Source organism: Streptomyces sp. NK15101 (assembly GCF_020400725.1).
Lineage (GTDB): Bacteria > Actinomycetota > Actinomycetes > Streptomycetales > Streptomycetaceae > Streptomyces.
Window position 1 is genome coordinate 1 of the sequence record NZ_JAINVG010000036.1, and the last position, 54488, is coordinate 54488.

The window sequence follows — 54488 nt, forward strand, 5'->3', positions numbered from 1 at the left end:
CGCAGGCTCCAGCCGATGGCCTTGCGGATGAAGAAGTCGGGGTCGGCCGAGCGGCGCAGGCAGTAGGCGAAGAGCCGGTCGGCGTCGGTGGCGTCCTTGAAGCGCAGCTGGTGGAGGAGGGCGGTGCGGGCGACCCAGAGGTCCTCCTCGTCGATCCAGGCGTCCATCTCGGCGGCGAGGGCGGGATCGGCCGCCACCAGGCCGCCGACGACATGGGCGGCGAGGTGGTCGACCGTGTCCCACCAGGAGACGGTGGTGACGAGCCGGCGGGCGACCGGCAGGAAGCCCGAGGAGCAGCGCTTCACGTGGCGGCGCAGGTAGTCGACGGCGAAGTAGTGGTACTCGCGCTCCGGGAGGGCGAAGCAGCGCAGGGCGATCGCGGCGCAGTCGGTCTCGTCGGGGCGCGGGGTGCCGTCGAGGACCGTGCGGGACAGGGCGCGGCGTTCGGGCGTGCGGATGCCGAGGAAGGGGGCCGCGCCCTTCATGTACGCGACCATCTCCTGGGCCCGGAAGGGGTTCCCCGCGGCGGGGTAGACGGTCGTGAGGCGGCCGAGGATCGTGTCGGCGAGCGCGCTCTCGGGTACGGAGGGGCTCATCGCCTCACTCTAGGGGGTGTCCGGCCCTGATCCGCCGGACAGGCCCCAGGGCCCCGGAGGCGGGGTGCGGATCACAGCGATCACACGGTGGTGTCGGTTACCCTCCCCGAATGTCCCCGTCCGTGCCCGTAGGCCGTTCCCGCGCGCTGCTCCCGCCGCGGGCGCGACTGGCGTTCCTCGCCGTGCTCCTGCTCTGCGCGGGAGCGTCGGTGCTGCTCTTCGAGCCGCAGCGGCTGCTCGCGGCGGGCTGGCCGCCGCACCTGAGCGGGGCGGGCGCGGCGGTCGTGTTCGGGCTGGCGTACGGGGTGTGCACGGCGGCCCTCGTCCCGCGCCCCCTCCTGAACCTGGCGGCCGGCGCGCTCTTCGGCACCGGCGCCGGTCTCACGGCCGCCCTCGCCGGCACGGTCATCGGCGCGGGCCTCTCCTTCGCGCTCGGCCGCGCCCTCGGGCAGGAGGCGCTGCGTCCGTACGTGCGGGGCCGCTGGCTGACGGCGGCGGACGGGCAGCTGAGCCGGCACGGGTTCCGGTCGATGCTGGCGATCCGGCTCTTCCCGGGGGTTCCGTTCGCGGTGGCCAACTACGGGGCCGCGGTCTCGCGGATGCGGTACGTCCCCTTCCTGGCCGCGACCGGCCTCGGTTCGGTGCCGAACACCCTGGCGTACGTGGTGGCGGGCAGTGAGGCCACCTCGCCCACCTCCCCCGCGTTCCTGATCTCGGCGGGGTTCATCGTGCTGTCGGTGGCGGCGGCCGCGGTGGTGGGCTGGCGCAAGCGCCACCACCTGCGCGGACCGGCCCCGGCGCCTCCCGGGAAGAGCACGCCGGAGCCGGAGCCCGTGGGCACCCCCTAGAGGGGGTGGCGGAGCACCTCGACGACCGTCGCGTCGGCGGGGCCGCCCGCCCCGGGCACCACGTCCGCTCACCCGACCGGACCACCGCGGGCCCCGTCGAGGCCTGATCACGGGCCCGTCATCTTGGGCATGTACGCTGCGCACGACCTTCTGACGGCACACGTACATAAACGGGACGGCCCTAGCCCCATGAGTTGGTTCGAATCGTTCATCCTCGGACTCGTCCAGGGGCTGACGGAGTTCCTTCCCATCTCCTCCAGCGCGCACCTCCGTCTCACGGCGGCCTTCGCCGGCTGGCACGACCCGGGTGCGGCCTTCACCGCCATCACCCAGATCGGCACGGAGACGGCGGTCCTGATCTACTTCCGCAAGGACATCGCCCGGATCGTCTCGGCCTGGTTCCGCTCCCTGACGGACAAGGCGATGCGCTCCGACCACGACGCCCAGATGGGCTGGCTGGTGATCGTCGGCTCGATCCCGATCGGCGTCCTCGGCGTCACGCTCAAGGACCAGATCGAGGGCCCCTTCCGCGACCTGCGGATCACGGCGACCACCCTCATCGTGATGGGCGTCGTCCTCGGCATCGCCGACCGGCTCGCCGCCCGGGACGAGATCGGCGGCCGGCACCGCGCGATGCGCGAGCGCAAGACGCTCAAGGACCTCGGCGTGAGGGACGGCCTGATCTACGGCGTCTGCCAGGCGATGGCGCTCGTCCCCGGCGTCTCCCGCTCGGGCGCGACGATCTCCGGCGGTCTGTTCATGGGCTACACCCGCGAGGCGGCGGCCCGGTACTCCTTCCTGCTCGCCATCCCGGCGGTGCTCGCCTCGGGCGTCTTCGAGCTGAAGGACGCGGGCGAGGGCGGCCACGTCTCCTGGGGCCCGACGATCTTCGCCACGATCATCGCCTTCGCCGTCGGCTACGCGGTGATCGCGTGGTTCATGAAGTTCATCACCACGAAGTCCTTCATGCCGTTCGTGATCTACCGGATCCTGCTCGGCATCCTGCTGATCGTGCTGGTCTCGGCCGGCGTGCTGAGCCCGCACGCCGGCGAGTCCGCGGGCTGACGTCCCGGCCCCGGTAGTACACCTCAGCCCCGGTAGGGCACCCTGGCGATCTCCTCGATGCCGCCCGGGGTGCCCCACTCGTTCTTGCCGAGCCGGGTCAGCGGGCGCATCAGGGTCATCTCGGGGTGTCCGTCGACCATCACGGACTCGTCGACCGCCGCGTGCACGACCCGGCCGAAGACGACCGTCGAGTCGCCGATCCGCAGCGTGCTGTGCAGCTCGCACTCCAGGGCCACCGGCGACTGGGCGACCCGCGGCGGCTTCACCCGCAGGCTCGGCTCCCGCTCGATGCCGCACGCGTCGAACTCGCTCACCCCGCGCGGGAAGTCGGTCGCCGTGGCGTTGATCCGCTCGAAGAGCCCCTCGGGGGCGAGGTTCACCACGAACTCCCCCGTCTCCTCCACGTTGCGCAGCGAGTCCTTGCGCCCGACCGAGGTGAACTGCACGACCGGCGGCGCCACCGAGGAGATGGTGAAGAAGGAGTGCGGGGCGAGGTTGTCCGTCCCGTCGGCCGAGGCCGTGGACACCCAGGCGATCGGCCGGGGCACGACGGTGGCGGTCAGCAGCCGGTAGAAGGAGGTGCGGTCGGTCAGTTCGGGGTCGATGTTCACGCGCATGTCGGTCAGTATGACCGGGGTCCCGAGGACCGCCGTACGGTGGCCGGTCCGACCCGCGCCCCGACGACCGCCGCACGATGGCCGGTCCGACCCGCGCCCCGACGACCGCCGCACGCCCCTTGGCCCCTGGCGCCCGCTGCCCGACACTGAGCCGATGACGCAGCGCGTGGACCTCGCGACCGTGATGGACCGATTCGCCCTCGACGACCTGCTCACCGGCTACGCGGCGGCCGTGGACGAGGGCGACTGGAACGCCTACCGGGGCCTGTTCACCCCGGACGGCAGGGCCGACTACCGCGGCTCGGGCGGGATCGAGGGGCCGGCGGCGGAGGTCGCGGACTGGCTCGCCGCGACGCTGCCCCTCTTTCCCGTACGCCAGCACCTCATCGTGAACCGGCGGGTGCGGTTCCTGGAGCCGGGCGGATACCCGGAGGCCGGGGACCGGGCGGACATCGGCGCCGACTACGTCAACCCGATGCGGTTCGCCTCCGGCGAGGACTTCGTCTGCGGCGGGCGCTACGCCTTCGCGGCGCGCCGCACCGCGGACGGCTGGCGGCTCTCCTCGGTCGTCGTCGACGAGCGCTGGCGCCGCCACCGCTGACGTCCGGACGTGAAGGCGTCCGGAGCGCGGACACTGGAGGAACCGACGGGAGGCGCGTCATGCGTGGTCCGTTCACAAGTCGTCGCGGAGGCCGGGCCGAAGGGTCCTCCGCCGGTCGGCGCACCGGGCGGGGGGCCGTGCGCTCCCTGGCGGCCGGCGGCTGCGGCGCCCTGCCCGTGCTCGCCTTCCCGGCCCCCGGGCTCTGGTGGTGGGCCTGTCTTGCGCTCGTACCGTGGCTGCTGCTGATCCGTTCGGCGCCGGGGGCCCGGCGCGCCGGTCTCGACGGCTGGTTCGGCGGCCTCGGATTCATGCTGGCGATGCACCACTGGTTGCTGCCGAGCCTGCACGCGTTCCTGCTCCCGCTCGCCGCGCTGCTCGGTCTGCTGTGGCTGCCCTGGGGGTGGCTCGTCAGGGCGCTGCTGGGCGGAACCCCGTCGCTGCCGCGGGCTGCCGTGGCGCTGCTCGCGGTGCCCTCGGGCTGGCTGCTCGTCGAACTGGCCCGCTCCTGGGAGGGGCTCGGCGGACCGTGGGGGCTCCTCGGGGCGAGCCAGTGGCAGGTCCCGGTGGCGCTGCGGCTCGCTTCGGTCGGCGGAGTGTGGCTGGTGAGCCTCGTGTTGGTTGCGGTGAACACGGCCGTGGTCCTGCTGGTCACGGTGCCCGGGCGGCGCACCGTCGGGGTGGCGGGGCTCGCCGGCTGCGCTCTCGTGGCGGGGACGGCGGCCTGGGGCGTCCCCGCGCCGCGCGAGAGCGGGACGGCACGAGTGGGCCTCGTGCAGCCGGGGGTGTTCGGTGGCCCCGACGGGCCCGAGGCTCGTCTCACGCGGGCCGAGGCGCTGACCCGCTCCCTCGCCGGGCAGCGGCTCGACCTGGTCGTGTGGGGCGAGAGCGGGGTGGGCGCCGATCCGACGGGCGACCCGAAGCTCGCGGCCCGGCTCACCGCGCTGTCGCGGGCGGTGGGCGCCCCGCTCCTGGTGAACGTGGACGCGCGGGGCGCCGACCGCCCCGGCATCCACAAGAGCGCCGTCCTGGTCGGCCCCGGCGGGCTGACGGGCGACCGCTACGACAAGATGCGGCTCGTGCCGTTCGGCGAGTACGTCCCGGCGCGTCCGGTCCTGGGCTGGGTGACGTCCACCGGGCGGGCCGCGGACGAGGACCGGCGGCGGGGCTCCGAGCCGGTCGTGATGGCCCTGCCCGCCCGCGAGGCCGGCGCGTCCCCGCTGCGGGTCGGACCGCTCGTCTGCTTCGAGTCGGCGTTCCCCGACATGAGCCGCCGCCTCGCCCGCGACGGGGCTGGCCTCCTGGTGGTGCAGTCGTCGACCAGCACCTTCCAGCACAGCTGGGCGCCTGCCCAGCACGCCTCGCTCGCGGCCCTGCGTGCGGCGGAGACGGGCCGTCCCGTGGTCCACGCGACGCTCACCGGGATCAGTGCCGCGTACGGTCCCGACGGGCGAAGGGGCGGCCCGGTGCTCGGCACCGACGCGAGTGCCGCCGTCGTGCGCGAGCTGCCGCTCTCGGGTACGACGACGGCCTATGTCCGGTGGGGCGACTGGCCCTTGTAGGGCGCGCTCGCGGTGGTGGGCGCGGTGTGCGCCGCGGAGGGGGCGGGCGCTTTCAGGACGCCTGGGCCAGGGCCTCGCGGACGACGCGCTCGCACAGCTCGTGGGTGAGCAGGGCGTCCCGGGCGCTGAGCACCCGGCCCGCCCGTACCGAGTCGAGGAAGGCGAGGACCGCCTGCTCGATGCCGCGCTGCCGGGCCACGGGCACCCAGTCGCCGCGGCGGCGCACGGTCGGCTGTCCCTTGTGGTCGACGACCTCGGCGAGGTTGAGGACCTGGCGCTTGGTCTCCTGCCCCGAGACCTCCAGGATCTCCTCGGTGGAGCCGTTCATCCGGTTCATCATGCCGATGGCGGTGAACCCGTCGCCGGAGAGCTGGAGCACGACGTGGTGCATGAGCCCCTCGCGGATCCGGGCGCGCACGTCGATGTGCTCGATCTCGCCGGGCAGCAGGAAGCGCAGGGTGTCGACGACGTGGATGAAGTCGTCGAGGACGAGGGTGCGGGGGTCCTCGGGCAGGCCGATGCGGTTCTTCTGGAGGAGGATCAGCTCGCGCGGGTGGTCGAGGCACTGGGCGTAGGCGGGGGCGAGGCGGCGGTTGAAGCCGACGGCGAGGCTGACGGAGCGCTTCTCGGCGAGCTCCACGAGCCGCTCGGAGTCGGCGTACTCGTACGCGAGGGGCTTGTCGACGTACGTGGGGACGCCGGCTTCGATCAGCCGTCCGGCGATCTCGGCGTGGACGGCGGTGGAGGCGTGGACGAAGGCCGCGTCGAGCCCGGCGGAGAGCAGCGAGTCGAGGTCGCGGTGGCGTTGCCCGGCGGGCAGGTGCAGGGTGTCGGCCACCCGCTCCAGGGTCGCCGGGGTGCGGGTCTGGAGGTGGAGTTCGACGGCGGGGAGGGTGCCGAGGACGGGGAGGTAGGCCTTCTGCGCGATGTCGCCGAGTCCGATGCAGCCAACCTTCACGGGGTCTCCCTTGTCGTGGTTCGCCGGCCCTGCCCGTAAGGGCCGTTCGCGCCGGTCAGCTTACGCGGAACGGGTCGCGTCCCCGGCCGGGGGAACCGGGTCGGCGGGCGGGTTCCAGTCGCAGATTCCGTCGAAGCCGCGCAGGGCGAGGCCGGTCCCGAAGCGGGAGACGGCGCCGACGGCCGCGGCGCGGAGGGCGACGGCGGGGCGGGCGGAGAGCATGGTGATCGCGCCGGTGCGGGCGGCCCTGCGGACGATGGCGGTGGTGCGCGGCAGCCGGTCGGCGGTGTACGCGGCGAGCGCGCGGCCCGGCACGAAGTCGGGGGTGGTGCGGGCGTGGTGGGCGAGGACGACGGCGTCCTCGACGGCCTGGTTCCCGCCCTGGCCGAGGCTCGGCATCATCGCGTGCGCGGCGTCGCCGAGGAGGGCGACCCTGCCCCGGTGGAAGGCGGGCAGCGGGTCGGGCAGGTGGTGGACGTCGTGCCGCAGGATCCGGTCGGGGGCGACGCCGGCGAGGATCTCGGGGACGGGGTGGTGCCAGTCCCCGAAGAGCCGGAGCAGTTCGGCCTTCTCGTCGTCGGGCGCGTGGGCGCCCGCGGGGGCCACGGCCATGGCGTACGCGTACACCCGGCCGTCCTTGAGCGGCTGGCTGCCCCACAGGCGGCCGGCGCCCCAGGTCTCGTGCGGGGCGAAGGGCCGGGCGGGCGCGGGGACGACGACGCGCCAGGTGGTGCTGCCGGAGTAGCGGGGGCCGGGGTGGCCGGGGAAGAGCGTCCCGCGGGTCGCCGAGTGGATGCCGTCGGCGGCGATGACGAGCTCGGCCTCGATCTCCGCGCGGCCCGTGGTCCCGGCGTCCGCGACGGTGAGCCGGGCGGGGCGGTGGTCGTCGCCGGGGTCGGTGACGGTGGCGGTCGCGCCGGTGCGGACGACGCCCTCGGGGAGGGCGGAGGTGAGGATGTCGACGAGGGTCGCGCGATGGAGGAGGACGAGGGGTCCGCCGAAGCGGGCGGCGGCGGCCTTGGCGTCGGTGCGGGCGAGCCAGCGGCCGCCGGGGGTGCGCATGCCGCCGTCGCCCTGCCAGGCGGAGAGCTCGCGGACGCGGTCGCCGAGGCCGATGACGTCGAGGGCGCGCTGGGCGTTGGGGGCGAGGGCGATGCCGGCGCCGACGGGCGCGAGGCCGGTGGCGCGTTCGAGGAGGGTGACCTGCCAGCCGCGCCGGTTCAGGGCGACGGCGGCGGCGAGTCCGCCGATGCCGGCTCCGACGATGACGGCACGGTGCTGTTCCATGGCTGCTCCTCGGTTCGGGACGGTCGGAACGGCAGGGGTACTACAGCTGTAGTACCCCTGCCGCGACGACGGTACTACAGCTGTAGTCAGCCCGGTAGTAGGTTGTCCCCATGACTCGAGCCACCGCCGGGGCCCCCACCCCGGAGACCCCCGCCTCCCGCGCCGAACGGATCGGCGACGCCGCGCTCGCCCTGCTCGTGGAGCGCGGGATGCGGGGCCTGACCCACCGCGCCGTGGACGAGCGGGCCGGACTGCCGCAGGGGTCGACGTCCAACCACGCCCGCACGCGCCAGGCCCTCCTGGAGACGGCCGTACGGCGCCAGGTCCAGCGGGAGGCCGAGGTCCTCACCCCGCACGAGCTGCCCGGCCCGGAGAGCGGCGGCGACGCGCTGGTCGACGCGCTCGCCCTCGCCCTGCACCGCTATCTCACCGACCACCGCTCCCTGCTGGTCTCCCGCTACGAGCTGGCCCTCGAGGCCACCCGCCGGCCCGAGTTGCGCAGCTTCTTCGACTCGGCCGGCGCGACGTTCCACACCCCGCTGATCGAGATGATGAGCGCCGCCGGCTCACCGGAACCCGAACGGCACGCGCTCTCCCTGATCGCCTGGAGCGAGGGGCTGATGTTCTCCTGCGCGGCGGGCTCCTTCCACGCGGCCGTGCCGAGCCGCGCCGAACTGCGCACCGGCTTGGACGAGTTGCTGCGCGGCATGCTCGGGGACCTCGCCTGACACCCGCTGCGAGCAGTCGGCGCACAGGAGGTCCCGGCGGGACCGGCGCCGGCCGGCCGGCACGCCGTCGTCGAAGGCCCTCACCGAGGGGCCGGACCCGGTCGCCGAGCGCGAGGCGGCCCCGGGGCGGGGAACGTCGGGCCCGGCCGGCCCGGCACCGGCGCGACGACCCCGCGGAGCCCTACAGGACGCGCTCCTGAACGGGATCCCCGGATTCCGGGTGGTCCGCGTCATCGGCCGGGGCGGCGGCACGCAGCGCCGCCTCGACCCGGCGGTCGCCGGTCATGGTCGCGGTGACGGCGGTCATGGCGAGGAGGAGGCCGCCGGCTGTGTAGAGCGGGGTGCGCACGTCGTAGGCGGTGGCCAGCCAGCCGCCGAGGAAGGCGCCGAACGGGGCGGCGCACATGGCGAGCATGCGGGAGGTGGAGGCGACCCGGCCCATCAGGTGGGCGGGGACGATCGCCTGCCGGAGGGAGGGGGCGAGCACCATCGTGGCGCCCATGCCCGCTCCGCAGACGGCGAGCGCCAGGCCGGCGGCGTACGGGTCCGGGGCGGCGGCAAGGCCCAGCACGGCGAGCCCCTCGACCGCGGCCGTGCAGGTCAGCGCGGTGCCGGTGCCGAGTCGCCGGCCGAGGAAGGAGGCGACGCCAGCGCCGAGCAGACCGCCCGTGGCCTCCGCCGTGAGGAGCAGGCCGAAGCCGAAGGCGCCGACGCCGAGACGGTCGTGCGCGAAGAGGGCGAGCACGGTCTCCACGGCGAGGAAGGCGATGTTCCCGACCGCCGGACGCAGCGCGAGCCCGAGCAGCAGCTGGTCCCGGAACACGTACGAGGCGCCGGCCCGGGCCTGCCGCAGCAGCGGCTCACGGGCCTGCGGCACGGGCCGGGGCGCGGCGGGCAGCGACCGTACGAGCAGCGCGGAGAGCACGAACGAGACCGCGTCGGCGAGCAGCGGAACGGCCCGTCCGAGCGCGAGCAGGGCGCTGCCCGCGGGCGGCCCGGCGAAGCCGGACGCGGCGGTCTGGGCGCCGCGCAGGCGGGAGTTGGCGCGTTCCAGGAGCGCGGGGTCGCGGCCGAGCAGATCCGGCAGATAGGCCGTGGCGGCCGTGTCGAAGAAGAGTCCGCCGAGGCCGAGGAGGAAGGCGACGGCCGCGAGCAGGGGAATGCCCAGCACGTCGAGCGCGGCCGCCGCCGCCGGTATCGCGAGCAGCACCGCACGCGCCGCGTCCGTGACCCACATCGTGCGCCGACGGTCCCAGCGGTCCACCAGCGCACCGCCGAGCACCCCGAAGAACAGCCACGGCAGCGTTCCGGCGGCCGTGACGACGGCGAGCGCCACCGGGTCCCGCGTCACCGTCAGCGCGAGCAGCGGCAGCGCGGCATGTGACACCCCGTCGCCGAGCGAGGACACCGTCTGCGCGGTCCACAGCCGCCCGAACCCGGTCGGCAGCCTCCGGACGTCCGAGGTCACTTCGCATCCCATCCGGCCTGCTCGCGCGATGCCGGGTGGAACAGCGCGAAGACGAGTGACGCGTCCGGCAGCGACGGATCGGACAGCTCCCGGTACTCCTCCACCAGTGCCCGCAGCCGCGCCCCCAGCTCCGCGAACTGCTCCTCGGTGAGCCGCAGATGCGCCATCCCCACGTGCCGCTCGCCGTCCGCCGGCGCTGCTTCCAGGTCCGCCACCGCGTGCCGCATCAGCACGTCGGGACCTCCCTCGCCCGGATCCGGCAGGACGATCGACCGCGCGGCCATCGCGTAGTACCGCTCGGTGACTCCCCGGACCTTCCGCGTTCGCACCACCTTCACCAGGCCGGCCCGTTCGAGCAACCGTACGTGGTAGCTGGAACTCCCCTTCGCGAGCCCCACCCGCTCGGCGATCTGCGTGATCGTCGCGGGCTCGAAGCGGAGCACGGCCATGATCCGGTGCCGCGTGAGATTGGAGACGGCGCGCAGCTGCTCGTCAGTGGTGACGTGGAACGTCTCGGGAAGACCGTCGGTAGGCATGGATGGAATGGTCAACGTTTCTTGACCATTGCGCAAGGCGTTTCCGTCGGGGCTTCCGGAACCGGCCGCCCCACATGCGCCGCCTTGGTCCTCGCACCCTGGCGCCGCCTTCGCTCCCGCGCCCTGGCGCCGCCCGCGATCATGGGAGACGATGCCGCCCATGACCATCGAACGCACCGACACCACCCCGCGCGTCGACCCGGCCACCACCACGGGCGAGCGCGAGGCGCTGGAGCAGTGGCTCGACTTCCACCGCGCGACCCTCGCGATGAAGTGCGAGGGGCTCGACGACGCCCAGCTGCGCACTCCGTCCGCCCCGCCCTCCGACCTCAACCTCCTCGGCCTGGTCCGTCACATGGCCGAGGTCGAGCGCGGCTGGTTCCGCCGTGTCCTGGCCGGCGAGGAGGCGGGGTGGATCTACTCGACGGAGGAGGACCACGACCGGGACATCCACGTCACGGACGAGGACACCTACGAGGAGGCCCACGCCACCTGGCAGGCCGAGATCGCCCACGCGCGCACCCTGGCCGCCGGCCGGGACCTCGACGACCTGGGCGCGGGCGATCACCGCAGCGGCGGCACCTTCAACCTCCGGTGGATCTACCTCCACATGATCGAGGAGTACGCCCGCCACAACGGCCACGCGGACCTCATCCGCGAGCGCATCGACGGCGCCACCGGGGACTGAGCCCGCACCGGCGACCGGGCCGGTCGGGAGCCGCACCCGGGCGAAGTCGCTCCGCCCGGCCGGGTCGGTCAAGAACGGGCCCCGCACGGCTCACCCGTGCGGGGCATTCCCCGCCGGTAGGGGCGCGAAGATCGCTTGGGGCCCAGCAGAGTTGCGCGGGTGCATGGAACCCGAACAACAGCGAAGATCCTGGTCGGGGCGGCGGTCGCCGCCCTGGCGGGCTGCGTCTCGGTGGACGCCCGGCCGACGGCGCCCGCCCCCGTCCCCACGCCCGCGGCCGACACCGCCCCCGCCCAGGACGTGGCACCGCAGATCGTCGAGGGCCCGGCCCGCGAGGCCCTCGAAGCGGCGCTCCCCGCTCCCCCGCCGTCCGCCGCGCCCCGCGCGACACCTCCGGCGGGGCAGCACCGGCGGGCGGTGGCGCCTCCCCGCCCGGAGAAACCGCGCCCCGCCCCCGTACCGCGGCAGCACGAGCGTCCGCGCCCGGCGGCCCGGCCGGACCTTCCCGAACTGCCGGAGCTCACGGGGCTGCCGAGGAACCCGCCGGTCTCCCGGGCGGACGTCTGCGACCTGGGCGAGCGGTACGGCGGCTGGGACCCCGGCAGCGCTCAGGCCGGGATCTGTCACGGCACGTACGGCCGGTGAACCTCCCCGAGGGGTCGGTCACGCCTCCCTGAGCCGCAGCTCCAGCCGCTCGATCGCGGCCCGTACCCCGTTCCCGTAGCCGTCGTCGTCGAGGTGCTCCGAAGCGGCGCGGGCCCGGTCCAGATGGACCCGCGCGGCGTCGGGCCGCTGGAGCTTGACGTAGTCGGCGGCCAGGTTCAGGTGGAGCGAGGGGTACAGCGCCCGGAGGGCGGCCGCCGAGTCGTGCGCGGCGAGCCGCTCCTCCGCGAGCCCCTCGGCCGCGCTCAGCGCCCGCAGGTCCCAGGCCAGCTCGGTGTCGGGATCGTCCTGGGCGTCCGCCATGTAGTGCGCGAGGGTGCAGCGGTGCAGGGGGTCGCCGTCCGGGCCGATCTGCTGCCACAGCAGCCCGAAGCGGTTGCGGGCCTCCTCGCGGTCGCCGCCGTGGAGCAGCATCATGGTCTGCCCGATCCTGGTCATGACCCCGTCGTCCGACACCTGCTGCTGCCCGGTCACCGCGACCTCCGCCCGCTCGCCCACTGGGAGTGCCGACGCTAGCCGCACCCGGCCCCGATCGGGCCGAGGCTCAGCCGAGGTCCGGGATGCGCCAGTCGATCGGCTCGTGCCCCTGGGCCGCGACGGCCGCGTCGATCTGGGTGAAGGGCCGCGAGCCGAAGAACTTCTTCGCCGACAGCGGCGAGGGGTGCGCCCCCTTCACCACGACGTGCCGCTCCTCGTCGATGAGCGGCAGCTTCTTCTGCGCGTAGTTGCCCCACAGGACGAAGACGGCGGGGTCGGGGCGGGAGGCGACGGCGGTGATCACCGCGTCCGTGAACTTCTCCCAGCCCTTGTTCTTGTGCGAGTTCGCCTCGCCGGACCGGACCGTCAGCACGGCGTTGAGCAGGAGGACGCCCTGCTCGGCCCACGGCATCAGATAGCCGTTGTCCGGGATCGGGTGACCGAGCTCCTCGTGCATCTCCTTGTAGATGTTCCGCAGGGAGGGAGGGGTCTTCACGCCGGGGCGGACGGAGAAGCAGAGACCGTGACCCTGCCCCTCGCCGTGGTACGGGTCCTGACCGAGGATCAGGACCTTCACCTTGTCGTACGGGGTGGCGTCGAGGGCGGCGAAGACCTCGTCCTTCGGCGGGAAGACCGGTCCCTTGGCGCGCTCCTCCTCGACGAACTCGGTGAGCCGGGCGAAGTACGGCTTCTGCAGCTCCTCGCCGAGGACACCCCGCCAGGACTCGGGCAGCATGCTGGTGTCGGTCACGGTCAACAACCTCCGGTGGACGTTCCTGTTTCTCCGTCCGAGAACCTACCGGGGGCCACTGACAGTGGCCCCCGCAGGCCCGCTACCAGCTGGCCCGGCGGCTCAGCTCCCACATCTGCATGACCGTCTGCGGGTCGAGGGCCCGCTCGCCGCCGCCGATGTCCTCGCCGGCCGCGATGTACAGCTTGCCCTGCCACAGGGGCAGCAGCCGGACGTCCTGGACCAGGATCTCCTGGGCCTCGACGAACTCGTCCGTGACGGTCCCGCGGTCGCTCTCGCGGCGGGACTTCGGCAGCAGTTCGTTGGTGATCCGGGAGCTCTCGTAGGGCGTGCCGAGGACGTTCTCCTTGCCCACGAAGGGGGCGACGAAGTTGTCCGGGTCCGGGAAGTCGGGGAACCAGCCGCGGCCGAAGACCGGGTACTCGCCCTTCTGGTAGCCCGCCTGGAACTCCTTCCAGGGCTTGCCGTGCAGGGTGACCTTGAAGAGGCCGGACTCCTCCAGCTGCCGCTTGAGCTCGGCGAACTCGGCGGCCGTCGAGGAGCCGTACCGGTCGGTGGTGTACCAGAAGTCCAGCTCGACGGGCTCGGTGATGCCGGCGTTGCGGAGGATCTTCTTCGCCTTCTCCTGGCTGGGCGAGCCGAAGCGGTCGAAGAACTTGGTGGTGTGGGCGGCGATGCCCTTGGGCACCATCGAGTACAGGGGCTCGGCGGTGCCCTGGTAGACCTTGTTGACCAGTTCGTCGCGGTCGACGAGCTGGGCGATGGCCTTGCGGACGGGGAGCTTGGCGACGGACTCGTCCTGGCTGTTGAAGACCAGGTAGCGGATGTCGGCGCCGGTCGACTCGATGAGCTGGAGGCCCTTGTTCTCCTCCTTGTCCTCCTGGAGGGCGACGACCTCCTCGGCGGTGAGGCCGCGGTAGGTGGCGTCGATCTCCTTCTTCCGGAGGGCGGCGACCATGGCGTCGGAGGAGTCGAAGTACCGGATCGTGACGCCGCCGTTCTTGCGGTCGGCGAAGCCCTTGTAGGTGGGGTTCTTCGTCAGCTCCGCCGTCTCGCGCTCGGTGTACGAGTCGAGGACGTACGGGCCGGAGCCCATGACCTTGCCGTCCTTGCGGAGCTGGTCGGCCGGGTACTCGGCGGGGTCCACCAGCGACATCGCGGGGGTGGCGAGGACGAACGGGAAGGTGGCGTCCGACTTGTTGAGCCGGAAGACGACGGTCCGGTCACCCACGGTGTCGATCTTGTCGAGCGAGCCGAGCATGCCGTTCGGGCCGCCCTTGTGGTTGATCGTGCGGATGCGCTCGATCGAGTACTGGACGGCCTTGGCGTCCAGCTTGTGCCCGTTGGAGAAGGTGAGGCCCTCCACGAGCTTGCATTCGAAGACCCGACTGGAGGTGTCCGTGAACTTGCAGTCGGCGGCGTCCGACTGCGGGGCGGTGCTGCCCGTCGGGAAACTCACCAGGGTCTGGAAGACATTCCGGAAGAGCTCCCAGGAATTGTCCCAGGCGGCGGCCGGATCAAGCGTGGTGGGAGAGCTCGTCGTGCCGACGACGATTCTCTGATCCCCGGCGGATTCGCTGTCCGAGAAGACACCGCATCCGGTTACCAGGGATATGGACACAAGGGCTGCAGCGGCCTGCAGACTGGTCCGGTTGAACACGTGCACGCTCCTCGTTCAGCCAGGGGTCGGCCGACGATACCGCAGCACCCCGCCAGGTCAATGTTCGAGCCTGCCGGGGCACTTGAGGCATTCGGCGCGCAATCGGGCTCAATCCGGACAGAGAAATCCGGAAAGTGTCCGATTATCGGTCACCCGACTCCGGCGTTCAGGAAAATGCCGCCGTCGACGACGAGCGTCTGGCCGGTGATCCACTCCGCCTGGGACGAGGTGAGGAAGGCCGCCGCGCCGCCGATGTCCTCGGGCTTGCCGAGCCGGCCGAGCGGATAGGCGGCTGCCGCCTCCGCCTCGCGGCCCTCGTAGAGAGCCTGCGCGAATTTCGTCTTCACGACGGCCGGAGCGATCGCGTTGACCCGCACGACCGGCGCGAATTCGTGCGCCAGCTGAAGGGTCAGATTGACCATCGCGGCCTTGCTCATGCCGTACGCACCGACGAAGGGCGAGGCGGTGACGCCGGCGATCGAGGCGATGTTCACGATCGCCCCGCCGTGCTCCTTCTGCCAGGCGTGCCAGCTCCGCTGGGCGAAACCGAGCGCGGAGATCACATTCGTCTCGAAGACCTTGCGGGCCACCCCGAGATCCAGGTCCGCGATGGGCCCGAAAACGGGGTTCGTGCCGGCGTTGTTGACCAGGAAGTCCAGACGGCCGAAGCCGTCCATGGCCGCCTCGACGGCAACGGCCTGGTGGGCCTCGTCGTGCGCCTTGCCGGGGACGCCGATGACCCGGTCGGCCCCGAGCCGCTCCACGGCCTCCTTGAGGGCCTCCTCGCCGCGTCCGGTGATGACGACCCGGTCGCCGCGGGCGACGAGGGCCTCGGCGATGCCGTAGCCGATGCCCCGGCTGGCGCCGGTGACGAGGGCCACCTTGCCGGACGGCTCCGGCCGCTCCTGTGCGCTCATGCGTGCCTCCTCCTCTCGCGGCCGGCCGTCAGTTGAGCGGGCCGCCGGCCACGTACATGACCTGGCCGGAGACGAAGCCGGCGTCGTCGCCCGTGAAGAACGCGATCGCGTTGGCGACGTCCTCGGGGCGGCCGACCCGCGCCACCGGGATCATGGAGGCGGCGGCCGCCTGGAACTCCTCGAAGCCCATGCCGACGCGCTCGGCGGTCTGCGCGGTCATCTCGGTGACGATGAAGCCCGGGGCGACGGCGTTGGCGGTGATGCCGAACTTGCCGAGCTCCTTGGCGAGGGTCTTGGTGAAGCCCTGCAGACCCGCCTTGACCGCCGAGTAGTTGGCCTGGCCGCGGTTGCCGAGCGCCGAGGAGGAGGACAGGGAGACGATCCGGCCGAAGCCCGCGTCCACCATGTGCTTCTGGACGGCCTTCGCCATCAGGAAGGCACCCTTGAGGTGGACGTTCATGACGACGTCCCAGTCGGACTCGGACATCTTGAAGAGCAGGTTGTCGCGGAGCACGCCCGCGTTGTTGACGAGGATCGTCGGCGCGCCGAGCTCGGCGGCGACCCGCGCGACGGCGGCCTCCACCTGCGCGCCGTCCGAGACGTCGCAGCCGACCGCGAGGGCGGTGCCGCCCGCGGCGGTGATCTTCTCGACGGTGTCCTTGCAGGCCGCCTCGTCGAGGTCGAGCACGGCGACGGCGCGGCCCTCGGCCGCCAGACGGAGCGCGGTGGCCGCGCCGATGCCCCGTGCGGCACCCGTGACGATGGCTACGCGCTGCTCGGTGGTGGACATGCTTGGTTCTCCTCGCCCTTGGATCGTCCCTGGTCGCGGCCGAACCGCCCGTCCGCTCCTGCGTCCCGCACATGAGCGACCGCTTAGTATCGTCCGCAGGACGAGACGCTAGAAGCCCTGGCACCCGGTGTCAACGGCCCACCGGGTGCACCGGGTCACTCCTCCCGTCCCTACCGGACGAGAAGGTCGAGCAGACGTTCCACCTCGGCCTCGGGATCGGTGGTCAGACCCGTGTGGACGGGCCCCGGCTGCACGACCGTGGAGCGCGGCGCGATCAGCCAGCGGAAGCGCCGTCCCGCGTCGTCGCGCGCGGCCTGACCCGCCGCGTCACCGCCCAGGCAGACCCCCTCGACGGCACGCAGCGCGGCCCGTACGCCGGTCACGTCGGCCGCCGGGTCGAGCACCGTCAGCTTGGCCTCGTCGAGATGCGTACGGGCGGCCACGAAGGACCGGGCGCGGCAGTAGACGACCACTCCCGCGTTGAAGCACTCGCCGCGCTCCACCCGGGGCACGACGCGCAGCAGCGCGTACTCGAAGACATCGCGGTCGGTCACGTCGTGCTATCCTTCTCGGTGGTGTGCTTCCGGGGCGCGAGGCGTTCGGCGAGCCAGCCGGGCGGCTGCTGCGGCCTGCTCTCGGTGCGCGGGCCGAGCGTGATCCGCTCGTGGATGGTGGCGGCGCGCGGCAGCAGCGCCGAGACGTACGCGGCGCGCACCTCGTCCGTGCCTCCGAAGCCGGGCTCGTCGACGAGCCACTCGTCGGGGACGTCGGCGGTGACCTCCTCCAGGAGCTCGCGGGTGACGAGCGGCGCGAGCTCGGCGGCCGCGGCGGCGACGTCCGGGCCGAAGGGGGCGAGCGCGTGGTCGGAGGCGTCGTACGGCTTCGCGGCGGAGGCCTGGGCGCCCGGCCAGTTGTGGTGCCAGATCATGGTGGCGCCGTGGTCGATGAGCCACAGGTCGCCGTGCCAGACGAGCATGTTCGGATTGCGCCAGGAGCGGTCGACGTTGTTGATCAGCGCGTCGAACCAGACGACCCGGCCGGCCTCCCGGGAGTCGACCTCGTACGCGAGCGGGTCGAAGCCCAGCGAGCCGGGCAGGAAGTCCATGCCCAGGTTGAGGCCGCCGCTCGCCTTGAGCAGCCCCTGGACCTCCTGGTCGGGTTCGGAGAGCCCGATGACGGGATCGAGCTGGATGGTGACGAGCTCCGGCACCCGCAGGCCGAGCCTCCGGGCGAGCTGCCCGCAGACGACCTCGGCGACCAGGGTCTTGCGCCCCTGGCCCGCGCCGGTGAACTTCATGACGTACGTGCCGAGGTCGTCGGCCTCGACGATCCCGGGGAGCGAGCCGCCCTCACGCAGGGGCGTGACATAGCGGGTCGCTGTCACCTCTGTAAGCATTTCCTCAGGCTATACGCCTCAGTCCCCTGGCAATCAACGGAAGGACTCTGCGGCCTACGATCGGGCGGACCATACCCCGGGGAGAATCTGGGGAGTTTGGAGGACAAAGTGCCGAGGTCGGCGACCTCGACGATCTCTGACAGCGAGCCAACCTCACACATAGGCGCCACATGCCAGGTCGCCACGACTTATTACAGCATTTTCCCAGGCCATTCATCTATTCAGCCTTGCAATCCATCGGTGACTTCTTCGGGGTGCAGAGGCAGGAATCGCCGGCCGACGACGCTGGGGAGAATCTGGGGAGTTTCGGCTCGGCGAGCCAGTCTCCCCGCTCCCCCAAGCAGACCGTCGATGGAGCCGTGCCCCTTACTGCCGGCCTCCGGCATGAAGAGAGCGCAGTAACCGAGGGTGATCGCCGGCGAGGGTGTCCGAGCCGGCAGGCCAGGGTTACAACGGGCCTTCCACTGCCAGGGTTCTGTGACGCTTCAGTTCCTCGGCCACCGAGGGGACAGCCACCGTGCGGATCTTCTTCCCCTTCGGGAGAGCGAAGTACAGCCTGCCGTGAACGGTGGAGACGTCCTCGCCCACATCGGCGCGCTGCGCTCGTTCTACGCCGACGCCTTCTGCACACCGCCCTGGAACGAGGACGAGGAGAAGGCCGCCGAGTTCGCCAAGCGGCTCCCCCGCGACGCCCGGCGTCCGGGTTTCACCGCCGCGGTGGCTGTGGCAGGCGGAGACGTGTTCGGCTTCGCCTGCGGGTGGACCACCCTCCCGCCCTTCCCCACGGACCGCTGCTGTCCGCAGGCCGCCGCGGGCCTCGGCGCGCGGCGGACGCACGACTGGTTGTGCGGCGCCTTCGAGGTGGACGAACTTGCCGTCCGGCCCGGCGCGCCCGGCAGTGGGCTCGCCGCAGAAGTGCTGGACGCGGTCACCGCAGGTGCCCCCGAAGGTCGCTCGTGGCTGCTCACCTCCGTACAGGCGCCCCGCTCAGCCGGGTGGCGTGCACGCACTCACCTCCGCTGTCGAGGGCTTCGCTCTGCTCAATCCGATACGCGTTCCCGGCTACGGAGGAGGACTGACACCCGCCGCCTCCACTCCGAGCATCTGCTCGGTCCGTGTGAGGCCCGACTTCACCCATACATCGCCTCTTGACGTGATTCATGCGCTCTGCCCGTTGCTGCCGCATTGATCATCCGGCAAGACTGCTCCCACGACGTCACGTGAACCGCAGTCTGACCCGCAGCGGTGGTGACGCACATCGGACAAGGGGAAGGTCCGTGAAGAAGTTCCTTTCGGTGTTGGCCGCCTCGGGCGCCATCCTGCGGACCATGGCCGCCACGCCCGCCTCCGCAGCGGACGAGCCGGCCGACAACGGCGGCGGTTTCCTCGCACAGAGCGAGCCGAAGGACGCGGCGACCGTCGAGGAGCCGGCCCGGGAGCGGGCGGAGGAGGTTCACGTCCGGACGCCGGCGAACAAGCTGTGCACCGGCACCTGGACGCACGCCGTGTCCACCGTCACCTTCCAGCGCGCGTCGGGCGGCACCCTCGCCACGGCCCGCGCGAACCTCGGTTCCCCGGTCACGGTGGCGATGCCGTACGCGTACGTCAACGGCAAGGCCATCACCCCTCCGTACGGTCCGCACACCGCGATCAGCACGTACGACTTCCACGGCAGCATGAACACGTACCAGTGCGTCGGCGGCGGTTCCGGCACGATCGCCACCAACAACAAGCTGACCTTCTACTGGTTCCTGAAGGGCTCCAAGCCCCACTCGGCCGCCGACCGTCACATCACCTGCCAGGTTCCCCAGCCCGGAAGCGCGTGAGCATCCCATGAACAGCCGGCACTCCCGCCCCACCGCCCTCATCCTCGACGGCCGCCACGAGCTCGTCGTCGACAGCCTGTCGCTGGACGAGGACTCGTTCACCGTCCGCTACACGGTCAGGCCACCCCTCCCCGAGGGGAACGAAGGCGAGTCGCTCGTCCTGCTCGCGCTGGAGGCCCGTGATGACGTCGGTAACGAGTACACCGACTGGGGCGGGGCGTACGGCCTGAGCGAGGACGGCGGCCAGACGGACGGGACGATCACCGGGCAGCCGGCCGTCGCCCCTTCCGCGCGTGTCCTCACGGTCCGCCTCACGTTTCTGCGGGAAGGGCGGGAATACCCCTGCGAGCTCCCCCTTGAGGTGCCGGGCGCGCGCCCGGCCTCCGACTGACGCTTCGGGCCTGCCACCTGCCTCATGTCGTCTTCTCCGGGGAGACACCTGGGCGCGACGGGGAGAGGCCGTCCGCCGTGGGCAGGCTGAGCACCATGGTCATTCCGCCCCCAGGGGTGTCCTCCGCCGTCACCGTGCCGCCCATCGCCTCCACGAAGCCACGGGCCACGGCCAGGCCGAGGCCGACGCCCGCACCGCGCGGAGCGTCCCCGTAGCGTTGGAAGGCGCCGAAGATGCGGTCCTTGGCGTCGTCGGGTACGCCCGGGCCGCGGTCGACGACGCGGAGTTCGACCCGGTCGGCGAGGGCGCTCGCCGAGACCAGGGCCGGTTCTCCCGGCGGGCTGTACTTGACGGCGTTCTCGACGATGTTGGCGACGGCGCGTTCCAGCAGGCCGCGGTCGACGGCGACCATCGGGAGCGTCTCGGGGATGTCCAGGTCGACGCTGTCCTCGGGGACGCCGAGGAGCGCCATCGGGACGACCTCGTCGAGATCGGTCTCCCTGATCACGGCCGTGACGGTGCCGGTCTCCAGGCGGGACACGTCGAGGAGGTTGCCGACGAGGTGATCCAGCCGGTCGGCGCCGTCCTCGATGTTCGCGAGCAGTTCCGCCCGGTCCTCGTCCGACCACTCCACGTCGTCCGCGCGCAGGGAGGAGACCGATGCCTTGATGCCGGCGAGCGGAGTACGCAGATCGTGGCTGACGGCGGCGAGGAGCGAGGTGCGGATCTTGTTGCCCTCGGCGAGCTTGCGGGCCTCCTCAGCCTGGTCCACGAGGCGCTGCCGGTCCAGGACGACGGCGGCCTGGGCGGCGAAGGCACCGAGGACACGCCGATCCTCGGCCGGAAGGACACGGCCGGTCAGGGCGAGCGCCAGGTGGTCACCGACAGGCATGTCCACGTCGGCGTCCTCGGGGCGGGCGATCGGGCGGGGGCCGACGGCGGCGACGCAGGACCACGGTTCGGTGTCGTCACCGCGTTCCAGGAGTGCCACCGACTCCATGGCGAAGGTCTCGCGGAGCCGTTCGAGCAGGGCGTCCAGACCGGTCTCCCCGCGCAGCACGCTGCCCGCGAGGAAGGAGAGCGTCTCCGCCTCCGCGCGCAACCGGGCGGCTTGATGCGTACGGCGGGCGGCGACGTCCACCACCGAGGCGACCGAGATCGCGACTCCGACGAAGATCACCAGAGCGGTGATGTTGCGCGGGTCGGCGATCGTGAGCTGGTGGAGCGGCGGGGTGAAGTACCAGTTGAGCAGGAGCGATCCGGCGGCCGCGGACGCCAGTGCAGGGCGGAGCCCGCCGAGCAGCGCGGCGGCGACGGTCAGGGTCAGGAAGAGCAGGACGTCGTTGGCGAGGCCCACGTCGGGCAGGGCGCTGCTCAGGAGCAGGGTGAGCAGGACCGGGCCGGCGAGACCGACGGCCCAGCCCCACAGGGTGCGGGACCGGCCAAGGCGCGTCCGGCCGGGGGCCGGCAGGCCGCGGCCCTTCGCGGCCTCGTCGTGGGTGACGATGTGGACGTCGAGGTCGGGGCCGGAGTCGCGGGCGACGGTGGCGCTGACGCCGGGCCCGAAGGCGTACTGCCAGGTCCGGCGCCGGCTGACGCCGAGGACGATCTGGGTCGCGTTGACACCGCGCGCGAATTCGAGAAGCCCGGTGGGCACATCGTCGCCGACGACATGGTGGAAGGTGCCGCCGAGGTCCTCGACGAGCGTGCGCTGGAGCGCCAGCTCCTTGGGCGAGGCGGCGGTGAGCCCGTCGCTGCGGGAGATGTAGACGGCGAGGACCTCGCCGCCCGCGCCCTTCTCGGCGAGGCGGACGGCACGCCGGATGAGGGTGCGGCCCTCGGGGCCGCCGGTGAGGCCGACGACGATCCGCTCACGGGAGCCCCAGATCTTCGAGACCCGGTGCTCGGTGCGGTACTCCTGGAGGTACTCGTCGACCCGGTCGGCGGTCCACAGCAGGGCGAGCTCGCGCAGGGCGGTGAGGTTGCCCGGGCGGAAGTAGTTGGACAGGGCCGCGTCGACCTTGTCCGGCTTGTAGACGTTGCCGTGGGCCATCCGCCGCCGCAGGGCCTGCGGGGACATGTCGACGAGCTCGATCTGGTCGGCCCGTCGGACGACCTCGTCCGGGACGGTCTCCCGCTGCCGTACGCCCGTGATGGACTCGACGACGTCCCCGAGCGACTCCAGGTGCTGGATGTTGACCGTGGATATGACGTCGATGCCGGCGGCGAGGAGCTCCTCGACGTCCTGCCAGCGCTTGGAGTTGCGGGAACCGGGGACGTTGGTGTGGGCGAGCTCGTCGACGAGCGCGACGGCCGGCCGGCGGGCGAGGACGGCGTCGACGTCCATCTCGGTGAAGACGGTGTCGCGGTACGCGATCTCCTTGCGCGGCACCGTCTCCAGGCCGTGCAGCATCACCTCCGTACGCGGCCGGTGGTGGTGCTCGACGAAGGCGACGACGCAGTCGGTGCCGCGCTCGACCCGACGGTGGGCCTCGGAGAGCATCGCGTACGTCTTGCCGACGCCGGGCGCCGCGCCGAGGTAGATGCGGAACTTTCCACGTCCCATGGTGATCTGCGCTGCCGTTCTCGTGGGGGCGGGAGGGGGGTCAGGGTTCGAAGCGGTAGCCCATGCCGGACTCCGTGACGAGGTGGCGGGGGTGCGCCGGGTCCGTTTCCAGCTTGCGCCGGAGCTGGGCCATGTACACGCGGAGGTAGTTGGTCTTCGTACCGCAGCTGGGTCCCCACACCTCCGTGAGGAGGCGCCTCTGGCTGATGAGGACGCCCGGATTGCAGACGAGGATCTCCAGGAGGTGCCACTCGGTCGGCGTCAGCCGGACGTCCGTGCCGCCCCGCCGGACCTTCTTGGCCACGAGGTCGACGGTGAACGACCCGGCCGTGACCAGGGTCGTGGTGAGCGGCCGGGTAGCCGCCTCTTCGACGCGCCGGGTCGCCGCTCGTACACGGGCGAGCAGCTCGTCCATGCTGAACGGTTTCGTCATGTAGTCGTCGGCACCGGCGTCGAGTGCCCGGACCTTGTCCTCGGAGCCGCTGCGGGCGGAGAGCACGAGCACCGGCACCCGGCTCCATCCCCGGAGCGCCTTGATGACGTCGACCCCGTCCATGTCGGGGAGTCCGAGGTCGAGCAGGATCATGTCCGGCCGCTCCGAGGCCACCAGGCGCAGAGCCGTGGCACCGTCGGGCGCGGCGTCCACGGAGTACTTCCGTGCCTGCAGGTTGATCACCAGTGCGCGTGCGAGCTGCGCGTCGTCCTCGACGACCAGCACCCGGGTCATCGGTGCCGCCCCTCCTGTCCTGGTTCGCTGTGCGGCGGAAGCCGGCGGGCCGTGGATCGTCCGTGGCCGCGCCGGCTCCCTCCGCTCTTGTTGGGTTAAGCCCATCAGCCCTTGGCCACCAGGTCCTTCAGGGCGATGTTGAGCTTGAGGACGTTGACGCGGGGTTCGCCGACGAAGCCGAGGATGCGGTCGTCGGTGTGGTCGGCGACCAGCTTCTCGACGGTGGCCACGTCGAGCTTGTTGCGCTCGGCGACACGGTGGACCTGGAGCTTCGCGTACTCCGGGGAGATGTGCGGGTCGAGGCCGGAACCGGAGGAGGTGACGGCGTCGGCGGGCACGTCGGACGGCTTCACCGTATAGCCGTTCACCGAGTTGTCCTTGACGACGGCGGCCTTGGCGTCCTTCACCCACTGGATCAGGTCGGCGTTGTCGCCGGAGCGGTTGGTGGCGCCGGAGAGGATGATCGAGTACTGGGTGTTGACGGAGTTGGTGCCGAGACCGTTGGACGGGCGGGGCTGGAACCACCGCAGGTCGGGTGCAGGGGACTCCTCGCCGTCCTTGAGCGGCAGGTCGTAGCGCTGTCCGATGAGTTCGGAGCCGACGGTCTTCCCGTTCGCGTCCTTGACCTCGGAGCCGTTGGCCTTGCCGGGGAAGGCGAGTTGGGCGATCCCGGTGACGGCGAGCGGGTAGAGCACGCCGCAGACGAGGGTGAGGACGAGGAGGGCGCGCAGGCCCGCCCAGAGGACCCGGCCGGTGTTCGCTGCTGAGTTGTTCATCGTGGGTCAGCCGATTCCGGGGATGAGGGAGAGGAGCAGGTCGATGAGCTTGATGCCGATGAACGGGGCGACCAGGCCGCCCAGTCCGTAGAGGCCGAGGTTGCGGCGGAGCATCGCGTCCGCGCTGGAAGGCCGGTAGCGCACGCCCTTCAGGGCCAGCGGCACGAGGGCGACGATGATCAGCGCGTTGAAGATGACGGCGGAGAGGATCGCGGACTCGGGCGAGGCCAGGCCCATGATGTTGAGCCTGTCCAGCGACGGGTAGGCGACCGCGAACATCGCGGGGATGATCGCGAAGTACTTCGCGACGTCGTTGGCGATCGAGAAGGTGGTCAGGGCGCCCCGGGTGATGAGGAGTTGCTTGCCGATCTCGACGATCTCGATGAGCTTGGTCGGGTTCGAGTCGAGGTCGACCATGTTGCCGGCCTCCTTCGCGGCCGACGTGCCCGTGTTCATCGCCACGCCGACGTCCGCCTGCGCGAGCGCCGGGGCGTCGTTGGTGCCGTCGCCTGTCATGGCCACGAGCTTGCCGCCGGCCTGCTCGCGCTTGATGAGGGCCATCTTGTCCTCGGGGGTGGCCTCGGCGAGGAAGTCGTCGACGCCCGCCTCCTCGGCGATGGCCCTGGCGGTCAGCGGGTTGTCACCCGTGATCATGATCGTCTTGATGCCCATGCGGCGCAGCTCGTCGAACCGCTCCCGCATGCCGTCCTTGACGACGTCCTTGAGGTGGATGACGCCGAGGACGCGCGCGCCCTGGTCGTCCTTGACGGCGACGAGCAGGGGGGTGCCGCCGGCCTGGGAGATGGTGTCGGTCAGCGCCTGCGCGTCGTCGGCGACGGTGCCGCCCTGCTCCTTCACCCAGGCGACGACCGAGCCGGTCGCGCCCTTGCGGACCTGCCGGCCGTCGACGTCCACGCCCGACATGCGGGTCTGCGCGGTGAACTCGATCCAGGTGGCCTGGGCGAGCTCGCCCTGGTGCCGTTCACGCAGGCCGTACTTCTCCTTGGCGAGGACGACGATCGAGCGGCCCTCGGGCGTCTCGTCGGCGAGCGAGGAAAGCTGGGCGGCGTCGGCCACCTCCGCCTGGGTGGTTCCCCTGACCGGGACGAACTCGGCGGCCTGGCGGTTGCCGAGGGTGATCGTGCCGGTCTTGTCGAGCAGCAGGGTGGAGACGTCGCCGGCGGCCTCGACGGCCCGGCCGGACATCGCGAGGACGTTGCGCTGGACCAGGCGGTCCATGCCGGCGATCCCGATCGCGGAGAGCAGCGCGCCGATGGTGGTCGGGATGAGGCAGACGAGGAGGGCGGTGAGGACGATCAGCGAGGTCTGCTCGTCGGCCCCGGCGTAGATCGCGAAGGGCTTGAGCGTGACCACGGCGAGCAGAAAGACGATGGTCAGGGAGGCCAGCAGGATGTTGAGGGCGATCTCGTTCGGCGTCTTCTGCCGTGCGGCGCCCTCGACCAGGTTGATCATCCGGTCGATGAACGTCTCCCCCGGCTTGGTCGTGATCTTGATGACGATCCGGTCGGAGAGGACCTTCGTACCGCCGGTGACGGCCGAACGGTCACCACCCGACTCGCGGATCACCGGAGCCGATTCGCCCGTGATCGCGGACTCGTCGACCGACGCGACGCCCTCGACGACGTCACCGTCGCCGGGGATGATGTCGCCGGCCTCGCACACCACCAGGTCACCGATGCGCAGCTCGGTGCCGGGAACACGCTCCTCGTCCTTGCCGACGAGGCGACGGGCGACGGTGTCCGTCTTCGCCTTGCGGAGGGTGTCGGCCTGCGCCTTGCCGCGGCCCTCGGCCACGGCCTCGGCGAGGTTGGCGAAGATCGTGGTCAGCCACAGCCAGGCGGTGATCGCCCAGCCGAACCAGTCCCCCGGGTTCTTCAGCGCGAGGGCGGTGGTGACCACCGAGCCGACCAGGACCACGAACATGACCGGCGACTTGACCATGACGCGCGGGTCGAGCTTCCGGATGGCGTCCGGGAAGGACTTCACCAGCTGTTTCGGGTCGAAGAGCCCGCCGCCGACCCGGCCGGCCGGCGGGTGCCCGCCGGGCAGGTCGCCGTGCGGCGCCTTCGTCGAAGGGGCGGAGGTGGACATCTGGTCCTCGTGCTTCTGTACGTCGATGGTCATGCCGCGAGCCCTTCGGCAAGCGGTCCCAGGGCGAGCGCCGGGAAGTAGGTGAGACCCGTGACGATCATGATCGTGCCGACCAGGAGGCCGGTGAACAGCGGCTTCTCGGTCCTCAGGGTGCCCTCGGTCTCGGGTACGGGCGTCTGCTCGGCCAGCGACCCGGCCAGGGCCAGGACGAACACCATCGGCAGGAACCGGCCGAGGAGCATCGCGATCCCGATCGTCGAGTTGAACCACTGGGTGTCGGCGTTCAGGCCGGCGAAGGCGGAGCCGTTGTTGTTGGCGCCGGAGGTGTAGGCGTAGAGGATCTCGGAGAAACCGTGCGCGCCGGAGTTCGTCATCGAGTTCGCCGGGGTGTCCAGGACGAACGAGGCCGCGGTGAAGCAGAGGACGAGGGCCGGGGTGACGAGGATGTAGCAGGCCGCGAACTTGATCTCGCGGGTGCCGATCTTCTTGCCCAGGTACTCCGGGGTGCGGCCGACCATCAGGCCCGCGAGGAACACGGCGATGATCGCCATGATCAGCATGCCGTAGAGGCCGGAGCCGACGCCGCCGGGCGCGATCTCGCCGAGCTGCATCCCCAGGAGGTTGATGCCGCCGCCGAAACCGGTGTTGGAGGAGTGGAAGGAGTTCACGGCGCCGGTGGAGGTCAGCGTGGTGGCGACCGAGAAGATCGCGGAGGCCGCGATGCCGAACCGGGTCTCCTTGCCTTCCATCGCACCGCCGGCGAGCTCGAAGGCCGGGCCCCGGCCCGCGAACTCAGTCCACAGCATCAGGCCCGTGAAGACGAGCCAGATGGTGACCATCGTGGCGAGGATCGCGTAGCCCTGCTTGAGCGAGCCGACCATGCGGCCGAAGGTCCGGGTCAGCGCGAAGGGGATGACGAGGATCAGGTAGATCTCGAAGAGGTTGGACAGCCCGTTGGGGTTCTCGAAGGGGTGGGCGCTGTTGGCGTTGAAGTATCCGCCGCCGTTGGTGCCCAGCTCCTTGATGACCTCCTGCGAGGCCACCGCGCCGCCGTTCCACTGCTGCGTGCCGCCGGTGAACTGGCCGACCTCGTGGATCCCGGAGAAGTTCTGGATCGCACCGCAGGCGACCAGGACGAGGGCGCCGATCACCGAGATCGGAAGCAGGATCCGGACGACTCCGCGGACCAGGTCGGCCCAGAAGTTGCCCAGCTCACCCGTACGGGAACGGGCGAAGCCGCGCACCAGGGCCACCGCGACCGCAACACCCACGGCCGCCGAGACGAAGTTCTGCACCGCGAGGCCGCCGGTCTGCACGACGTGGCCCATGGCCTGCTCGCCGTAGTACGACTGCCAGTTGGTGTTCGCGACGAACGACGCCGCTGTGTTGAACGCCTGGTCCGGGTCGATCGACACGAAGCCGAGCGAGCCGGGCAGCGAACCCTGCACCCGCTGGAGCAGGTACAGGAACAGCACGCTCACCGCGGAGAAGGCGAGCACTCCGCGCAGATAGGCGGGCCAGCGCATCTCCACGGAGGGGTTCGTGCCGATCGCCTTGTAGATCCACTTCTCGGGCTTGTAGTGCTTCTCCGAGGAGTACACCTTCGCCATGTGGTCGCCCAGCGGCCGGTACGACAGACCGAGCGCGACGACCAGTGCCAGGAGCTGGAGGATTCCAGCCAGGACAGGGCTCATATCCGTACTCAGAACCTCTCCGGCTTGACCAGCGCGAGGACGAGGTATCCCAGCAGGGCGGCGGCGACGAGCAGACCGATCACGTTCTCGGCACTCACAGCTTCGCCACCCCCTTGGCGATGAACGCCACCAGCGCGAAGACCGCGATCGTGGTGACGACGAAGGCCACGTCGGCCATCGTGAACTCCCGGAAGAAGGAAGAGCGGATTCTCTGACGAGATGAGGAAACAGCCTTTTCGGCCACTCACCGACGTCGTTGACGCCGCTCTAACGCCCGTGACGCCCCTCTTGACGCATCCCCTACGCGACGCGACCACGACCGGGCCCGGGGCTCGGCGGGGCGGCACTCCGGTCCACCCGGGACGAGGTCAGGGCTCCGCACGGACCGGGGCACCCTGCCTCAGCGAAGACGCGCAGGGCAGGGTGACGACCATGGTCAGGCCCCCGCCGGGTGTGTCCTCCGGGGTGAGCGTGCCGCCCATCGCCTCGGTGAGTCCCCGGGCCAGCGCCAGGCCGAGGCCCACCCCTGTGGTGTTGTCGGTGTCGCCGAGCCGCTGGAAGGGCTCGAACACCCGCTCGCGGTCCGCCGGGGACAGACCGGGCCCCCGGTCGACCACGCGCAGCTCGACACGGCCCGCCAGCGTGCTCGCGGCCAGGAGCACCGGTTGTCCCGGGGGCGAGTGACGGGCCGCGTTGGCGATGAGGTTGGCGACGACCCGTTCGAGGAGCGGAGGATCGGCGAGGACGAGCGGGGACTCCTCCAGCCCGCGGAAAGCCACCTGGCGTCCTGCCGTGCCCGGGAGGCCGTCCAGGGCCGCCGGGACGACCTCCTCCCAGGCCGTGGGGCGAAGATCCAGGGCGAGGGCGCCCGCTTGGAGCCGGCTCATGTCGAGCAGGTTCTCGACGAGCCTGCTGAGCCGGGCCATGGACTCGTCCGCGGTGGCCAGGAGCTCGTCCCGCTCCTCCGCGGTGAAGTCCACGTCGGGACTGCGCAGGGAGGCCACGGCCGCCCAGCCGGCGGCCAGCGGGGTCCGGAGGTCGTGACTGACGGCGGCGAGGAGGGCCGTGCGCATCCGGTCGGCGGCCTTCGCGGTCTCCGCCTCGGCCGCTGCCTCGGCGAGCCGGGCCCGTTCGACGGCGGCCATGAGGTGGGCCGCGAAGGCGGTGAGGACGCGGCGGTCCGCGGCCGGCAGCGTTCGGCCGCGCAGGACGAGAAAGCGCCCGTCCCCCAGCGCGACCTGGCTCGCCGAGGGGTCGTCCACCGGGCGGTCGACCAGTTCGGCGGCGTGGGCGGCGAAGGTCTCCCTGGTACGGGCGAGCAGGTCGGGCACGGTGTGCTCGCCCCTGACGACCGAGCCGGCGAGCGCCGAGAGCGTCTCCGCCTCGGCGGTGGCGCTCGCGGCCCGGCGCGCCAGCCGGAGCGACCGGTCCACGATCGCCGCGACGGCGACCGCGACCCCCACGAACGCCACGAGGACGAGGAGGCTGTCGGGGTCCTGGAAGGAGAACTCCGCGCCGGGTGGCATGAACCGGTGGTCGAGCAGCAGGGAGGCCGTCACCGCGGCGACGAACGCGGAGACGACGCCTCCGACGCAGGCCACACCGACCACCGTCATGAGGAGGAGCAGGGCTTCGCCGGTCAGGTCGAGGCTGCCCCGGAACCTGTCGAGCAGCAGGGCGAGGAGGACGGGGAGGACGACACCCGCGAGAGGGCCGGCGACACGCCGGGAGAAGGGGAGGGTGCGGCGGCGCGGCAGCGGGCGTCCTCGGCCCGCCCGCTCGTGAGTGACCATGTGCACGTCGATGTCACCGGAGCGCGAGACGGTGGTCTCGCCTATGCCCCGCCCGGTGAGGAAGCGTTCCAGCCGGCCACGTCTGCTCGTGCCGAGGATCAGCTGTGTGGCGTTCCCGGCCCGGGCGAAGTCCAGCAGGGCGGTCGGCACGTCCTCGCCGACGACCGTGTGGTAGCTGCCGCCGAGGCTCTCGACCAGGTGCCGCTGCCGTGCGAGCGCGGTGGACGAGGCGCCGGACGCGAGGCCGTCGCCGCGCACGACGTGCACGGCCGACAGCTCGCCCTGTGCCGACCGGGCGGCGATCCGGGCGGCGCGCCGTATGAGGGTGTCGCCCTCCGGGCCTCCCGTCAGTCCGACGACCACGCGCTCCCGGGCTTCCCAGATTCCGCCGATGCCGTGGTCGGCGCGGTACTGCCGCAGGGCGTCGTCGACCTGGTCGGCGACCCAGAGCAGGGCGAGCTCCCGCAGGGCGGTGAGGTTGCCGGGGCGGAACCAGCTGGCCAGGGCCGCGTCCACCATCTCGGGGGCGTGGATGTTGCCGTGCGCCATCCGGCGGCGCAGCTCCTCGGGGTCCACGTCGACGAGGACGATCTGGTCGGCGCGGCGGACGACACCGTCCGGGACGGTGTCCCCGGCCGGTACCTCGGTGATCGTCTCGACGACGTCGCTGAGGGATTCCAGGTGCTGGACGTCGAGGGTCGTCAGGACGTCGATCCCCGCTTCGAGCAGTTCCTCGACATCCTGCCAGCGACGGGCGTTGCGGTGCCCGGCCGGGTTGGTCCTGGCCAGGTCGTCGACGAGGAGCAGTCCCGGCCGACGGCGCAGCGCGGTGTCGAGGTCGAAGGCGCCGTGCGGACACTCCAGGCGTTCCAGGCCGTCGAGGAGGGCCTCCGTGTGCGGGCGGCCGCGGCAGTCGGCGGCGCCGACGACCACGTCCGTGCCCCGTGCCGCACGGCGGTGGCCTTCGTCGAGCATCCGGTAGGTCTTGCCGACGCCGGCCGCCGCGCCGACGAGCACCTTGAGCCTGCCCCGCCGGCCGGCCGGAGGGTCCTTCCGTGGCCGCCCGGCGAGCGACTCCGTCCCCGCCGCACGGCCGGTACCGGTCAGAACTTCTCCGGGTGGATCAGCGCGGCCACCAGGTAGCCGACGATGGTCAGGGCGACGATGAGGCCGACCACGTTCTCGATGCTCACGAACGATCAACTCCGCATGGGGTACGGGCGGGCGCCGGAACGTGGTCGCCCACCGTCATCGAAGCCCGCGCCGGGCTGCCGTTCCTCCACCTTGACGTCGTCCTGTCGGCGGGGCCGCGGACGCTGACGGGGCCTTGACGGTTCCTGTACGGGTGGTTCACGCGGGCGGGCGCGCACGTCCGCCGATCCGGAGTGCGGACGTCGGGGCATGGGAGGGAGTGGCTGTCGTGCAGGAAGGCTCGTCCGGCCCGCGGCCACCCCCTGGTGCCGCGGGCCGGAACGTCCCTCTCGTCGGACGGTCCCGCCCGCTCGTACCGAGGTGTCGGTCCGGGCCGTCGGTCACGGACCATGCGCGCCGCCTCGGCGACGCGCCCCCTCACACCTCACACGCTCGAACGACCGTCCGATCCCCCGTGAGGAGATCATCCTGTGGCACGACCGGGTGGAGATCCGGCCCCCTTGACGCTGTCCTGACGTTTGATCACCTCGCTTTGACGGGGCCTTGACGAACACCTTCAGCAGCCCGTAAGAGGCTCGTCAAAGCGTGCGCCGAGCGGGCTCCACCCGAGCGTCGAGCGTCTACGTTCATGCTCGGTCGCTCACCGGCCCAGGGACGTCAGTGGCCTGATCGTCCCGGCCGCGGGGGCACGGTACGCCCTCCCATCCGGCGTTCTGTGCCCCCGCGTCGCGACCGTGCTGTCCGTCCACAGCAGCACCATGGGTGCCCGGTCCACACGGCCGGGCACCCGCGGGCGCGGGCCGGACAGTCCACTCTTCCGGGACTTCTTCCCGGGAGGGGTCCAGCCGTTTCTCCTCGGCCTGCGCCGCACGGCCGGCCGGGATCTTCCCGAAGGTCTTCCGCGATGCATTCCGCCGCGCCCCGACCGGCGCACCCTCCCGCCGGCCCGCATGTCCCTGCCGGTTCGCCGCCTTCCGGCGAACCGCCCCTCCCCGGCCTCCCGCCGGCCCCGCCCCGCAATCCCGCCCCACGCTTCCGTCCCGGGCGCCGGCGCGCAGGCCACGGCGGGCTGCTCGACCCCATACAGCTCGTGAAGTCCTTCCCCGAGGCGCTGCGCAAACTGCACCCGCGGACCCTCGTCCGGAAGCCCGTGCTCTTCGTGGTGGCCGTCGGCTCGGCGCTGACCACGCTCTCGGCGCTGTTCGACCCCTCCGTGTTCACCTGGACCGTCAGCGTCTGGCTCTGGCTGACCGTGGTCTTCGCGAACCTGGCGGAGGCCGTCGCCGAAGGCCGGGGCCGCGCGCAGGCCGAGTCGCTACGCAGGGCCCGGACGGACACGGTCGCGCTGCGGCTCACGCACTGGCGGTACGGCACCGACGTCGACCGGGCGGCGACGGAGGCGGTGGCCGCGACCGACCTCAAGCAGTTCGACTTCGTCCTCGTCGAGGCGGGCGAACTGATCCCGGCGGACGGCGACGTCGTCGCCGGCATCGCCTCGGTCGACGAGTCCGCCGTCACGGGCGAGTCCGCGCCCGTGATCCGCGAGGCGGGCGGCGACCGCTCCGGGGTCACCGGCGGGACGACGGTTCTTTCGGACCGGATCGTCGTCCGCGTCACCTCGCGCCCCGGTCACTCCTTCATGGACCGGATGATCGCCCTCATCGAGGGCGCGGAACGCCAGAAGACGCCGAACGAGATCGCCCTCAACATCCTGCTCTCCGCGCTGACCGTCGTCTTCATCCTGGTGGTCGTCGCACTGAAGCCGATGGCGGGATACGCGGACGCCGCCCCGACCACCACCGTCCTCGTCGCCCTCCTCGTCACGCTCATCCCTACCACGATCGGGGCCCTGCTCTCCGCGATCGGCATCGCCGGCATGGACCGCCTGGTCCAGCGCAACGTCCTCGCCATGTCGGGCCGGGCCGTCGAGGCGGCAGGTGACGTGAACACCCTGCTCCTCGACAAGACCGGCACGATCACCCTCGGCAACCGTGAGGCCGCCGCCTTCATCCCGCTCCCGGGAGTGGAGGCCGCCCTCCTGGCCGACGCGGCGCAGCTCTCCTCCCTCGCCGACGAGACCCCCGAGGGGCGGTCCGTGGCCGAGCTCGCCCGGCGGCAGTACGGTCTGGAGGCTCCCGCCGAGGGCGAACTGGCGAACCCCCGGTTCGTGGAGTTCAGCGCGCAGACCCGGATGAGCGGCGTCGACCTGCGCTGGGACGGCGGCGCCTGCCACATCCGCAAGGGAGCCGCGGCCCAGGTCACCGCCTGGGTGGAGATGTACGGGGGCACGGTGCCGCCCGAGGCCCGCGCCTGGTCCGACGCGATCGCGGATGCCGGCGGTACGCCCCTCCTCGTGGCCCTCCACGACGGCGACGGTCCCCGGGTGCTCGGGATCGTCCACCTCAAGGACGTCGTGAAGGAGGGAATCCGGGAGCGGTTCGCGGAGCTGCGCCGCATGGGCATCCGTACCGTGATGGTCACCGGTGACAACCCGCTCACCGCCCGGGCCATCGCCCACGAAGCCGGCGTCGACGACTTCCTCGCCGAGGCCACCCCCGAGGACAAACTCGCCCTGATCCGAAGGGAGCAGGAGGGCGGGAAGCTGGTCGCGATGACCGGTGACGGCACCAACGACGCCCCCGCGCTCGCCCAGGCGGACGTCGGCGTGGCGATGAACACGGGCACGTCGGCCGCGAAGGAGGCCGGCAACATGGTCGACCTCGACTCGAACCCGACCAAGCTCATCGAGATCGTCGAGATCGGCAAGCAACTCCTCATCACCCGCGGAGCGCTGACCACCTTCTCCATCACGAACGACGCCGCGAAGTACTTCGCGATCATCCCCGCCATGTTCGCGGGCGCCTACCCGGGGCTCGAAGCACTGAACATCATGAGGCTGAGCAACCCGACCTCGGCGATCACCTCCGCCATCATCTTCAACGCCCTGATCATCGTGGCCCTGATCCCGCTCGCCCTGCGCGGCGTCCGCTACACCCCGGCGTCCGCGCACGAGCTGCTGCGCCGCAACCTGCTCGTGTACGGACTCGGCGGCCTCATCCTCCCCTTCGTCGGCATCAAGGCCATCGACCTGCTCGTCTCCACCGTCCTCGGCCTCGGGTGAATATCCGTCAGGGCTTCATTAGGGAAAGCCTGTTGGGCTTGCGAGCGGACCGACCCGAGGCTTCGATGGGAAGCATGGACAGCGCGTGGCTCCTGCTCGACCGGCCGCCCCATCGGGCGCCCCGTCGTGAGCCCCGCTGTCCGGAGACCGCAGTACGCCGCTGATCCTTCTCCGGCCCTGCCACGGGGCGTCGTGACCTCTCGCGTCCGGCGCCCCTTCTTCGTACCCGCACACCTTCGAGACCCGTAAGGGACTGACCAGTCATGTCCGTTTCCGACCTTTCCTCCCGCACCGTTCTGGTGACCGGCGCCACCTCCGGCATCGGCTACCAGACGGCCCGGATCCTCGCCGAGCGCGGCGCCACGGTCCTCGTCCACGGCCGCACCGCCGAGGAGGCGCAGGCCGCCACCGACCGTCTGGTCACCCTGGCCGACGTCGACGAGGCCCGCCTGCGCCCGCTCGGCGCGGACTTCACCCGCCTGGAGGAGGTCGAGCGCCTCGCGCACCGCGTCCTGGCCGAGCACCCGCGCCTCGACGTGCTCGTCAACAACGCCGGCATGGCCGCGCCCGAGCGCCACACCGTCACCGCCGACGGCAATGAGATCGCCTTCCAGGTCAACTTCCTCGCCCACTACCTCCTCACCCACCTCCTCGAACCCGCCCTCACCACCGACCCCGGCGGCCGGGTCGTCAACGTCTCCTCCGTGCTCCACCGCACCGGCTCCATCCAGTGGAGCGACCCCAACCGGACCCGCCGCTACTCCCGCCTCGCCGCCTACGCCCAGTCCCAGCTGGCCCTCACCGTCTTCGCCGCCGACCCCCGGGTGACCGCCGTCTCCGTCCACCCCGGCATCTGCGCCACCAGCCTCCTGCCCCTGTACGCGCACGAGGGCGTCGCCCCGGCCGAGGGCGCCGCCCACGTCGTCCGCCTCTGCGACCCGGCCACGGAGATCGTCAACGGCGCCTACTACGACCGTGAGCACCGCGTCACCCCGGCACCGGTCGCCCTGGAGGAACGCACCGTGAAGCGCCTCAGCAAGCTCGCCGACGTCCTCGTCGGCCAGACGGCCTGAAAGGGGCACCGGACATGTCCAAGCGCGCCCGCAAGAAGAAGGCCCGCCGCAAGAAGAAGGCGAACCACGGCCGCAGAGCCGGCCAGAGCTGACCCTCTCCCTCTGTTCCCACCCGGGGCGGCCCGCACCGTGACAGCGGGCCGCCCCGCTCCCGTACTCCCGGAGGTTCCCGTGATCCCCCACCCCGCCCACCAGCCGCCCTCCGCCGCGCGGGCCTTCCCCACCGGCGCGCCCGGCACGGCGGCCCTGGCCGAGCACGTGCTCGCCACCGGCCACGGCACCTGGTGGACCGGCCACCCCGTCCACCCCCGCGTCATCGCCGTCACCAGCGGTCGCCACGCCCTCCTGGCCGGCGACCCCACCGTCCTCGCCCCCTCCGACCTCGCCCCGCTGGCCGGACACTGCGTCGAGGCGTCCCCCCGCTTCCTGCCCGTGCTCGCCGCCGCCTTCGACCTCCTGCACCCCTGGGACCGCATGCTCTACGTGCACCGGGCGGAGGCAGCCGCCACGCGGATCCCCCACGGGACGACGGTCCGGCGCCTGCGCGCGGAGGACGGCCCGGCACTCGCCGCCGCCGGTCTCCCCCTCGGCCGGCCCTTCGCCACGTGGGGCGGCCCCGAGGGCCTCGCCCGTTCCGGGCACGGCTGGGCCGCCTTCCGCAAGGAACGGGTCCTGGCCGTGGCCTGCTCCCGGTTCACGGGCAGCCGGTACGAGGACGTGGCCTGCGCCACCGACCCCGCCGAGCGGCGACAGCACCTGACCCTCGCCTGCGTCGCCGGCCTGACCACCGACATCGCCGCCCGCGGCCGGACTGCCACCTGGAGCTGCTCCCGCGAGAACCGGGCGAGCCGCCTGCTCGCCTGGACCGCCGGGTTCCGGCTCCTGCGCGAGTACGTGCACCACACCACCGGCCCGCACACCGCCGTCAGCGGCACGTCAAATCTGCGGGCCGCCGCGTAAACAGCGCGTAGCCCGCACCGCGCACACGGGGTGCCCGGCCCTAGCGTCAGCGCCATGCAGCCACCGCTTCCCTCTCCCCGCCCCGCCGCCGACGTGCTGCACGACGCCGGATGGCCCGGCGAGGCCCGGGCCGCCCTGCTCTGCTCGGGCCTCCTGCTCGGCGTCGCGCTGGTCGTCGATGCCGGAACCCCGCACGGCCTGACCTTGCCGGGCGCCCTGGGCTGCATCACCCTGTGCGTGGTCCTGCTGGTCATCCTCCTGCCGGCCAGGGTGAGCGCCGCGCCGGGCATCCTGACGGTGCGGGGCCTGTGGGTCACCCGGACGGTGTGCACCGACCGGCTCGTGGCGGTCGCCTGGCCAGCGGACACCGCCGGGCGCCTCGCGCTGCGGGACGAGGACGGTGCCCGCGCCGAGGTCGACCTCCGCGTCCTCCTCGCCAACCCCGCCCTGTGGCTGCGCATCGAAGCCGACGCCCGTACGTCCCGCACACACGGCACCCTGCATCACGGCACGGCCGACCTCACACGGCTCGCTCTACACGTCCACTCCGAGACGGCCCGCACCGTCCTCAGGGTCTCCGGCCTGGACTAGCCGCCCCGAACCTTCGAGCACGACCGCCGCGAGGCCGGCCAGGTCGACGGCGACGAGTCGCGCCTCCACCGGGACCGGTACGGCTCCGGGCACAGGCGTCAGCAGGAACCGCCCCCGAACCTTGCCGGCCGCCAGAGCCGGCAGCTCGATCTCCCCGTCCGGCCACCCCTGCCGCTCCAGGTCCCAGATCCAGCCCTCCACACGCACCGACCCGTCCGTCTGGAGCCTGGGCGGCGGAGAACCGGCAGGCTCCACGGCGAAGGTGAACCGGCACTCCCGCAGCTCCAGCACGTCCACAAGATCCCGGCGAAACCGGTCGATCAGCTCCGGCGCCGCACCTCCACCCGATCGCATCAGGCGAATCGTGCCGTGCAGGCGTTCCAGGTATTCCGCGTCCGCGCCCGCGGCCGACCGCATCACGCGGGCCCGGGCGGCGAGCTGGGACACGAGCAGGCCGACGACAAGCAGCAGGAGCGCCGTCTCGACATCGGCCCGATCCCGGATGTCGAAGCTCTGATACGGCTCGGTGTGGAAGAAGTCGAACCAGGCCACCGCCGAGACCGCGGCAAGCGCACCGGCCCACCGGTTCCCCAGCGCCGAGACGGCGACGACCACGACGACCAGCACCAGCGCAAGGTTGGTGGAAGTGACGCTCCTACGCAGCGGCAGCAACGTCAGCGCCACCAGGAAGGGTGCGAGGACCGCGGCCGTCACGGCGACCACGTCCCGGATCGGCATACGCATCATCGGCCTCCTCAGCGGCCCACACGCGCTCACTATCAATTGAGACTGCACCCGATGTGAGGAAGGTGACGCCCTACCGGCGGATCTTGACGCTTCCCTGACGCGCACGCCGGCTACGCCTCCCCGCACCCTGCTTACGCTGGCTCGGCCGCATCGCAGGCGGCCGAAAACCCCTCATCGAGCAGACTCCAGGAGCACCCCATGGCCACCACAGACGAGACGCGCGGCGGGAAGCTGCGCGCGTGGATGCTGGAGGGCCTGTCCGACATGGGCAAGGGAAAGCCGTCCCGCCCCAAGGAGACGGCCCCGGACGCCGGACACAAGGGCCAGCCCTGGTGGCGGGTGATGTGCCTGACCGGTGTCGACTACTTCTCCACCCTCGGCTACCAGCCCGGCATCGCCGCCCTCGCGGCCGGCCTCCTCTCTCCCATCGCCACCATCGTGCTCGTGATCGTGACCCTGGCGGGCGCGCTGCCGGTCTACCGGCGGGTGGCGGAGGAGAGCCCGCACGGCGAGGGCTCGATCGCGATGCTGTCGCGACTGCTGTCCTTCTGGAAGGGCAAGCTCTTCGTCCTCACCCTGCTCGGCTTCGCCGCCACCGACTTCCTCATCACCATCACCCTGTCGGCTGCCGACGCCTCCACCCACCTCGTGGAGAACCCGCACCTGGAATCGGCGCTCCACGACAAGCAGGTGATCATCACGATGATCCTGATCGCGCTGCTCGGCGCGGTATTCCTCAAGGGCTTCCTGGAGGCCATCGGCGTCGCCGTCGCCCTCGTCGGCATCTACCTGGGACTCAACGCCGTCGTCGTCGTGACCGGCCTCTACCAGGTGCTGACCGAGGGACACGTCGTCACCGACTGGACCGCCGCCCTGACCCAGGAGCACGGCAACGTCCTCGTCATGATCGGCGTCGCGCTGATCGTCTTCCCCAAGCTCGCCCTCGGCCTCTCCGGCTTCGAGACCGGCGTCGCCGTCATGCCGCACGTGAAGGGCGACGCTGGTGACACCGAGGCTCGGCCGACAGGACGCATCCGGGACACGAAGAAGCTGCTGACCACGGCCGCGCTCATCATGAGCGTCTTCCTCATCTGCACGAGTTTCATCACCACGGTGCTGATCCCGCACGAGGAGTTCGAGTCCGGCGGCAAGGCCAACGGCCGCGCGCTCGCCTACCTCGCCCACGAGTACCTCGGCAACGCCTTCGGCACGGTCTACGACGTCTCCACGATCCTCATCCTCTGGTTCGCGGGCGCCTCCGCCATGGCCGGCCTGCTCAACCTGATGCCGCGCTACCTGCCGAAGTACGGCATGGCACCGCACTGGGCGCGGGCCGTGCGCCCCATGGTGATCGTCTTCACGCTGGTCGCCTTCCTGGTGACGTGGATCTTCGACGCCGACGTCGACGCGCAGGGGGGCGCGTACGCCACCGGCGTCCTCGTGCTGATCTGCTCGGCCGCCATCGCCGTCACCATCGCCGCCCGCAAGGCCGGCCAGCGCGGCTGGACCATCGGCTTCGGCGCCATCTCGGTCGTCTTCCTCTACACCACCGTCGTCAACGTCATCGAGCGCCCGGACGGCGTGAAGATCGGCGCCTGCTTCATCGCCGGCATCATCCTCATCTCCCTCCTCTCCCGCCTCGGCCGCGCCTTCGAGCTGCGCGTCACCCACGTCGAGCTCGACGACATGGCGGAGCGCTTCATCCGTGACGTCGCCAGCCGGACCCCGCGGTTCATCGCCAACGAGCCGGACAACCGCGACGCCGAGGAGTACCGGGCGAAGAAGGACCAGATCCGCGCCGACAACGACCTGCCCGGTACCGAGGACTTCGTCTTCATCGAGGTCACCGTCACCGATCCCTCCGAGTTCGAGGCCGGACTGACCGTACGCGGCGAGGTCCTCCATGACCGCTACCGGGTCCTCACCGTCGAGTCCTCCTCCGTCCCCAACGCCCTCGCGGCCCTCCTGCTCCACGCCCGGGACATGACCGGTGTGCGTCCGCACGTCTACTTCGAGTGGACCGAGGGCAACCCCTTCGCCAACTTCCTCCGCTTCTTCCTCTTCGGCCAGGGCGAGATCGCCCCGGTCACCCGAGAGATCCTCCGCGAGGCGGAGTCCGACCGCGACCGCCGCCCCCGCGTCCACGTCGGCTGATCGAACGTCCCCCCATCGCCCCTGGCGTGCCGCCCGTAGTGAATCCCATGGCGACGAGGTCCGTATCCGGCGGCGTGGCCGCCTGGGAGGCATGGCGGAGACGATCCCGGCCGGCTAGCGACCCCCGAGCCGGAACCTCAGTCGGCAGATCACGGCGTCGGTGTCCCGGCGTACGGCATGAGCGACGACGGCGCCGCGCTGGTTCTGCAGCAGCCGCTGCCACAGGCTCTCGGGTTCGGCCTCGGGAATCAGGACGGTGACACGGGTTCCGGGGGCGTCGTCGCGCAGCGCGCGGACGTAGGCGCTGAGGGGCTTGCCGAGCGAGCGGCGTTCGAAAGGGAGCCGGACGAGCGGGACGCCCGGGTTCCACAGGGCCCAGTCCCGCTCCAGGGCCTCGGTGGCCGCCAGATCCTCGGCGTCCGGATGGCAGACGGTCACCGCGCGGACCTCGTCGCCGAGGGAGACCGCGGTGGTGAGGGCCTCGCTCGTGAGCCGGGTGAGCGAGGAGACGGGCACCAGGACCAGAGAGCGCTCGCGGTGCGGCGGCTCCGGGATCCTGCCCACGCCCAGGCGCTCGCCGATCCGCCCGTACGCGCGGTGGACTGTCTCGAAGGCGAGGACGAGCACGGGCAGGGCGATCACGATCAGCCAGGCTCCGTCGTGGAACTTGGTGGCGGTGACGACGACCGCGGAGACGCCGGTCAGAACGGCGCCGAGGCCGTTGAGGAGGGCTTTGCCCCACTGCCGGGTGGCCCTCCAGTGCAGGACCATGCCGGTCTGGGCGATCGTGAAGCCGACGAACACACCGATCGCGAAGAGCGGCACCAAGGTGTTGGTGTCACCTCCGGAGAAGACCAGCAACGCCGCCGAGACCACCGCCAGCCACATCACGCCGTGCCGGTGCACCTGCCGGTCCGCCTTCAGGCCGAAGACGTGCGGCGCGTAGTTGTCCCGGGCCAGCAGCTTCAGCAGGACGGGCAGACCGCCGAAGGACGTGTTCGCCGAGAGCGCCAGCAGCACCATGGTCGCGAACTGCACGACGTAGAAGGCCCCGTTGTGGCCGAGGGAGGCGTCGGTGAGCTGGGCGAGGACGGTGACGCCCTCCACCGGCTGGAGCCCGAAACGGGAGATCAGCACCGACAGGCCGATCAGCATCACGCCCAGCAGCCCGCCCAGTGCCACCTCCGCGCGCATCGCCCGGCGGGCGGCCGGTGCCCGGAAGGACGGCACCGCGTTGGCTATCGCCTCCACACCGGTCAGCGCGGAGCAGCCGGAGGCGAACGCCTTGAGCAGGAGCAGGGCCCCCACGGTGGTGGCATTGTCGGCGAGTACGGAGACATGACCCTCGGAGGCCGCAGTGGAGACGGGTGCGTCGCGGAACAGGCCGACGGCGATCACGACGAGGATCGCGCCGACGAAGACGGCGGTCGGGACGATGAACGCGCGGGCCGAGTCGACGATCCCGCGCAGGTTCACGGCCGTGATGAGCACCAGGACGCCGAGGCAGATCACCAGCCGGTCGCCGTACAGGCCCGGGAAGGCCGACGTCAGCGCGGCCACACCGGCGGTGACGGCTACGGCCACGTTCAGCACGTAGTCGAGCACCAGCGAGCCCGCCGCGACCAGGCTCGTCCGCCGTCCCAGGTGTGCCTTCGCCACGGCGTAGGAACCGCCGCCGTCCGGGAACGCGGCGATGACCTGCCGGTACGAGGCGACCAGCACGGCGAGAAGCCCCGCGATGGCGAGCGTCACCGGCAGTGTGAACCCGAGCCCGTACCCGCCGGCGACGGCGAGGACGAGCACGATGGCCTCGGGTCCGTAGGCGACCGACGCCATCGCGTCCAGGGACAGGGCCGCGAGCCCGGTGACGGCGGTCAGTTTGTGCCGCGCGCCGGTATCGGGCGGTTCCTCGGCGCCGGGTACGGCGTCCTTCTCGGCGGTCACGGTGGTCATGCGGACGGACTCCTTCGGATCGGGCTCCGCTCAGCTTCCGCCCGTCCCGCAGGCTTGTCCGCCCTTCCTGGCGCGTTCTTGGCGCCGCTCTGCCTTCCCCTGACAGATCCTTGACACCGGCTTCCACGGCGCGGAGGGCATCAGGGTGGTGTGAAGACTTCCCGGGCGTCGGCAGTCCTGCCCGACCGCGGCCCTACAGTGCACCCCATGAGCCCCCATGACGGACGCCTGCCCTCCGACCACCGCATGCGCCGCATCTCCCTCACGCTCTTCGTCGGCGCGTCTCTCACGAGCGCCACCGGGCTGGCGCTCGACAGCATGTGGCTGCTCGCCGCCGGTGCGTGGCAACTCATCGCAGCCGTCCTCCTGGAACTGGTCTACCGCCCGTGACCACCAACATCACGGGGCTTCCTGGGTCATCGGAAAAGCGTCGACGACAAGCCGGCGGTCCAGCGGGCGCACTCCGCTAGCGCCTTGCGCTCACCCTCCCGGCTCTTCGGCACCGCACTACAGAAGGTGGCTCAGCATGCCCTTGGCGGCGCGTCCGATGGATCGACCTCGCCTTTCACCACAGCCGCCGCGACCGCACTCCCTGGGGAGAATCTGGGGAGTATCGGCGGTCCTGGGGAGCGCGTGGGGAGAATCGACCGCGTAACGCAGCACGATCCCGAAAGACGCTGAAAGACCTATCCGCGCAGGTCAGCGGTGGGTACGCCCGCATCGATGCAGGTCAGCGCCACCAGGTGGACAACTTCATGACGTACGTGCCGAGGTCGTCGGCCTCGACGATCCCGGGGAGCGAGCCGCCCTCGCGCAAGGGCGTGACATAGCGGGTCGCTGTCACTTCGGTAAGCATTTCGCCAGGCTATCCGGCGGATGCCCCTCATGATCCAAGGACCGTCTCGCCCCTGCGGCGCACCGCCTCCCGGGTGGCGGTGGAGTCCGGTCCCGACGGGCGGCCGGCGCGGCCGTTCGTCCGGCTCCGCTTCCGTGGGGCGGCCGCGTCCGCGCGGGCCGACGGCGACGCGGCGCGCGGCCGCACGACCCGGACCTCACCCGCCATCCAGCCTGCTGAAGCCCGCCTGGAGGGTGTGGAGGGTGACGGACGCGCCGCCGAGGTACTGGGCCTTCTCGCGGAGCCGGTCGACGACCGCCGGGCCCGGCTGCCCGTACACGTCGATGGAGCGCATCCGGATCAGCGCGCCGAACGCGCGGAACTTCGGCCCGCCGAGCTCCAGGTGCCGCTCCATCGAGGCCGGGTCGGGGTGCACGGCGACGACGCTCATCGTGGACGCCGCCTCGTCGAGGTAGAAGTGGTAGGCGATGAGCCGCGGCTCGCGCTCCGCCACGAACGCGGCCAGGTCGCGCATCCCGGCCCTGACCTCCTCGACCCCGCCCTCCAGGATCTCGGAGCGGTCGACGTAGAAGAGGGGCTCCGCCATGACCCGAAGCTAGCGCGCGGCCCCGCCCGGCCCGCGCGACGCGCGCCGGGCCCCGGCGCACGGGTCGCCCGATCGGCTCCTCACCGGCGCGCGAGCACCTGAGCCGAGCGGACGGCCCTTCGGCCGGCGCGTCGGTTCGCCGTCATCGCTCCGCTCGGGCGGCACGGGAACGGCGGTCCGGGGCGGGGCCGGTCGGCCTCCGTCCCGTTCACTTCTCCACGAAGATGATCTCTTCGGGGCGGTGGGTCATCCTCACGGTGCTGCCGTTGGTGATCTCGACGGCGTGCTGCAGGCCGACGATCTCCTTCGAGGTCGGCGGCATGTGGAACCTGTCCGCGCCCCCGCCCAGGTAGGAGGGGAGGCAGGCCAGCGAGGAGTCCGTGGGGTTGAGGTCCAGGTACTCCTTCAGCCGGCGGAACAGCTTCGGGAGGATGACCGCCCCGTCGTCGGCCGTGAGCGAGGCCATCCCGGCGATCTTCACCCCGGACTGCGTCACGTCCTTGGCCCACACGCCCAGCGGGGGCGTGGACTCCCTCGCCTGCTTGGCGGCGGTGGCGAGGACATTGCGCAGGGAGACGGGAAAGCCCGTGTAGAAGGTCGGGTAGACCAGGCCGACCGAGAGCAGGTAGTAGTTGGCGGTCTTCTTCAGCAGGTCGTCGTCCACGTTGATCTCGTAGCCGGTGCAGCCGGGCGGGGTGCCGCGGCCGACGAGGGCCACGCAGCGGCCGTGGATGTCGGCGCCCCGGGTGAGGATGAAGCCGGGCACGCCGGCGGGGGTGAGGGTGACGGTCCCGTCCGCCTTGCGGACGACGCTGGTGAAGCCGAGCCACTTCAGCAGCTCGTCCGCGGCCTGGTGCGCGAGGTCGACCGGCTGGTGCTGCTCCTGTCCGTAGTTGCCCTCGAAGTGCGTCTCCAGCGCGTCGATGCCTTCCAGCCGGACGTTGGCGTGGCCGTCGACCGCGGGCAGGATCGGCTTGCACCCGGGCACGAGCTTCCAGTCGGCCACGTTGTCGGGGATGAACGGGACGGTGTCACCGTCCGGCCTGGCCTTCTCCGACACCTTGAACGAGCCCTTGATGAGCAGCATGGGCATGGCGACTCCCGTCACGGTCATCACTGTTCGTGTTCGATGGTCACACACGGTACATGCCCGGGGTCGCGACGCGGCCGTCCCCCGCCGGTGCCTCGCGCGCCGGTCTCGCCGTTCCTCGCTCCGGCCGGATCACCTCGCCGGCCGGGCCGGCGCCCCGCCTCCACCCCCGCCCTCGCCTCCGAGGAAAGGCCGACGCCCCGATCACGCGCCGGACCGCCGACGAGGGCGCCGCACCTGCTTTCGCAGCAGGCCCTAATCCCCTCCGCCTCCACCGTCCCCTCCGCCGTCGCCCCCACCCGAGTCGCCGCCGTCCGAGCCCCAACCGTCTCCGCCGCCGGCCTCGTTGTCGTCGCTGCCGTGGCCGAGGTTGCTGAACCAGGAGCGGTCCCAGTCGGCGTCGGTGACGTACGCTTCGCCGCCGTCCGCCTGGCGCCGCTCGGACCGGAACCGCGCCAGGCCCGTCGTGTCCCCGAGGCCGAAGGCGACGGCGAAGACCTGCGCCACGACCGCGTCCAGCGGGTCCCTGCTCTCGTACCGCACCGGAGCGAGCGGCAGCAGGACCGAGCCCGGCTCGACCGCCGGCCGGCGGGGCGGGCGCGTCAGCAGGGCGACGCGCTGTTCGTCGCGCAGCAGCCAGGAGCTCGTCGCGGTGGACCGCCGCAGCAGCCATCGGCGCCCCGACAGCTCCATCTCGACGGAGCTCTTCGACTTGCGCAGCTTCTTCGTCAGCCTGAGGTCGGCGGTGGCGTCGCCGACGGTCAGGCGCAGCCCCTTGTCCTTGTCCGCGGAGTCGCCGTGGAAGCCCTGCGGGGCCCTGAGCCGCACGACCGGGGCCTGGGGTCCCCACACGTCCACGCGCACCAGGCGCCGGTCCACGGCGACCGTGATCGGCCCCGCGGGGCCCTCGGCACACCGCCGTGCGATCCAGAGCGGTACGCCTTCGGCCCAGGCTCGGCGGGCCAGCGCGTCCACGCCCTCCGGTCCGCCGCTCCGGCGCACGGCCAACTCCCCCAGTTCCCGGGCGAAGTCGGCGGCCTGCCGCACCCTCACCGGCGTGCTGGTGCCGGTGACCCGGGTCACCGGCACCACACCGGGGCCCTGTGCCAGCCGCTCCAGTGGACGCTCGGCCCCTCCGCCGCCGAGCCACTGCCCGCGTTGGTAGGCCTCGGCCATGGCCCCCAGGTTCAGCTCGTCCAGCGGCGTGAACCTGCCGCCCCTGCGCAGCGTCTCCTCGGTCAGCTCGACCGTCCGCGCCAGCGGATTCCACGATCGCTCGCCATAGAGCACCTGGTTCACCGCAACCCCCCGTTGTTTCCTGCCTGCCGGCGGCGAAGGGCGTCCGGCCCTGTCCGTGGTCCTGCCGCCCCGCCCCGTCACCTCGGTCGGCGCGACCGTGCGCGCGTCGCCCTTCACCCATGGTTCCACATCACCCCGAGGGTGCCCGGAGCCGCGGGCCCGGAGGTCGAAAGGCGTGCTTCTCGCGGAAGTCCGCCCGATCCGGTGAAGCCGTCGCGGTCCCGGGTCAGGGTGTGCCGGGCGTCCCGGTGGGGGCCGCCGGCGCGGGGCAGGCGACCGTGCCCGGCCGCACGGAGAGCGAGAGCTTCGGGGTCGTGAGGAGGCCCGGGATCTGGAAGTCCTGGGCGGTGCCGGTGATCCGGTCGAACTTGGCGTAGCGCGCCTGGATGCCGAAGCGGTGCTGCGGGCTGTCCAGGGGGTTGGCCACGTACGCGCCGGAGGCGTCCTTGACGGTCTTCACGTCGGCGCCGTTGACGTTGAGGTCGACGATGCCGTCCATGTCGAGGACTCCGGTGGCGCCGCGCAGGTCGAGGACGGTGTTCTTCGTCCTGATCTCCCAGGAGCCCGGGTCGTCGTCGCCGAGGGTGAGCAGCAGGGTGTACGTGGCTCCCGCGATCTGCTGCCGCCGGCTCAGGCAGAGGCCGTTGATGACGCCGTCCGCGAAGCCCATCCGGAGCACGCGCTCGCTGCCGGTGGAGCCGTCGGCGCGCCCGACGGTCTGGTCGACGACGGCGGCGCCGTACTGCGTCCCGTACAGGCTGCTGGTGGTGAAGTCGACGGGCCGGTCCTGGATGCGGAGGCCGACGGCCAGCGTCCCGGTCGCCATGGCGGAGCCGAGGCCGACGGCGGCGAGGAGCGCGGGCAGGGCGACGGCGAGGGACCGGCGCCAGTGGGTGCGTCCTTCCTCGCGGGTCCTCATGGGGTGGTCACCGTGATGGTTCCGGGGAGGTGGACGGGGTTGTCGGTGGAGTCGAGGGCCGCGTGGTCGTCGACCGTACGGATCGCGTAGATGTCGCCGGTGAAGTCCTCGGCTCCGGCGGTGAGCGGGATGAGGGAGCCGAAGAAGTCGAGCAGTCCCTGCACGCCGCAGATCTTGACGAGGACGCGGACGCAGACGTTGGTGATGTTCCCCCACATCGTCGTCGTCTCGGGCTTGCCCGCGCTGTCGTAGCCGCCGAGCGAGCCCTCCCCGGGCACGTCGATGGTGACGGTGTGCCCGGCGGCCCGCTGGACCACGTTCATGTGCGAGCGGATCTTGAGCTTGGTGAAGGTGTACTGGGTGGTGGTGCGCGTCGAGCCGTCGGAAAGCCGGATGGTGACGTCCTTGTCGACCGTCATGGAGACGGCGACCATGCTGTCGATGGTGACGTGCAGCGGGTCCGGCGAGGGCAGGAAGGGCACGCCGAGCGGCTCGACCGCGGCGCTCTCGCCCGAGGCGCTGCTCGGCTGCCCGGACCAGACGGCGGTGACGACCGCGAGGAGCAGGGCCACCGCCACGACGAGGCCCTTGCGCCGTGCCCCGCGCATCCCGGCCGTCATCCTTCCACCGCCCGGCGGCGGGGGCGCTTGACTCCCCAGCCGACCGTCATGGAGCCGCCGAGCACGCCGAGGATCATGCCGAGCAGGAAGCCGCCCAGGTTGGAGACGACGAGCGAGACGACGGCGAGGACCACGCCGATGAGACCGAAGGTGTACCGCTGGGCGGGCAGGGCGAGGGGGATGAGTCCGCACAGGATCATCCCGCCGCCGACGAGGTAGCCGGCCACTCCCCCGAAGCCGGTGCTGACGATCAACTGCAGGGAGCTGAGGGAGAACTTGAGGACGGTCCAGCCGCCGGCGACCAGCCACACCCCGCCCCAGAACGGCCGGGTGCGGCGGAACGCGCGGAACCAGGCGTACGCGGCCCTCGCCCGGCTCAGCATGCCGTCGCCGTTCCCGCGACGACCCTGAGCTTCAGGTCGGGCAGCACGAGAGCCCCGGCCATCTCTGCGTCGTACGCGCTGGCGTTCAGCCCGTGCAGTGCGATGGAGCTGCCCCCCTCGCCGCCGGCCGAGCCGAGTCCGAAGCCGCCGGGCAGGGCGCCGGTGAGCGGCTTGCCGGCGACGGTGACCTGGTCGGCGGACTGGCCGAGGACCGCGTTCTGGAGGGTGGTGGGCCCGTACGCCTGGAGTTCGGTGGCCTGGATGTAGAGGTTCGAGGCGTCGATGTCGGTGGTGAAGGTGGCGGGCGGGGCCGCCGTCACCTTCTGGCCGCCCGTCAGGAGCAGGGAGTACGGGACCCCGGCGATCGTCTGGTGGACGATGCCGCACAGTCCGGCGAGCCCGGCGCTGGCGAAGCCGACGCGCGCCATCGCGGTGCTGGTGCTCGTGGTGCCGTCGGGGCGCCCGACGGCGGGGGTGTTGACGATGGCGCCGAAGCCGCTGCCCCGGACCCCGTTGGAGGTCAGGGTGAAGGGCTGTCCGGTGACGCTGAAGTTGGCGGCGAGCGCGCCCTGGGCGAGGGCGGTGCCGAGGACGCCGACGGCGAGGGCCGAGGGGACGAGGGCGAAGGCGCCGCGCCCCCAGCGGGTGCCGCGGCGGGTGCCGTCGGCGGCCTGGGCGAGCATCCGGGCGTTCCAGTCGGCGGCGGCACGGCCGGTGTCCGTACGCATCCGGGCGAGGGACGGGCCGATGCGCCGGGCACCGGAGAAGGGGTGGCTCATGCGGATCCGCTCCCCAGGGACACGGGCCTTTCGGCGGAGGGGGTGGTGCGGCGCGGGCGGCGCCGCCCGGCGGGCTTCTCCGGCAGCCAGGCGAAGGCCATGGAGCCGCCGAGGACCGAGAGGAACATGCCGGCGAACAGGCCGCCGAGGTTGGACAGCGGGAAGGAGGCGACTCCCGCGATCACCGCGATGACGCCCGCGGTGTGGCGCTGTCCGGGCAGCAGCAGGATGAGCAGGGCCATCGCCATCAGGAGCACGCCGCCGGCCATGCCCGCGATGCCGCCGACGCCGACCTGGAGGATCCTGCCGAGCGGCGCCATCGGCAGGAAGAAGATGACGAAGCCGCCGAGTCCGGTCCAGAGGGCCGCCCAGAACGGCCGGGTGCGGCGCCAGCGGCGGAAGGCGAGGCGCGCGCGGTGCGGCCCGCCCAAAATAAACGATTCGGTCGGCTCGGGCGGCGGATCGGTGGTCATGGGGGCCTCGCAGCGGTGGGTCGGGGTTGGGAGGGCCGGGGCCCGCGCCGCACGGAGGACGCGGAGCCCCGGGTGTCGCGTTCGGTCAGGCTCCGCAGGTCTTGTCGCCGTGGGCGATTCCGATGGCGAGGTCCGGCAGGGTGATCGCGCCGGCGATCGTGGCGCCGTTGGCGTCGGCGCTGAGGTTCTTGATGTCGGTCCGGCCGCCGGTGGCGTCGAGGCCGAACTGACCCGAGGTGCCGTCGTTGATGCCGGTGCCCTTGATCCCGGCGCCGTCGGCGGCCGCGCCGATGACGTTCGGGGTGGTGTCGCTCGCGTTGAGCGTGGCCGTGGCCGCCTTGAGGGCCTGCGCGTCGAGCACGAGCTTGTTCGCCTGGAGCCCGGCGCCGGCGACGAGTTGGTCGCTGGTGAGCGGGGTCGCGGCGGCGGGCGAGGAGATGTTGAGCGACCAGGTGCCGAGGTTGCCGATCACCGGGAGGTTGACCGACTGGACGGCGTGGACGCAGATGCCGTCCAGGCCCGCCTTGGCGATGCCGACCTCGGCGGCGCCCTTGGCCCCGCCGGCGTCGATGGTGTGCATGACCGCGCCGATGCCCTGGGGCGCGGCGACCGTCTTGGAGCTGAGGGTGAAGGGGACGCTGGTGAGCGAGAGGTTCGCGGCGAGCGCGCCCTGCACCATGGCCGTCGCCATGGCGGCGACGGCGGCCGTCGCGGGCACGGCGAGGAACGCCGATCTGCGCCAGCGGGTGACGCCTCTGGTCTCGTGCTGCATGTGATCTCCAACCGTCGTGCCGCACTGGCCGAATGACACTTCGCGGCTACCTGTTCGAGAATTGGACACTTTCCTGAGAAGTGTCAACACTTCTGACGATCCCGGGGAGATTTCCCCTGGTCTAGGCTTGGCCGATGCCACGGTTCAGGGAGACGGTCCGGACACTGCTGCGCGAACGCCTGCTGGACGCCGCGTACGAGGCGGTCGCGGACCGCGGCTTCGACAAGCTGCGCATGGCGCACCTGGCGAGCGCCGTCGGCGTCAGCCGACAGACGCTGTACGCCGAGTTCCCCTCCAAGGAGGCGGTCGGCGAAGCCCTGTTCCAGCGCGAGCTGGAGCGCTGCCTCGTCGGCATCCAGCAGGGCCTGGACGCGCACCGGGACGACCTGCGCGCGGCCGTCGAGGCCTCCGTCGGCTTCACGCTCACGCTGGCCGCCCGGAACCCGCTGATCAAGGCCATGCTGGCCGGCACCGGTGAGGGCGGGCTCCTGCCGTACCTCACGACGCGGTCCGCGGCGGCCTTCGACACGGCGACGGCGATGGCCGACGCGTACGTCACGGAGGCCTGGCCCGCCATCGACCCGGTGGCGCGCGAGCTGGCCGTGGACGCGGCGGTCCGACTGACCGCCAGTCACATCGTCCAGGCCGGCCCCTCGCCGGAGGAGTCGGCCCGCCGCGTCGCGGACACCGTGGTCCGGATCGCCCTGAGCACGGGCCGGGAGCAGCTCCCCCGGTAGGCCTCAGGGACTCGGCCCCCGGTGCTCCTCGAGGACGGGCCTGTTGCCGATGTCCGGTGAGGCGGAGACGGGGAGGGCCCGGGCGCCGACCCGGCCCTCGACCCGGTCCAGCGCGCCCCAGCCGTACGCCCGCGAGTCGTCCGACAGATCGGGGTTGTCGCCCAGGTAGAAGAACGCGCCCTCGGGCACGGTCCGCAGCTCGGGCCGCGCCGACCGGGTGCCGTCGGGGCCGCAGCAGGCACTCGTGCGGTGGGCCTGCGACGCCCACGAGGGCGCCACCACCCGGCGCACCGGCCCCCGGCCGCCCTCTTGGAGGAGGACCTGGAAGGGCTCGTCCGGCGTGGAGACGATCGCCACCCGGTCACCGGGCAGGGCGATCACCCGCTTGACCAGGAGTGCGTCCTTCCCGGCGGCCCGCAGCAGCACCACGTCGAACCGGCGCGCCCCGCCCGCCGAGCCCGGGGTGACGAGGACCCGGTCGCCCGGCCGGAGGGTCGGGCTCATGCTGGTGCCGTCGACCCGGACGCCGAGGGCCGTGACGGCGACCCCGGCGAGCAGGCAGAGCAGGACACCGGTTCCGAGGACGGCGCCGGCCGCCCGGCGCGGGTTCATCGGCGTCGGCTGGGGTCCGGCGGCCAGGCGGCACCGGACCGGTCGATTTCGGTCATGGCGGGAAGGTAGGCCCGGCGGCGGGCGGCGGCTGTGACCGTACCGCTCAGGGTTGTTGACCGCGCGTCTGATAAGACCGGGGCGTCTCGCCGGTCCAGCGCCGGAAGGCCCGGTGGAAGGCGCTGGGTTCGGAGAAGCCCAGCTGCCGCGAGAGCCGCTCGATCGACACCCGCCCGCCGGTCAGCTCGGCGATGGCGTGGTCGCGCCGCACCTGGTCGCGGAGCCGCTGGTACGTCGTTCCCTCGGCGGCCAGTTGGCGCCGCAGGGTCTGCGGACTGACGGACAGCCGGTCGGCGAGCTGCTCGGGCGTCGGCACCGGCCCGGCGGGCAGCGCCCGGCCGATCAGGTGCCGCACCCGGCCGGTCACCGTGCTGCCGTAGTCACTGCGGACCAGCACGTCCACCGGGGCGCGGCGGAGGAAGGCCTTGAGCGCCTCCGCGTCCCGCAGGACGGGTTCGTCCAGGTCCGCCCGATCGAAGACGGCCGCCGTCCGCCCCGCGCCGAAGACGCAGGGCGCGCCGAAGAGCAGGGCGTACTCGCGGGCGTGCCGGGGTTCGGGGTGGACGAACTCGACCCGCCTCAGGCCGATCCGGCGCCGGACGAGCCAGCCGGCGAAACGGTGCGCGACCAGGACGGTGGACTCGGCTCCGAAGTGGAGGGGGTCGTCGTATCCGGAGACGTCGAACTCCATCCGCGCCTCGTCGGGTCCGCCGGTTTCGCCGGCGTCGGGTTCGAGCAGCCGGAAGCGCGGGCCGGCCGGGAAGAGCGAGTAGAAGGTCTGCGCGCGCCGGAGCGCCTCGCGCAGGTCCCGGCTGCCGTGGACCACGACGTGGGCCATCATCGCGAAGGTCCCGACCTTGCTGGGCGCGCCGCCGAAGCCGATCAGCTCGTCGTCGAGCGCGGCCCACAGCGTCCTGACGAGCTGTCCGAACTGTTCCGCCGGGACCCTGGCCCGCGATTCCTCCAGGAGCGCGGAGGGCAGCCCGGCGCGGGCGAGGAGCGGCCCCGGGGCCACCCCGCGCCGCTCGGCCCCGAGCAGCACGGCCCGTACGTGATGAGCACTGACCGACGAGTTCACCGAAGCTAGACACTTTCATCGAAGGATGTCCAGGTTCCGACACTCTACTTAAAACTGTAAGGCCCTCGAAGTGCGCATCCCGTGAACGGGACACAGCTCACAGCCGTACCGTCAGTGCTGCACACCGAAGAAGAAGAGGGGCAGTACATGAGCGGAGTGGCACGTCGGACAGTGGTCGCGGCGGCGGGCAGCGCGGGCCTGGCGGCGGCGCTCGCCGCCTGCGGGGGCGGCGGGGACGACAAGAACGCGGCACCGGAGGGCACGCCGCTCGCCCGGACCGGGGACATCCCGGTGGGCGGCGGGAAGATCCTCGCCGACAAGGGTCTGGTGATCACCCAGCCGAAGGCCGGCGAGTTCAAGGCCTTCTCCTCGAAGTGCACCCACCAGGGCTGCGCCGTGAGCAGCATCGAGGACGGCGTCATCGTCTGCCCGTGCCACCAGAGCCACTTCGACATCTCGGACGGCAGCGTGAAGTCCGGCCCGGCGCCCGCGCCGCTGCCGCCGGAGCCGATCCAGGTGGTGGGCGAGGAGATCAGTCCCGGCTGACGGCACCACCGTCGCCCCGGGGGGCCTTCCAGCACCCCAGCACCTCGTCGGTCGTGGTGATCGTGGCGACCAGGGCGAGGGTGTGACGGATCATCGCGGGGGTGTAGTCGGCGGGCACCCCCGCGATGGCGTCCCCGGGCACGACGACCGTGTAGCCGAGGTTCACGGCGTCGAACACCGCGTTGGGGACGGCCACGTTGGCGGAGACTCCCGTGACGATCAGCGTCCGGCAGCCGAGGTTGCGGAGCAGCGCGTCGACGTCGGTGCCGGCGAGCGGCGAGAGGCCGTGCAGGCGCCGGACCACCAGGTCCTCGTCGGCGACCTCGACCGGTTCGGCGATCCGGACTGCCCTGCTGCCGCTGTGCTGCTGCACGGGCAGCCGGGCGGCGGCCGCGAAGAGCCGGGCGTTGGTGCTGGCGCCCCGCCCGTCGGGGCGCCGCTCGGCGACGGCGTGGACGACCTGGACGTCCGCCGCGTGCGCGGCGGCGACGAGCCGGGCCACGTTCCGCAGGGCACCCGACCCGCGCGCCGCGGCGGCCAGTTCGGGCAGGGCACTGTCGGGGCCGACGACGCCCTCCTGGCACTCGACGGTGAGCAGGACGACTCCGCCGTCCGGGCGGATCCGCTCCCCGAGCCGTTCTCCCGGACTTCGTCCCATGGCTCTTTCGACCTCCCCTTGCACGCGTGCGACCGACCCCCCATGCTTTCTGACGTCTCATCAGAAATCCAGAAGGGTGCGGACGATGACCGTCGCACAGCGCCGTGGACGCCGGATCATGATGACCCCGGCCGAGCTCGACTCCTTCCTCGCCGAACAGCGCACCTGCCGGGTCGCGACCGTTTCCGCCGACGGCCGCCCGCACGTCAGCGCGCTCTGGTTCGTCTGGGACGGCTCCTCGCTGTGGCTGTACTCGATCACCCGCAGCCGGCGCTGGGCGGAGCTGCGCGCCGATCCGAGGATCGCGGTCGTGGTGGACGACGGCGAGGAGTACGGGGAGCTGCGCGGCGTCGAACTGTCCGGCACCGCCGTCTTCGTCGGCGAGGCGCCGCGCACCGGCGAGCCCTGCCCCGAACTCGACGTGCCCGAGCAGCTCTTCGCCGCCAAGAACTTCGGCCTGGACTCCATGCCGCACGACGGCCGGCACGCCTGGCTCCGGCTGACCCCGGACGCCGTCGCCTCCTGGGACTTCCGCAAGCTCGCGGACCTCTGACGGGTGCGGCGGCCCGCACCGGGCTCAGCTCGCCAGCGGCTCCGCCGCCGCCCGCAGCGCCGCGACGACCGCGCGCACGGAGGGGCGGCGGCCCGCGTCGGCGCGCCAGGTGGCGTAGATGTGGCGCCGGACCTTCTGCCGCACGGGGACGAAGGCGACCCCGGCCGGCACCGGGCGCCCGAGCCGGGGAGTGATGCACACCCCGAGCCCGGCCGCGACCAGGGCCAGCTGGGTGTGGTGCTCCCCCGCGAAGTGCCCGATGCGCGGCTCGATGCCCTGGGAGCGCAGCGTGAACATCAGCCAGTCGTGGCAGAACTCGCCCTCGGGCCAGGACACCCACTCCTCGTCGGCGAAGTCCTCCAGGTCCACCGCCTCCCGTCCGGCGAGCGGGTGGCCGGTGGGCAGGGCCACGTCGGCGGAGTCGTCGAGGAGGTGGGCGCGCTCGAGGCCGCCGGGGACGGGCGCCCGCTTGTTGCTCCAGTCCAGGACGATCGCCAGGTCCGCGTCGCCGCGCATGACCGCCCGCACGCCCGGCTCCGGCTCCAGTTCCGTCGTGCGGACGCGGAGCTCGGGGTGGCCCGCGCGCAGGGCGGCGAGCGCGTCCGGGAAGAGTCCGCGAGCCGCCGTCGGGAAGGCCGCGAGCCGCACCTCGCCCACCACTCTCCCCCGCTGGGCCTCGATGTCGGCCTGCGCCATCTGGACCTGGGACAGGATCCGGGCGGCGTGCTCGGCGAGCAGCAGTCCGGCGTCGGTGAGCCGCACGCCCCGGCCGTTCTTGGCGAGCAGCTGCTGCCCGACCTCGCGCTCCAGCTTGGAGAGCTGCTGGGAGACGGCCGAGGTGGTGACGTGCAGGCCGTCGGCCGCGCCGCTGACCGAACCGTGCCGGGCGACGGCGTCGAGGGTGCGGAGGCGCTCCAGGTTCAACATGTAAGCGATACTAAGGGGAGGGGTCGAGGAATTCTCGCTTGTTCTAAGACGTTGCTCCGGTCACCCTGTGTGCATGAGCCCCGCAGTCCCGTCCTCCTCGTCCCCCGCCCCCGCCTCGCGTCTGTTCGACTGGCGCGTCCGCTTCGGCGTCCTGGCCCTCATCTGGGGCTTCAGCTTCCTCTTCATCAAGGTCGGCACGGAGGGCTTCGCCCCCTTCCAGGTCACCTTCGGACGGCTCCTGTTCGGTACGGCGGTGCTCGCCGTCGCGATCGTCGTCAAGCGCGACCGGCTGCCGCGCGGCA

General features: G+C 72.1%; 57 protein-coding genes and 1 pseudogene (1 of these 58 running past the window's edge). 20 read left to right on the forward strand and 38 right to left on the reverse strand.

Annotated features, from left to right (window positions below):
* A partial coding sequence (locus tag K7G60_RS20040) for a DNA alkylation repair protein (protein WP_225802324.1) occupies positions 1–596 on the reverse strand: 596 nt, incomplete at its 3' end.
* Between the two features lie 110 nt (positions 597–706).
* Here K7G60_RS20040 and K7G60_RS20045 point away from each other — a divergent pair.
* The gene (locus tag K7G60_RS20045; RefSeq protein WP_225802325.1) at positions 707–1444 is read left to right on the forward strand and encodes a TVP38/TMEM64 family protein; all 738 of its coding nucleotides are present in this window, start codon (positions 707–709) and stop codon (positions 1442–1444) included.
* A gap of 189 nt (positions 1445–1633) precedes the next feature.
* Positions 1634–2509: an undecaprenyl-diphosphate phosphatase gene (locus K7G60_RS20050; protein WP_225802326.1), complete on the forward strand. Its 876-nt coding sequence runs from the start codon at positions 1634–1636 to the stop codon at positions 2507–2509.
* 23 nt (positions 2510–2532) lie between these two features.
* Here the strand turns inward: K7G60_RS20050 and K7G60_RS20055 are convergent, their stop codons facing one another.
* Positions 2533–3126: a flavin reductase family protein gene (locus K7G60_RS20055; protein WP_225802327.1), complete on the reverse strand. Its 594-nt coding sequence runs from the start codon at positions 3124–3126 to the stop codon at positions 2533–2535.
* A gap of 154 nt (positions 3127–3280) precedes the next feature.
* Between K7G60_RS20055 and K7G60_RS20060 the strand changes: the two genes are divergently transcribed.
* A complete protein-coding gene (locus K7G60_RS20060) occupies positions 3281–3727 on the forward strand; it encodes a nuclear transport factor 2 family protein (RefSeq protein WP_225802328.1) in 447 nt (148 codons plus the stop codon).
* A 59-nt stretch (positions 3728–3786) separates the two neighbouring features.
* Positions 3787–5394 (forward strand): annotated as a pseudogene (gene lnt / locus K7G60_RS20065) (apolipoprotein N-acyltransferase).
* Here the strand turns inward: lnt and K7G60_RS20070 are convergent.
* Positions 5339–6244: a Gfo/Idh/MocA family protein gene (locus tag K7G60_RS20070; RefSeq protein WP_225802329.1), complete on the reverse strand. Its 906-nt coding sequence runs from the start codon at positions 6242–6244 to the stop codon at positions 5339–5341. The pseudogene lnt and the gene K7G60_RS20070 overlap by 56 nt on opposite strands.
* Positions 6245–6304: 60 nt before the next feature.
* Positions 6305–7531, reverse strand: coding sequence for an FAD-dependent monooxygenase (locus tag K7G60_RS20075; protein ID WP_225802330.1), 1227 nt, complete (start codon positions 7529–7531; stop codon positions 6305–6307).
* A 110-nt stretch (positions 7532–7641) separates the two neighbouring features.
* Between K7G60_RS20075 and K7G60_RS20080 the strand changes: the two genes are divergently transcribed.
* Positions 7642–8259 (forward strand): TetR/AcrR family transcriptional regulator, encoded by a 618-nt coding sequence (locus K7G60_RS20080; RefSeq protein ID WP_225802331.1) that lies wholly within the window; start codon positions 7642–7644, stop codon positions 8257–8259.
* Positions 8260–8440: 181 nt separating this feature from the next.
* Here K7G60_RS20080 and K7G60_RS20085 read toward each other — a convergent pair whose 3' ends face one another.
* Positions 8441–9727, reverse strand: coding sequence for an MFS transporter (locus K7G60_RS20085; RefSeq protein WP_225802332.1), 1287 nt, complete (start codon positions 9725–9727; stop codon positions 8441–8443).
* Positions 9724–10263 carry a transcriptional regulator gene (locus K7G60_RS20090; protein ID WP_225802333.1) on the reverse strand — a complete coding sequence of 180 codons (540 nt, stop codon included), beginning with the start codon at positions 10261–10263 and terminating at the stop codon, positions 9724–9726. The genes K7G60_RS20085 and K7G60_RS20090 overlap by 4 nt, the downstream gene beginning before the upstream one ends.
* 151 nt (positions 10264–10414) lie before the next feature.
* On the opposite strand from K7G60_RS20090, the gene K7G60_RS20095 reads away from it, so the two are divergent.
* Together K7G60_RS20095 and K7G60_RS20100 are read left to right on the forward strand one after the other, a co-directional pair.
* Positions 10415–10951, forward strand: coding sequence for a DinB family protein (locus tag K7G60_RS20095; RefSeq protein ID WP_225802334.1), 537 nt, complete (start codon positions 10415–10417; stop codon positions 10949–10951).
* 159 nt (positions 10952–11110) lie between these two features.
* Entirely contained in the window at positions 11111–11596 is a 486-nt protein-coding gene (locus K7G60_RS20100) for a hypothetical protein (protein WP_225802335.1), read from the forward strand.
* An 18-nt stretch (positions 11597–11614) separates the two neighbouring features.
* Here the strand turns inward: K7G60_RS20100 and K7G60_RS20105 are convergent, their stop codons facing one another.
* The 7 genes from K7G60_RS20105 to K7G60_RS20135 form a co-directional block, all read right to left on the reverse strand.
* Positions 11615–12052, reverse strand: a complete 438-nt coding sequence (locus K7G60_RS20105; protein ID WP_263986115.1) for a hypothetical protein — start codon at positions 12050–12052, stop codon at positions 11615–11617.
* A 106-nt stretch (positions 12053–12158) separates the two neighbouring features.
* Positions 12159–12842 carry a uracil-DNA glycosylase gene (gene ung / locus K7G60_RS20110; RefSeq protein WP_225802337.1) on the reverse strand — a complete coding sequence of 228 codons (684 nt, stop codon included), beginning with the start codon at positions 12840–12842 and terminating at the stop codon, positions 12159–12161.
* Positions 12843–12924: 82 nt separating this feature from the next.
* A complete protein-coding gene (locus K7G60_RS20115; protein ID WP_225802338.1) occupies positions 12925–14502 on the reverse strand; it encodes an ABC transporter substrate-binding protein in 1578 nt (525 codons plus the stop codon).
* A gap of 149 nt (positions 14503–14651) precedes the next feature.
* Positions 14652–15419, reverse strand: a complete 768-nt coding sequence (locus K7G60_RS20120; protein ID WP_225802339.1) for an SDR family oxidoreductase — start codon at positions 15417–15419, stop codon at positions 14652–14654.
* A 28-nt stretch (positions 15420–15447) separates the two neighbouring features.
* Positions 15448–16209, reverse strand: a complete 762-nt coding sequence (fabG, locus tag K7G60_RS20125; protein WP_225802340.1) for a 3-oxoacyl-ACP reductase FabG — start codon at positions 16207–16209, stop codon at positions 15448–15450.
* A gap of 170 nt (positions 16210–16379) precedes the next feature.
* Positions 16380–16763 (reverse strand): DUF3037 domain-containing protein, encoded by a 384-nt coding sequence (locus K7G60_RS20130; protein WP_041128108.1) that lies wholly within the window; start codon positions 16761–16763, stop codon positions 16380–16382.
* Positions 16760–17605, reverse strand: coding sequence for a HipA family kinase (locus K7G60_RS20135; RefSeq protein WP_225802341.1), 846 nt, complete (start codon positions 17603–17605; stop codon positions 16760–16762). The genes K7G60_RS20130 and K7G60_RS20135 overlap by 4 nt, the downstream gene beginning before the upstream one ends.
* A gap of 1277 nt (positions 17606–18882) precedes the next feature.
* Here K7G60_RS20135 and K7G60_RS20145 point away from each other — a divergent pair.
* Positions 18883–19431: a hypothetical protein gene (locus tag K7G60_RS20145; protein ID WP_225802342.1), complete on the forward strand. Its 549-nt coding sequence runs from the start codon at positions 18883–18885 to the stop codon at positions 19429–19431.
* 7 nt (positions 19432–19438) lie between these two features.
* Entirely contained in the window at positions 19439–19822 is a 384-nt protein-coding gene (locus K7G60_RS20150) for a hypothetical protein (protein WP_225802343.1), read from the forward strand.
* A 22-nt stretch (positions 19823–19844) separates the two neighbouring features.
* Here K7G60_RS20150 and K7G60_RS20155 read toward each other — a convergent pair whose 3' ends face one another.
* The 9 genes from K7G60_RS20155 to kdpF (K7G60_RS20195) form a co-directional block, all read right to left on the reverse strand.
* A complete protein-coding gene (locus K7G60_RS20155; RefSeq protein ID WP_225802344.1) occupies positions 19845–22388 on the reverse strand; it encodes a sensor histidine kinase KdpD in 2544 nt (847 codons plus the stop codon).
* A gap of 40 nt (positions 22389–22428) precedes the next feature.
* Positions 22429–23115, reverse strand: a complete 687-nt coding sequence (locus K7G60_RS20160; RefSeq protein WP_225802345.1) for a response regulator — start codon at positions 23113–23115, stop codon at positions 22429–22431.
* Between the two features lie 104 nt (positions 23116–23219).
* Positions 23220–23891, reverse strand: coding sequence for a potassium-transporting ATPase subunit C (locus tag K7G60_RS20165; RefSeq protein WP_225802346.1), 672 nt, complete (start codon positions 23889–23891; stop codon positions 23220–23222).
* Between the two features lie 6 nt (positions 23892–23897).
* Positions 23898–26036, reverse strand: coding sequence for a potassium-transporting ATPase subunit KdpB (gene kdpB / locus K7G60_RS20170; RefSeq protein ID WP_225802347.1), 2139 nt, complete (start codon positions 26034–26036; stop codon positions 23898–23900).
* Positions 26033–27697, reverse strand: a complete 1665-nt coding sequence (gene kdpA, locus K7G60_RS20175; protein WP_225802348.1) for a potassium-transporting ATPase subunit KdpA — start codon at positions 27695–27697, stop codon at positions 26033–26035. The genes kdpB (K7G60_RS20170) and kdpA overlap by 4 nt, the downstream gene beginning before the upstream one ends.
* Before the next feature lie 8 nt (positions 27698–27705).
* On the reverse strand, positions 27706–27795 hold the full coding sequence (gene kdpF / locus K7G60_RS20180; protein WP_200427395.1) for a K(+)-transporting ATPase subunit F: 90 nt from the start codon (positions 27793–27795) through the stop codon (positions 27706–27708).
* Complete coding sequence (locus tag K7G60_RS20185) at positions 27792–27941, reverse strand: hypothetical protein (protein ID WP_225802349.1); 150 nt, start codon at positions 27939–27941, stop codon at positions 27792–27794. The genes kdpF (K7G60_RS20180) and K7G60_RS20185 overlap by 4 nt, the downstream gene beginning before the upstream one ends.
* A gap of 124 nt (positions 27942–28065) precedes the next feature.
* On the reverse strand, positions 28066–30465 hold the full coding sequence (locus tag K7G60_RS20190; protein WP_374115656.1) for an ATP-binding protein: 2400 nt from the start codon (positions 30463–30465) through the stop codon (positions 28066–28068).
* Between the two features lie 128 nt (positions 30466–30593).
* Positions 30594–30683 (reverse strand): K(+)-transporting ATPase subunit F, encoded by a 90-nt coding sequence (kdpF, locus tag K7G60_RS20195; protein ID WP_225802351.1) that lies wholly within the window; start codon positions 30681–30683, stop codon positions 30594–30596.
* Positions 30684–31546: 863 nt separating this feature from the next.
* Here kdpF (K7G60_RS20195) and kdpB (K7G60_RS20200) point away from each other — a divergent pair.
* The 5 genes from kdpB (K7G60_RS20200) to K7G60_RS20215 all read left to right on the forward strand — a co-directional run bounded on the left by kdpB (K7G60_RS20200) (position 31547) and on the right by K7G60_RS20215 (position 36387).
* Positions 31547–33763 carry a potassium-transporting ATPase subunit KdpB gene (gene kdpB / locus K7G60_RS20200; RefSeq protein WP_225802352.1) on the forward strand — a complete coding sequence of 739 codons (2217 nt, stop codon included), beginning with the start codon at positions 31547–31549 and terminating at the stop codon, positions 33761–33763.
* Between the two features lie 263 nt (positions 33764–34026).
* A complete protein-coding gene (locus K7G60_RS20205; RefSeq protein WP_225802353.1) occupies positions 34027–34836 on the forward strand; it encodes an SDR family NAD(P)-dependent oxidoreductase in 810 nt (269 codons plus the stop codon).
* A gap of 14 nt (positions 34837–34850) precedes the next feature.
* Positions 34851–34928, forward strand: coding sequence for a 50S ribosomal protein bL37 (locus K7G60_RS39435; protein ID WP_374115657.1), 78 nt, complete (start codon positions 34851–34853; stop codon positions 34926–34928).
* 79 nt (positions 34929–35007) lie between these two features.
* Complete coding sequence (locus K7G60_RS20210) at positions 35008–35796, forward strand: GNAT family N-acetyltransferase (RefSeq protein WP_225802354.1); 789 nt, start codon at positions 35008–35010, stop codon at positions 35794–35796.
* 54 nt (positions 35797–35850) lie between these two features.
* On the forward strand, positions 35851–36387 hold the full coding sequence (locus tag K7G60_RS20215) for a hypothetical protein (RefSeq protein WP_225802355.1): 537 nt from the start codon (positions 35851–35853) through the stop codon (positions 36385–36387).
* Here K7G60_RS20215 and K7G60_RS20220 read toward each other — a convergent pair.
* On the reverse strand, positions 36331–37134 hold the full coding sequence (locus K7G60_RS20220) for a DUF4118 domain-containing protein (RefSeq protein WP_225802356.1): 804 nt from the start codon (positions 37132–37134) through the stop codon (positions 36331–36333). The genes K7G60_RS20215 and K7G60_RS20220 overlap by 57 nt on opposite strands.
* Positions 37135–37332: 198 nt before the next feature.
* Between K7G60_RS20220 and K7G60_RS20225 the strand changes: the two genes are divergently transcribed.
* A complete protein-coding gene (locus K7G60_RS20225) occupies positions 37333–39288 on the forward strand; it encodes an APC family permease (RefSeq protein WP_225802357.1) in 1956 nt (651 codons plus the stop codon).
* 114 nt (positions 39289–39402) lie between these two features.
* On the opposite strand, the gene K7G60_RS20230 is transcribed toward K7G60_RS20225, so the two are convergent.
* On the reverse strand, positions 39403–41241 hold the full coding sequence (locus tag K7G60_RS20230) for an APC family permease (RefSeq protein ID WP_225802358.1): 1839 nt from the start codon (positions 41239–41241) through the stop codon (positions 39403–39405).
* A gap of 207 nt (positions 41242–41448) precedes the next feature.
* On the opposite strand from K7G60_RS20230, the gene K7G60_RS20235 reads away from it, so the two are divergent.
* Positions 41449–41631, forward strand: coding sequence for a hypothetical protein (locus K7G60_RS20235; protein ID WP_225802359.1), 183 nt, complete (start codon positions 41449–41451; stop codon positions 41629–41631).
* 340 nt (positions 41632–41971) lie between these two features.
* On the opposite strand, the gene K7G60_RS38890 is transcribed toward K7G60_RS20235, so the two are convergent.
* From K7G60_RS38890 to K7G60_RS20280, 10 genes are all read right to left on the reverse strand, one after another.
* Positions 41972–42097 (reverse strand): hypothetical protein, encoded by a 126-nt coding sequence (locus K7G60_RS38890; protein ID WP_255325241.1) that lies wholly within the window; start codon positions 42095–42097, stop codon positions 41972–41974.
* A gap of 196 nt (positions 42098–42293) precedes the next feature.
* Positions 42294–42683, reverse strand: coding sequence for a hypothetical protein (locus K7G60_RS20240; protein ID WP_225802360.1), 390 nt, complete (start codon positions 42681–42683; stop codon positions 42294–42296).
* A gap of 208 nt (positions 42684–42891) precedes the next feature.
* Entirely contained in the window at positions 42892–43791 is a 900-nt protein-coding gene (locus tag K7G60_RS20245) for a nuclease (RefSeq protein ID WP_308081634.1), read from the reverse strand.
* Between the two features lie 237 nt (positions 43792–44028).
* Positions 44029–45072 carry a hypothetical protein gene (locus tag K7G60_RS20250; protein ID WP_225802361.1) on the reverse strand — a complete coding sequence of 348 codons (1044 nt, stop codon included), beginning with the start codon at positions 45070–45072 and terminating at the stop codon, positions 44029–44031.
* Positions 45073–45298: 226 nt separating this feature from the next.
* A complete protein-coding gene (locus K7G60_RS20255) occupies positions 45299–45991 on the reverse strand; it encodes a DUF6230 family protein (protein ID WP_225802362.1) in 693 nt (230 codons plus the stop codon).
* On the reverse strand, positions 45988–46599 hold the full coding sequence (locus K7G60_RS20260; RefSeq protein WP_225802363.1) for a hypothetical protein: 612 nt from the start codon (positions 46597–46599) through the stop codon (positions 45988–45990). Before K7G60_RS20260 ends, K7G60_RS20255 begins: the two co-directional genes overlap by 4 nt.
* Before the next feature lie 8 nt (positions 46600–46607).
* Positions 46608–46994, reverse strand: coding sequence for a DUF6114 domain-containing protein (locus K7G60_RS20265; RefSeq protein ID WP_225802364.1), 387 nt, complete (start codon positions 46992–46994; stop codon positions 46608–46610).
* On the reverse strand, positions 46988–47773 hold the full coding sequence (locus K7G60_RS20270) for a DUF6230 family protein (protein ID WP_225802365.1): 786 nt from the start codon (positions 47771–47773) through the stop codon (positions 46988–46990). The genes K7G60_RS20265 and K7G60_RS20270 overlap by 7 nt, the downstream gene beginning before the upstream one ends.
* Complete coding sequence (locus tag K7G60_RS20275; RefSeq protein ID WP_225802366.1) at positions 47770–48246, reverse strand: DUF6114 domain-containing protein; 477 nt, start codon at positions 48244–48246, stop codon at positions 47770–47772. Before K7G60_RS20275 ends, K7G60_RS20270 begins: the two co-directional genes overlap by 4 nt.
* 85 nt (positions 48247–48331) lie before the next feature.
* Positions 48332–49018 (reverse strand): DUF6230 family protein, encoded by a 687-nt coding sequence (locus tag K7G60_RS20280; RefSeq protein WP_225802367.1) that lies wholly within the window; start codon positions 49016–49018, stop codon positions 48332–48334.
* A 134-nt stretch (positions 49019–49152) separates the two neighbouring features.
* Between K7G60_RS20280 and K7G60_RS20285 the strand changes: the two genes are divergently transcribed.
* Complete coding sequence (locus tag K7G60_RS20285) at positions 49153–49755, forward strand: TetR family transcriptional regulator (RefSeq protein ID WP_225802368.1); 603 nt, start codon at positions 49153–49155, stop codon at positions 49753–49755.
* A 3-nt stretch (positions 49756–49758) separates the two neighbouring features.
* Here the strand turns inward: K7G60_RS20285 and lepB are convergent, their stop codons facing one another.
* On the reverse strand, positions 49759–50367 hold the full coding sequence (gene lepB / locus K7G60_RS20290; RefSeq protein ID WP_225802369.1) for a signal peptidase I: 609 nt from the start codon (positions 50365–50367) through the stop codon (positions 49759–49761).
* Positions 50368–50470: 103 nt separating this feature from the next.
* Positions 50471–51502 (reverse strand): AraC family transcriptional regulator, encoded by a 1032-nt coding sequence (locus K7G60_RS20295; RefSeq protein ID WP_225802370.1) that lies wholly within the window; start codon positions 51500–51502, stop codon positions 50471–50473.
* Positions 51503–51649: 147 nt separating this feature from the next.
* Here K7G60_RS20295 and K7G60_RS20300 point away from each other — a divergent pair, with 147 nt between their 5' ends.
* The gene (locus K7G60_RS20300; RefSeq protein WP_225802371.1) at positions 51650–52048 is read left to right on the forward strand and encodes a Rieske (2Fe-2S) protein; all 399 of its coding nucleotides are present in this window, start codon (positions 51650–51652) and stop codon (positions 52046–52048) included.
* Here K7G60_RS20300 and K7G60_RS20305 read toward each other — a convergent pair.
* The gene (locus K7G60_RS20305; protein WP_225802372.1) at positions 52035–52706 is read right to left on the reverse strand and encodes a cysteine hydrolase; all 672 of its coding nucleotides are present in this window, start codon (positions 52704–52706) and stop codon (positions 52035–52037) included. The two genes, K7G60_RS20300 and K7G60_RS20305, sit on opposite strands and share 14 nt — an antisense overlap.
* An 85-nt stretch (positions 52707–52791) precedes the next feature.
* Here K7G60_RS20305 and K7G60_RS20310 point away from each other — a divergent pair, with 85 nt between their 5' ends.
* A complete protein-coding gene (locus tag K7G60_RS20310) occupies positions 52792–53259 on the forward strand; it encodes a pyridoxamine 5'-phosphate oxidase family protein (protein ID WP_123458798.1) in 468 nt (155 codons plus the stop codon).
* 24 nt (positions 53260–53283) lie between these two features.
* On the opposite strand, the gene K7G60_RS20315 is transcribed toward K7G60_RS20310, so the two are convergent.
* Entirely contained in the window at positions 53284–54186 is a 903-nt protein-coding gene (locus tag K7G60_RS20315) for a LysR family transcriptional regulator (RefSeq protein ID WP_225802373.1), read from the reverse strand.
* A 73-nt stretch (positions 54187–54259) separates the two neighbouring features.
* Here K7G60_RS20315 and K7G60_RS20320 point away from each other — a divergent pair, with 73 nt between their 5' ends.
* Positions 54260–54488, forward strand: the 5' portion of a protein-coding gene (locus K7G60_RS20320) for a DMT family transporter (RefSeq protein WP_225802374.1). 770 nt of this gene lie beyond the right edge of the window; 229 of the gene's 999 nt are visible here — the first part of the coding sequence; its start codon is at positions 54260–54262; the stop codon falls past the right edge of the window.

What these genes read in the sequence shown, in the direction of transcription:
- K7G60_RS20045 (WP_225802325.1), top strand. Translation starts at nt 707, where the DNA reads ATGTCCCCGTCCGTGCCCGTAGGCCGTTCCCGCGCGCTGCTCCCGCCG.
- K7G60_RS20050 (WP_225802326.1), top strand. Translation starts at nt 1,634, where the DNA reads ATGAGTTGGTTCGAATCGTTCATCCTCGGACTCGTCCAGGGGCTGACG.
- K7G60_RS20055 (WP_225802327.1), bottom strand. Translation starts at nt 3,126, where the DNA reads ATGCGCGTGAACATCGACCCCGAACTGACCGACCGCACCTCCTTCTAC.
- K7G60_RS20060 (WP_225802328.1), top strand. Translation starts at nt 3,281, where the DNA reads ATGACGCAGCGCGTGGACCTCGCGACCGTGATGGACCGATTCGCCCTC.
- K7G60_RS20075 (WP_225802330.1), bottom strand. Translation starts at nt 7,531, where the DNA reads ATGGAACAGCACCGTGCCGTCATCGTCGGAGCCGGCATCGGCGGACTC.
- K7G60_RS20080 (WP_225802331.1), top strand. Translation starts at nt 7,642, where the DNA reads ATGACTCGAGCCACCGCCGGGGCCCCCACCCCGGAGACCCCCGCCTCC.
- K7G60_RS20090 (WP_225802333.1), bottom strand. Translation starts at nt 10,263, where the DNA reads ATGCCTACCGACGGTCTTCCCGAGACGTTCCACGTCACCACTGACGAG.
- K7G60_RS20095 (WP_225802334.1), top strand. Translation starts at nt 10,415, where the DNA reads ATGCCGCCCATGACCATCGAACGCACCGACACCACCCCGCGCGTCGAC.
- K7G60_RS20105 (WP_263986115.1), bottom strand. Translation starts at nt 12,052, where the DNA reads ATGACCAGGATCGGGCAGACCATGATGCTGCTCCACGGCGGCGACCGC.
- K7G60_RS20120 (WP_225802339.1), bottom strand. Translation starts at nt 15,419, where the DNA reads ATGAGCGCACAGGAGCGGCCGGAGCCGTCCGGCAAGGTGGCCCTCGTC.
- fabG (WP_225802340.1), bottom strand. Translation starts at nt 16,209, where the DNA reads ATGTCCACCACCGAGCAGCGCGTAGCCATCGTCACGGGTGCCGCACGG.
- K7G60_RS20135 (WP_225802341.1), bottom strand. Translation starts at nt 17,605, where the DNA reads ATGCTTACAGAGGTGACAGCGACCCGCTATGTCACGCCCCTGCGTGAG.
- K7G60_RS20150 (WP_225802343.1), top strand. Translation starts at nt 19,439, where the DNA reads ATGAACAGCCGGCACTCCCGCCCCACCGCCCTCATCCTCGACGGCCGC.
- K7G60_RS20155 (WP_225802344.1), bottom strand. Translation starts at nt 22,388, where the DNA reads ATGGGACGTGGAAAGTTCCGCATCTACCTCGGCGCGGCGCCCGGCGTC.
- K7G60_RS20160 (WP_225802345.1), bottom strand. Translation starts at nt 23,115, where the DNA reads ATGACCCGGGTGCTGGTCGTCGAGGACGACGCGCAGCTCGCACGCGCA.
- K7G60_RS20165 (WP_225802346.1), bottom strand. Translation starts at nt 23,891, where the DNA reads ATGAACAACTCAGCAGCGAACACCGGCCGGGTCCTCTGGGCGGGCCTG.
- kdpB (WP_225802347.1), bottom strand. Translation starts at nt 26,036, where the DNA reads ATGACCATCGACGTACAGAAGCACGAGGACCAGATGTCCACCTCCGCC.
- kdpA (WP_225802348.1), bottom strand. Translation starts at nt 27,697, where the DNA reads ATGAGCCCTGTCCTGGCTGGAATCCTCCAGCTCCTGGCACTGGTCGTC.
- K7G60_RS20190 (WP_374115656.1), bottom strand. Translation starts at nt 30,465, where the DNA reads ATGCTCGACGAAGGCCACCGCCGTGCGGCACGGGGCACGGACGTGGTC.
- kdpB (WP_225802352.1), top strand. Translation starts at nt 31,547, where the DNA reads ATGCATTCCGCCGCGCCCCGACCGGCGCACCCTCCCGCCGGCCCGCAT.
- K7G60_RS20205 (WP_225802353.1), top strand. Translation starts at nt 34,027, where the DNA reads ATGTCCGTTTCCGACCTTTCCTCCCGCACCGTTCTGGTGACCGGCGCC.
- K7G60_RS39435 (WP_374115657.1), top strand. Translation starts at nt 34,851, where the DNA reads ATGTCCAAGCGCGCCCGCAAGAAGAAGGCCCGCCGCAAGAAGAAGGCG.
- K7G60_RS20215 (WP_225802355.1), top strand. Translation starts at nt 35,851, where the DNA reads ATGCAGCCACCGCTTCCCTCTCCCCGCCCCGCCGCCGACGTGCTGCAC.
- K7G60_RS20220 (WP_225802356.1), bottom strand. Translation starts at nt 37,134, where the DNA reads ATGATGCGTATGCCGATCCGGGACGTGGTCGCCGTGACGGCCGCGGTC.
- K7G60_RS20225 (WP_225802357.1), top strand. Translation starts at nt 37,333, where the DNA reads ATGGCCACCACAGACGAGACGCGCGGCGGGAAGCTGCGCGCGTGGATG.
- K7G60_RS20230 (WP_225802358.1), bottom strand. Translation starts at nt 41,241, where the DNA reads ATGACCACCGTGACCGCCGAGAAGGACGCCGTACCCGGCGCCGAGGAA.
- K7G60_RS20235 (WP_225802359.1), top strand. Translation starts at nt 41,449, where the DNA reads ATGAGCCCCCATGACGGACGCCTGCCCTCCGACCACCGCATGCGCCGC.
- K7G60_RS38890 (WP_255325241.1), bottom strand. Translation starts at nt 42,097, where the DNA reads ATGCTTACCGAAGTGACAGCGACCCGCTATGTCACGCCCTTGCGCGAG.
- K7G60_RS20240 (WP_225802360.1), bottom strand. Translation starts at nt 42,683, where the DNA reads ATGGCGGAGCCCCTCTTCTACGTCGACCGCTCCGAGATCCTGGAGGGC.
- K7G60_RS20255 (WP_225802362.1), bottom strand. Translation starts at nt 45,991, where the DNA reads ATGAGGACCCGCGAGGAAGGACGCACCCACTGGCGCCGGTCCCTCGCC.
- K7G60_RS20260 (WP_225802363.1), bottom strand. Translation starts at nt 46,599, where the DNA reads ATGCGCGGGGCACGGCGCAAGGGCCTCGTCGTGGCGGTGGCCCTGCTC.
- K7G60_RS20265 (WP_225802364.1), bottom strand. Translation starts at nt 46,994, where the DNA reads ATGCTGAGCCGGGCGAGGGCCGCGTACGCCTGGTTCCGCGCGTTCCGC.
- K7G60_RS20270 (WP_225802365.1), bottom strand. Translation starts at nt 47,773, where the DNA reads ATGAGCCACCCCTTCTCCGGTGCCCGGCGCATCGGCCCGTCCCTCGCC.
- K7G60_RS20275 (WP_225802366.1), bottom strand. Translation starts at nt 48,246, where the DNA reads ATGACCACCGATCCGCCGCCCGAGCCGACCGAATCGTTTATTTTGGGC.
- K7G60_RS20280 (WP_225802367.1), bottom strand. Translation starts at nt 49,018, where the DNA reads ATGCAGCACGAGACCAGAGGCGTCACCCGCTGGCGCAGATCGGCGTTC.
- K7G60_RS20285 (WP_225802368.1), top strand. Translation starts at nt 49,153, where the DNA reads ATGCCACGGTTCAGGGAGACGGTCCGGACACTGCTGCGCGAACGCCTG.
- lepB (WP_225802369.1), bottom strand. Translation starts at nt 50,367, where the DNA reads ATGAACCCGCGCCGGGCGGCCGGCGCCGTCCTCGGAACCGGTGTCCTG.
- K7G60_RS20300 (WP_225802371.1), top strand. Translation starts at nt 51,650, where the DNA reads ATGAGCGGAGTGGCACGTCGGACAGTGGTCGCGGCGGCGGGCAGCGCG.
- K7G60_RS20305 (WP_225802372.1), bottom strand. Translation starts at nt 52,706, where the DNA reads ATGGGACGAAGTCCGGGAGAACGGCTCGGGGAGCGGATCCGCCCGGAC.
- K7G60_RS20310 (WP_123458798.1), top strand. Translation starts at nt 52,792, where the DNA reads ATGACCGTCGCACAGCGCCGTGGACGCCGGATCATGATGACCCCGGCC.
- K7G60_RS20315 (WP_225802373.1), bottom strand. Translation starts at nt 54,186, where the DNA reads ATGTTGAACCTGGAGCGCCTCCGCACCCTCGACGCCGTCGCCCGGCAC.